Source organism: Streptomyces sp. ISL-11 (assembly GCF_018614525.1).
GTDB lineage: Bacteria > Actinomycetota > Actinomycetes > Streptomycetales > Streptomycetaceae > Streptomyces.
Genome location: NZ_JAGGOL010000039.1, coordinates 1 through 57,671 on the forward strand (window position 1 = coordinate 1; position 57,671 = coordinate 57,671).

51 protein-coding genes, 1 tRNA gene, 1 pseudogene and 2 CRISPR repeat arrays (1 of these 55 running past the window's edge) are annotated in these 57,671 nt (G+C 69.4%); of the genes and pseudogenes, 36 read left to right on the forward strand and 17 right to left on the reverse strand.

Annotated features, from left to right (window positions below; translation table 11 throughout):
• Positions 1–277, reverse strand: a pseudogene (locus J7E86_RS10665) (hypothetical protein); the annotation flags it as partial.
• Positions 278–545: 268 nt separating this feature from the next.
• Between J7E86_RS10665 and J7E86_RS10670 the strand changes: the two are divergent.
• Positions 546–1,730, forward strand: a complete 1,185-nt coding sequence (locus tag J7E86_RS10670) for an esterase family protein (RefSeq protein WP_215081336.1) — start codon at positions 546–548, stop codon at positions 1,728–1,730.
• 320 nt (positions 1,731–2,050) lie between these two features.
• Positions 2,051–2,749, forward strand: coding sequence for a ScbR family autoregulator-binding transcription factor (locus J7E86_RS10675; protein WP_215081337.1), 699 nt, complete (start codon positions 2,051–2,053; stop codon positions 2,747–2,749).
• A gap of 25 nt (positions 2,750–2,774) precedes the next feature.
• Here the strand turns inward: J7E86_RS10675 and J7E86_RS10680 are convergent, their stop codons facing one another.
• Positions 2,775–3,407, reverse strand: a complete 633-nt coding sequence (locus J7E86_RS10680; RefSeq protein WP_215081338.1) for a TetR/AcrR family transcriptional regulator — start codon at positions 3,405–3,407, stop codon at positions 2,775–2,777.
• 588 nt (positions 3,408–3,995) lie between these two features.
• On the opposite strand from J7E86_RS10680, the gene J7E86_RS10685 reads away from it, so the two are divergent.
• From J7E86_RS10685 to J7E86_RS10785, 21 genes are all read left to right on the forward strand, one after another.
• Complete coding sequence (locus J7E86_RS10685; protein WP_215081339.1) at positions 3,996–4,388, forward strand: rodlin; 393 nt, start codon at positions 3,996–3,998, stop codon at positions 4,386–4,388.
• A gap of 241 nt (positions 4,389–4,629) precedes the next feature.
• Positions 4,630–5,166 carry a rodlin gene (locus J7E86_RS10690; RefSeq protein ID WP_308312546.1) on the forward strand — a complete coding sequence of 179 codons (537 nt, stop codon included), beginning with the start codon at positions 4,630–4,632 and terminating at the stop codon, positions 5,164–5,166.
• An 84-nt stretch (positions 5,167–5,250) separates the two neighbouring features.
• On the forward strand, positions 5,251–5,544 hold the full coding sequence (locus J7E86_RS10695; protein ID WP_215081340.1) for a hypothetical protein: 294 nt from the start codon (positions 5,251–5,253) through the stop codon (positions 5,542–5,544).
• 222 nt (positions 5,545–5,766) lie between these two features.
• Complete coding sequence (locus J7E86_RS10700) at positions 5,767–7,605, forward strand: type IV secretory system conjugative DNA transfer family protein (RefSeq protein ID WP_215081341.1); 1,839 nt, start codon at positions 5,767–5,769, stop codon at positions 7,603–7,605.
• A gap of 18 nt (positions 7,606–7,623) precedes the next feature.
• The gene (locus tag J7E86_RS10705) at positions 7,624–8,736 is read left to right on the forward strand and encodes a hypothetical protein (protein ID WP_215081342.1); all 1,113 of its coding nucleotides are present in this window, start codon (positions 7,624–7,626) and stop codon (positions 8,734–8,736) included.
• Complete coding sequence (locus J7E86_RS10710; protein WP_215081343.1) at positions 8,733–9,395, forward strand: hypothetical protein; 663 nt, start codon at positions 8,733–8,735, stop codon at positions 9,393–9,395. Before J7E86_RS10705 ends, J7E86_RS10710 begins: the two co-directional genes overlap by 4 nt.
• Positions 9,395–9,886 carry a hypothetical protein gene (locus J7E86_RS10715; RefSeq protein ID WP_215081344.1) on the forward strand — a complete coding sequence of 164 codons (492 nt, stop codon included), beginning with the start codon at positions 9,395–9,397 and terminating at the stop codon, positions 9,884–9,886. The genes J7E86_RS10710 and J7E86_RS10715 overlap by 1 nt, the downstream gene beginning before the upstream one ends.
• A complete protein-coding gene (locus J7E86_RS10720; protein ID WP_215081345.1) occupies positions 9,883–10,842 on the forward strand; it encodes a hypothetical protein in 960 nt (319 codons plus the stop codon). The genes J7E86_RS10715 and J7E86_RS10720 overlap by 4 nt, the downstream gene beginning before the upstream one ends.
• A 402-nt stretch (positions 10,843–11,244) precedes the next feature.
• Complete coding sequence (locus tag J7E86_RS10725) at positions 11,245–12,534, forward strand: conjugal transfer protein (RefSeq protein WP_215081346.1); 1,290 nt, start codon at positions 11,245–11,247, stop codon at positions 12,532–12,534.
• 52 nt (positions 12,535–12,586) lie between these two features.
• Positions 12,587–12,820: a hypothetical protein gene (locus J7E86_RS10730; RefSeq protein ID WP_215081347.1), complete on the forward strand. Its 234-nt coding sequence runs from the start codon at positions 12,587–12,589 to the stop codon at positions 12,818–12,820.
• Positions 12,817–13,404 (forward strand): hypothetical protein, encoded by a 588-nt coding sequence (locus J7E86_RS10735; RefSeq protein WP_215081348.1) that lies wholly within the window; start codon positions 12,817–12,819, stop codon positions 13,402–13,404. Before J7E86_RS10730 ends, J7E86_RS10735 begins: the two co-directional genes overlap by 4 nt.
• Before the next feature lie 8 nt (positions 13,405–13,412).
• Positions 13,413–15,974, forward strand: a complete 2,562-nt coding sequence (locus tag J7E86_RS10740) for an ATP-binding protein (protein WP_215081349.1) — start codon at positions 13,413–13,415, stop codon at positions 15,972–15,974.
• A 17-nt stretch (positions 15,975–15,991) separates the two neighbouring features.
• Positions 15,992–16,552, forward strand: coding sequence for a hypothetical protein (locus J7E86_RS10745; protein WP_215081350.1), 561 nt, complete (start codon positions 15,992–15,994; stop codon positions 16,550–16,552).
• A gap of 35 nt (positions 16,553–16,587) precedes the next feature.
• Complete coding sequence (locus J7E86_RS10750) at positions 16,588–18,570, forward strand: hypothetical protein (protein ID WP_215081351.1); 1,983 nt, start codon at positions 16,588–16,590, stop codon at positions 18,568–18,570.
• Positions 18,571–18,582: 12 nt separating this feature from the next.
• Complete coding sequence (locus J7E86_RS10755) at positions 18,583–19,371, forward strand: hypothetical protein (RefSeq protein ID WP_215081352.1); 789 nt, start codon at positions 18,583–18,585, stop codon at positions 19,369–19,371.
• 4 nt (positions 19,372–19,375) lie between these two features.
• Positions 19,376–20,608 (forward strand): peptidase M23, encoded by a 1,233-nt coding sequence (locus J7E86_RS10760; RefSeq protein ID WP_215081353.1) that lies wholly within the window; start codon positions 19,376–19,378, stop codon positions 20,606–20,608.
• A gap of 87 nt (positions 20,609–20,695) precedes the next feature.
• Positions 20,696–21,535: a hypothetical protein gene (locus J7E86_RS10765; RefSeq protein ID WP_215081354.1), complete on the forward strand. Its 840-nt coding sequence runs from the start codon at positions 20,696–20,698 to the stop codon at positions 21,533–21,535.
• A 225-nt stretch (positions 21,536–21,760) separates the two neighbouring features.
• The gene (locus tag J7E86_RS10770; protein WP_215081401.1) at positions 21,761–22,663 is read left to right on the forward strand and encodes a hypothetical protein; all 903 of its coding nucleotides are present in this window, start codon (positions 21,761–21,763) and stop codon (positions 22,661–22,663) included.
• A 52-nt stretch (positions 22,664–22,715) separates the two neighbouring features.
• On the forward strand, positions 22,716–24,581 hold the full coding sequence (locus J7E86_RS10775; RefSeq protein ID WP_215081355.1) for an immunity 49 family protein: 1,866 nt from the start codon (positions 22,716–22,718) through the stop codon (positions 24,579–24,581).
• Between the two features lie 135 nt (positions 24,582–24,716).
• On the forward strand, positions 24,717–25,610 hold the full coding sequence (locus J7E86_RS10780) for a methyltransferase domain-containing protein (protein ID WP_308312547.1): 894 nt from the start codon (positions 24,717–24,719) through the stop codon (positions 25,608–25,610).
• A 222-nt stretch (positions 25,611–25,832) separates the two neighbouring features.
• Complete coding sequence (locus J7E86_RS10785) at positions 25,833–26,948, forward strand: CapA family protein (RefSeq protein ID WP_215081356.1); 1,116 nt, start codon at positions 25,833–25,835, stop codon at positions 26,946–26,948.
• Between the two features lie 99 nt (positions 26,949–27,047).
• Here J7E86_RS10785 and J7E86_RS10790 read toward each other — a convergent pair whose 3' ends face one another.
• The 9 genes from J7E86_RS10790 to J7E86_RS10830 form a co-directional block, all read right to left on the reverse strand.
• On the reverse strand, positions 27,048–28,763 hold the full coding sequence (locus tag J7E86_RS10790; RefSeq protein WP_308312548.1) for a serine/threonine-protein kinase: 1,716 nt from the start codon (positions 28,761–28,763) through the stop codon (positions 27,048–27,050).
• Positions 28,764–28,911: 148 nt separating this feature from the next.
• A CRISPR array of direct repeats spans positions 28,912–30,098; the repeat unit is 29 nt; unit sequence GGGACCACCCCCGCATGCGCGGGGACCAC.
• A gap of 120 nt (positions 30,099–30,218) precedes the next feature.
• Positions 30,219–30,566, reverse strand: a complete 348-nt coding sequence (gene cas2e, locus J7E86_RS10795) for a type I-E CRISPR-associated endoribonuclease Cas2e (protein ID WP_215081357.1) — start codon at positions 30,564–30,566, stop codon at positions 30,219–30,221.
• On the reverse strand, positions 30,563–31,507 hold the full coding sequence (gene cas1e, locus J7E86_RS10800; RefSeq protein WP_215081396.1) for a type I-E CRISPR-associated endonuclease Cas1e: 945 nt from the start codon (positions 31,505–31,507) through the stop codon (positions 30,563–30,565). Before cas1e ends, cas2e begins: the two co-directional genes overlap by 4 nt.
• Positions 31,507–32,226, reverse strand: a complete 720-nt coding sequence (cas6e, locus tag J7E86_RS10805; protein ID WP_215081358.1) for a type I-E CRISPR-associated protein Cas6/Cse3/CasE — start codon at positions 32,224–32,226, stop codon at positions 31,507–31,509. The genes cas1e and cas6e overlap by 1 nt, the downstream gene beginning before the upstream one ends.
• A complete protein-coding gene (gene cas5e, locus J7E86_RS10810) occupies positions 32,226–33,017 on the reverse strand; it encodes a type I-E CRISPR-associated protein Cas5/CasD (protein ID WP_215081359.1) in 792 nt (263 codons plus the stop codon). Before cas5e ends, cas6e begins: the two co-directional genes overlap by 1 nt.
• Entirely contained in the window at positions 33,014–34,231 is a 1,218-nt protein-coding gene (cas7e, locus tag J7E86_RS10815; RefSeq protein ID WP_215081360.1) for a type I-E CRISPR-associated protein Cas7/Cse4/CasC, read from the reverse strand. Before cas7e ends, cas5e begins: the two co-directional genes overlap by 4 nt.
• Positions 34,232–34,312: 81 nt before the next feature.
• Complete coding sequence (gene casB / locus J7E86_RS10820) at positions 34,313–35,104, reverse strand: type I-E CRISPR-associated protein Cse2/CasB (RefSeq protein ID WP_215081361.1); 792 nt, start codon at positions 35,102–35,104, stop codon at positions 34,313–34,315.
• Between the two features lie 137 nt (positions 35,105–35,241).
• Positions 35,242–40,098, reverse strand: coding sequence for a type I-E CRISPR-associated protein Cse1/CasA (gene casA, locus J7E86_RS10825; RefSeq protein WP_215081362.1), 4,857 nt, complete (start codon positions 40,096–40,098; stop codon positions 35,242–35,244).
• Between the two features lie 333 nt (positions 40,099–40,431).
• Positions 40,432–41,682: direct repeats of the CRISPR family, unit length 29 nt; unit sequence GGGACCACCCCCGCATGCGCGGGGACCAC.
• A gap of 288 nt (positions 41,683–41,970) precedes the next feature.
• Positions 41,971–42,041 (reverse strand) — tRNA-Gly (locus tag J7E86_RS10830).
• Positions 42,042–42,334: 293 nt separating this feature from the next.
• Here J7E86_RS10830 and J7E86_RS31585 point away from each other — a divergent pair.
• The 3 genes from J7E86_RS31585 to J7E86_RS10840 all read left to right on the forward strand — a co-directional run bounded on the left by J7E86_RS31585 (position 42,335) and on the right by J7E86_RS10840 (position 43,649).
• Positions 42,335–42,463, forward strand: coding sequence for a hypothetical protein (locus J7E86_RS31585; protein ID WP_285439676.1), 129 nt, complete (start codon positions 42,335–42,337; stop codon positions 42,461–42,463).
• A gap of 83 nt (positions 42,464–42,546) precedes the next feature.
• Positions 42,547–43,122 (forward strand): dCTP deaminase, encoded by a 576-nt coding sequence (gene dcd, locus J7E86_RS10835; protein ID WP_030366976.1) that lies wholly within the window; start codon positions 42,547–42,549, stop codon positions 43,120–43,122.
• A gap of 29 nt (positions 43,123–43,151) precedes the next feature.
• Positions 43,152–43,649, forward strand: coding sequence for a phosphoribosyltransferase (locus J7E86_RS10840; RefSeq protein ID WP_215081363.1), 498 nt, complete (start codon positions 43,152–43,154; stop codon positions 43,647–43,649).
• 75 nt (positions 43,650–43,724) lie between these two features.
• On the opposite strand, the gene J7E86_RS10845 is transcribed toward J7E86_RS10840, so the two are convergent.
• The 4 genes from J7E86_RS10845 to J7E86_RS10860 form a co-directional block, all read right to left on the reverse strand.
• Positions 43,725–44,681, reverse strand: coding sequence for a Yip1 family protein (locus J7E86_RS10845; RefSeq protein WP_215081397.1), 957 nt, complete (start codon positions 44,679–44,681; stop codon positions 43,725–43,727).
• A 147-nt stretch (positions 44,682–44,828) separates the two neighbouring features.
• On the reverse strand, positions 44,829–45,380 hold the full coding sequence (locus J7E86_RS10850) for a MarR family winged helix-turn-helix transcriptional regulator (RefSeq protein ID WP_215081364.1): 552 nt from the start codon (positions 45,378–45,380) through the stop codon (positions 44,829–44,831).
• An 86-nt stretch (positions 45,381–45,466) separates the two neighbouring features.
• Positions 45,467–46,045, reverse strand: a complete 579-nt coding sequence (locus tag J7E86_RS10855) for a Uma2 family endonuclease (RefSeq protein WP_215081365.1) — start codon at positions 46,043–46,045, stop codon at positions 45,467–45,469.
• Positions 46,046–46,173: 128 nt separating this feature from the next.
• Positions 46,174–46,623 (reverse strand): MarR family winged helix-turn-helix transcriptional regulator, encoded by a 450-nt coding sequence (locus J7E86_RS10860; protein WP_215081366.1) that lies wholly within the window; start codon positions 46,621–46,623, stop codon positions 46,174–46,176.
• Between the two features lie 134 nt (positions 46,624–46,757).
• Between J7E86_RS10860 and J7E86_RS10865 the strand changes: the two genes are divergently transcribed.
• On the forward strand, positions 46,758–47,552 hold the full coding sequence (locus tag J7E86_RS10865; protein WP_215081367.1) for an alpha/beta fold hydrolase: 795 nt from the start codon (positions 46,758–46,760) through the stop codon (positions 47,550–47,552).
• A gap of 118 nt (positions 47,553–47,670) precedes the next feature.
• Here J7E86_RS10865 and J7E86_RS10870 read toward each other — a convergent pair whose 3' ends face one another.
• Positions 47,671–49,935 carry a (Fe-S)-binding protein gene (locus J7E86_RS10870; protein WP_215081368.1) on the reverse strand — a complete coding sequence of 755 codons (2,265 nt, stop codon included), beginning with the start codon at positions 49,933–49,935 and terminating at the stop codon, positions 47,671–47,673.
• Positions 49,936–50,232: 297 nt separating this feature from the next.
• Between J7E86_RS10870 and dnaK the strand changes: the two genes are divergently transcribed.
• The 4 genes from dnaK (at position 50,233) to J7E86_RS10890 (ending at position 54,465) form a co-directional block, all read left to right on the forward strand.
• Positions 50,233–52,098 carry a molecular chaperone DnaK gene (gene dnaK, locus J7E86_RS10875; protein WP_215081369.1) on the forward strand — a complete coding sequence of 622 codons (1,866 nt, stop codon included), beginning with the start codon at positions 50,233–50,235 and terminating at the stop codon, positions 52,096–52,098.
• Positions 52,095–52,748: a nucleotide exchange factor GrpE gene (grpE, locus tag J7E86_RS10880; protein ID WP_215081370.1), complete on the forward strand. Its 654-nt coding sequence runs from the start codon at positions 52,095–52,097 to the stop codon at positions 52,746–52,748. The genes dnaK and grpE overlap by 4 nt, the downstream gene beginning before the upstream one ends.
• Positions 52,749–52,820: 72 nt before the next feature.
• Complete coding sequence (dnaJ, locus tag J7E86_RS10885) at positions 52,821–53,999, forward strand: molecular chaperone DnaJ (RefSeq protein ID WP_215081371.1); 1,179 nt, start codon at positions 52,821–52,823, stop codon at positions 53,997–53,999.
• Between the two features lies 1 nt (position 54,000).
• Positions 54,001–54,465, forward strand: a complete 465-nt coding sequence (locus tag J7E86_RS10890; RefSeq protein ID WP_215081372.1) for a heat shock protein transcriptional repressor HspR — start codon at positions 54,001–54,003, stop codon at positions 54,463–54,465.
• A gap of 59 nt (positions 54,466–54,524) precedes the next feature.
• Here J7E86_RS10890 and J7E86_RS10895 read toward each other — a convergent pair whose 3' ends face one another.
• Positions 54,525–54,983 carry an ATP-binding protein gene (locus J7E86_RS10895; protein ID WP_308312549.1) on the reverse strand — a complete coding sequence of 153 codons (459 nt, stop codon included), beginning with the start codon at positions 54,981–54,983 and terminating at the stop codon, positions 54,525–54,527.
• A 226-nt stretch (positions 54,984–55,209) separates the two neighbouring features.
• Between J7E86_RS10895 and J7E86_RS10900 the strand changes: the two genes are divergently transcribed.
• From J7E86_RS10900 to J7E86_RS10920, 5 genes are all read left to right on the forward strand, one after another.
• Positions 55,210–56,061 (forward strand): helix-turn-helix transcriptional regulator, encoded by an 852-nt coding sequence (locus tag J7E86_RS10900; RefSeq protein ID WP_215081373.1) that lies wholly within the window; start codon positions 55,210–55,212, stop codon positions 56,059–56,061.
• Between the two features lie 8 nt (positions 56,062–56,069).
• Complete coding sequence (locus J7E86_RS10905) at positions 56,070–56,264, forward strand: DUF397 domain-containing protein (protein ID WP_215081374.1); 195 nt, start codon at positions 56,070–56,072, stop codon at positions 56,262–56,264.
• A complete protein-coding gene (locus tag J7E86_RS10910; RefSeq protein WP_215081375.1) occupies positions 56,261–56,467 on the forward strand; it encodes a DUF397 domain-containing protein in 207 nt (68 codons plus the stop codon). The genes J7E86_RS10905 and J7E86_RS10910 overlap by 4 nt, the downstream gene beginning before the upstream one ends.
• A 425-nt stretch (positions 56,468–56,892) precedes the next feature.
• Complete coding sequence (locus J7E86_RS10915) at positions 56,893–57,003, forward strand: keywimysin-related RiPP (protein WP_215081376.1); 111 nt, start codon at positions 56,893–56,895, stop codon at positions 57,001–57,003.
• 21 nt (positions 57,004–57,024) lie between these two features.
• Positions 57,025–57,671, forward strand: partial view of a lasso peptide isopeptide bond-forming cyclase gene (locus J7E86_RS10920; protein WP_215081377.1) — the beginning only. The gene runs 1,180 nt beyond the window's last position; 647 of the gene's 1,827 nt are visible here — the first part of the coding sequence; its start codon is at positions 57,025–57,027; its stop codon lies off the right edge, out of view.

Consider the following 57,671-nt stretch of genomic DNA (forward strand, 5'->3'; position numbering starts at 1 on the left):
GCTCCTCGGGCACCGGCCCGGCGAAGCCGTGCCAGAGGCCGCTGTCGCGGGCCAGCGGGAAGCCGTACGCGCAGCCCACCGGCCCTCCGCCGTCGGCGAGCACCAGGTCGAAGCCCGGGCGCGCGGAGTCCTCGGCGAGGCGTTCCAGGAAGGCGGCGCGGTCATGGGGCGGCGCGCCCGGCGGGCTCCCGTACGCCGCCATGTGCAGATCCGCGAGCTGGTCGCGGTACTGCTCGGCCTGCCAGCGGCTCAACCTGCGCAAGAAGACGTCACCCATGCGCCGTTACTTGCCCAGTGCGGCTCGTACCCACCCACGGGCGGGGCGGGCAACCGGCCCGGCGGCGGGTTCGTCGTCGGTCGCGGCGTCGCGCGGGGCAGGTTTCGCGCCCGGTAACGCCGGACGGCGAGCAGGGCACGAGCAGGCCAAGAGCAGGGTAAGAAATGGGTCCAGGGCAACCCTGTCCGCCCATTTCGGCCTCTTCATCGGTGAGCATCGTTTTACCGAACATGAGTACCCACCACGGGGGCAGGGAGTTGAGAGGCGCATGGGGCTGACCAGCAGGTCACTCTTGTACACGGTGGTATTCGTCGCCGTGCTGTGTGTGGGCCTCACCGTATGGCTCTGGCCGCGGCTCTCCGGGCGCGGCGCGCTCCCCGTCCTCGGCCGGCTCGGCGCGATTCTCACCACCCAGTTGACGATCATGTCCGCGATCCTGCTGGCGGTGAATTCCGCCAATAGTTTCTACGGCAGCTGGGGCCAGCTGATCGGTAAATACGACCGGGCCCCGGGGCAGATCACCCGGGGCGTCGAAGCCGGCGCGGATCCCGCGGTAGACCCCGGCAAGCACGGCAAGGGCGGCGTGGTCCGGCTCTCCGGGCCGGAGGGCGCGCCCAAGACCGGCCTGCCGAAGGGTCCGAAGGAGGAGGTGGGCACGGTCGAGTCGGTGCGCCTCACCGCCCCCCGCGCGAACGTCGCCGAGCCCGCGCTCGTCTATCTGCCGCCGCAGTACTTCCAGAAGCAGTACGAGCGTCAGCGCTTCCCGGTGATCATCGCCATCAGCGGTTACCCGGGCGGCTTCGACAACCTCTCGCAGTACCTCCGGCTGCCGAAGACGGCCGGTGAGCTCGTCTCCGGCAACCGGATGCGGCCGACCGTGATCGTGATGGTCAGGCCGACGATCGCATCGCCGCGTGACACCGAGTGCGTCGACGTTCCCAAGGGCCCTCAGGCGGAGACCTACTTCACCAAGGACCTGCCCGAAATCCTCAAGTCGGCCTACCGGGTGGGCCACCAGCCCAGCGCCTGGGCCGCCATGGGGTACTCCTCGGGCGGCACCTGCGCCCTGGAGCTCGCGATGCGCCATCCCGAGGTCTACCCGGTGGCGGGCGCCCTCTCCGCCGACTACAAGATCAACAACGACCTGACCACGGGCGACCTCTTCGGCGGCGGCGAGGACGGCGAGCGGCGCAAGCGCGAGCACAACCTGATCTGGCGCCTGAAGAACATGCCCGTACCGCAGGCGACGGTGCTCGTCACCAGCAGCGAGAAGGGCGAGAAGAACTACAAGGAGACGCTGAAGTTCCTCAAGGCCGTCAAGGAGCCGATGCGCGCCGACAAGATGATCCTGCCCGAGGGAAGCCACAACTTCACGACTTGGCGACGCGAGGTCGCTCCCGCGTTGGAGTGGATGAGCAAGCAGATGACGTTTCCGCAGGACGTCAACAACTAGGCGGTGCGCGGCGGGGCTTCGGCTGCGGATTGTCTTTGCCGCCTGCGGCGGCGGGCGCCCTGCGGGCGCGTCCTCAATCGCCGGACGGGCTGACATCGGCTGAGCCCAGCCACAATCAAGCCTGTCCGGCGCTTGAGGACACCGCCGCGCAGCGGTGGTGCGCACGACACGGCCCGCAGCGCCTGCTCACATGATCCGCCGGACACGGCACAGGCCCGCCCGGTCGGAGACGATGGCTGGTTCGCTCTCCTCCCTCGGCGCGGAGTGCTGCATACGCTCGACGCCGTGCGATGGCCCCCCATCGATTCGGAGGCGGAACCGTGGTGAAGCAGGACCGGGCGATCAGGACTCGGCGGACGATCCTGGAAGCGGCCGCGGTGGTGTTCGACGAACGGGGCTATGACGCCGCCACCATCAACGAGATCCTCGCGCGCGCCGAAGTGACCAAGGGCGCCCTGTACTTCCACTTCCCCTCCAAGGAGGAGCTGGCCCACGCCGTGGTCGACGCCCAGGTCTCGGCCACGCCGGTCCGGCCCGCGCTGGCCGGCTCCTCCAGGATGCAGGAACTGGTCGACCTGGGAATGATCTTCGCCCACCGGCTGCTGACCGACCCGGTGCTGCGCGGCAGCGTGCGGCTGACCATGGAGCACAGCTCCACGGCGCCCGGCCGCAGCGGCCCGTTCACCGGCTGGGCCGAGCTCCACACCCGGATCCTCACCGAGGGCAAGGAGCGCGGCGAGGTACTGCCGCACGTCGTCCCGTCCGAGGTCGCCGAACTGATCGTCGCGGCGTACGGGGGGATCAACGCCCTCTCGCAGACGGTCTCCAGCAAGGCCGACCTGGAGCGCCGGGCGATCGTGCTGTACGAGCACCTGCTGCCCAGCGTGGCCCTGCCGGCGGTGCTGGCCCGGCTCGATATCGCGCCCGGACGCGGGGCCAGGGCGCTGGCCGAGCTGGAGCGGCAGCGCAGTGTGCCGGGGCCGGAGCGGCGCGCGGCCGCTCCGGCCGGGGCCGTCTGACCCGCGGTGGCGCGGGCGCGCGCGGTCAGCCGGTGGGGACGCCCTCCGCCGGGCGGGCCGCGGAGGCCGCGAGGTCCGTGGAGGCTGCCGTGTCCGTGGAGTCCAGGGTCTCCAGGGCGACCTTGAGGAGCGCCTGCCGCTTGCGCTCGGCGCTGCCGCCCAGGGCGTCCAGCGTGAACGCCCCGAAGTGGACGGTCAGCAGGGCGCTGGAGACGCGGATGTGGGTGTCGAAGCCGATGTCGCCGGAGTGCATCAGCCGGGAGATGTTCTCCACGCGCTCGCGGAGGGCCTGGCCGATGGCCAGGTCGCGCAGGGTCGCCTGGTTCTCCTGGAGGATGTGGTAGATCGGCATCGCCGACTTCAGTGCCGTGCTGTACCGGCTCAGCAGCTCACGCCTGGTCTCCAGGCCGGGTGGCTGTTCCTTGGCCCAGGCGATGAGTTCGTCGACCGGCCGGCCCAGGTCCTCGGAGATCGCGCCCAGGATGTCCTCCTTCGTCTTGAAGTGGTAGTACAGCGCCGCCTTGGTGACGCCGAGCTCCCCGGCGATCTCCCGCAGCGTCGTTTTCTCGTAACCACGTGAGACGAAGAGGTCCAGGGCCGTTTTCTGGATGCGCTCACGGGTGTCGCTCCTGCGCGCCTGAGGGGTGCTGCTGCCCATGGGTCTCTCCCGCTGTTGTCGTGATCCTGCAGCCCCGGCCGGCGGGCCCGTCGGCACGTGCGAGTCGCCAACTCGGGCCGCCGCCGCACACGTTAGGGGGCGTGCAGATCATGCCGCAGGAAACGGCCGAGGTGGGGGCCGTAAGAGCGACCCGCGACACCACCGGCACGCAATACGTACATTGTCGTGAGCGGTGTGACCGGAGCCCCGCGATCCGCCTCGATGCCGCCTTGATTCCGCCCCGATTCGGCCCCGATTCCGCTCCGATGACGTCCTGGTGCGGCTCGGTCGGTGGCCGTCCGGTCGTACCGGCTCCTGGCTCCGCCGCCCCGTTGACGCGCGCGTACGGGAACGGCCGGCGGTGCGGGGGCCGCCACTGGAAAGCCGTGGTGACCCCACCCGCCGGAATCCACGGCAGCGTGACACGCATCGAATACCCGGTCATAAATGTGCCAGTCATACGGGTTCCGTCGGGCAGCGCACCGCAATGGCTCGAATGAGTGAAAGCCCGGAACCTCTTTATAGGGTCGGAGTTGTTCAGAACGCTTTCCTCCCAGTGGGGGCGCTACACGATCGAAAGGCATAGACGTGCTCAAGAAGGCATTCGCCACGGCCGCCCTGACGGCTTCCGCGGTCGGCACTCTCGCCGGCCCCGCCCTGGCGATCGGGGACGACGAAGCCGTCGCGAACGGCAACGCTTCCAGGACCGGTTACGGCAACACCAAGACCGGTGGCAAGGAAAGCCCGCAGATGAGCCTGATCCAGGGCACGCTGAACAAGCCGTGCATCGGCATCGGCAAGATCGGCATCCAGTCCCTGATCGCCCTGATCAACATCGGCGTCCAGGACGTCCCGATCCTCACGTCGCAGCAGCAGCAGACCTGCACCGACAACTCCACGATCCAGGACGGCGACGACCCCCTGTCGCACATCCTGTCCGAGATCCCGATCGCGTCGGCCAACGGCTCCGGCAACGGCTGACCGAGGCCACCGGAAGTCCGGCAGGTCCACGGCCGCGGGTGTGCGGGCCCCGCGGCCGGGGGCCTTCCCTTTTTCGTCGCGTTTCTCCGAACCGATATTGTCCGGCCCGGATCGGGCCTTCCATATTAATTCTGATCGGGTCGCGGTGGTGGGCTGAAGGGGTGAGGGTCAATAACCTTCGCGCCCCTTGTGAGTTATCCAGAGCGCTCCCGTATCTCGTCGACCAGAGCGAAGGAATAGCGTGATCAAGAGAGTAGTGGCCACAACGGCGCTCGTGGCTTCCGCGGCCGGCGTCTCGACCCCGGCTATGGCGGTCGGCGACGGGCACGCGGTAGCGAACGGCAACGGCTCGGGCCAGTCGTACGGCAACACCTGGACGGGCGGCTACATGAGCCCCCAAATGGGCCTCATCAACGGCTCGTTGAACAAGCCGTGCATCGGCATCGGCAAGCTGGGCGCACAGTCCCTGCTCGCCCTGCTCAACATCGGTCTCCAGGACATCCCGATCCTGTCCTCGCAGCAGCAGCAGACCTGCACCGAGAACTCGACGATCCAGGACGGCGACGACCCGCTGTCGCACATCCTGGACCAGATCCCGATCCTCTCGGACAACGGCTCCTGGAACAGCGAGCACCACCACCAAGGACGCCACCGCGGCCGCCATGACGGCGGTCCCCGTCACCACGACGGCGGTCACTACGGCCACCACGACGGCGGCCATCACGACGGAGGTCGCCACGACGGCGGCCACCACGACGGGCACCACGACAAACGCTGATCCGCGCCGTACGCACCGAAGCCGCCCCCGGCACGCGCCGGGGGCGGCTTCGTGTCGTGGACCGGCTTCGTGTCGGGGAGCGGCTTGACGTCGTGGAGCCTGGAGGTCCTCGTGAACGACAAGGTCCTCACCCTGGAGAAGAACGACTTCCTGGCCGTTCCACCGCGCATGCCGCACGCCTTCGCCCCCGCCACCGGCCACTCCGCCGACGCCGTGGTCGTCTTCACGCCCGGCATGGGTCGCTTCGGCTACTACCGCCTGCTGGACCGGGTCGCCCGCGGCGAGGCGAGCGTGGAGGAGATCAAGGAGTCCTCCGAGCGCTTCGACAACCACTACGTCGACAGCCCGGTCCGGCGCGCGGCCGGCGCCGCCGCGTGACCGTCGCCGCGTACCCCCTCATTACGTAACCCATCGCGGCATAACCGGCCGTCCTTACGCAACCCCGCCGCGGCCGCGGCGGGGCTTCGCCGTGGCCGCGTAACGGGTTCGCCGCAGTGGCCCCCTGGGCCCCCGCCTCGAACGCGTGCCTTGTCGTACAGAGGTGTTAACGTCGCAGCGATCTGAAGAGATCGCATCAAGCAAGGGACGGGGGTCCACGGCGTGGCACGCGCGCGCGAAGTGGGACGCAAGCACGAGAGCGGCGGACCCAAGGGAGAGGTGGCCCTCTTCACGGGAGCGGCGGTGCTCGTCGCCGTCGCCGCCAGCTGGCACCTGGCCGTCTGGCTGACGGCCGACCACATGGCCCTCTCGAACGTCCTGGCCACGGCCGCCGCGCTCCTGGCGCACAAGCCCCTGGCCGGGCTCGGCGACGGCATCGAGCCGGCGTCCGCCGCCGTCACCGTCGCCACCTGGCTGGGTCTGCTGTTCGGCCCGGTCCTGATCGTCGTGCTGGGGGTACGGGCCCACCGCCGCCGTAACCGCGGCGCGGGCGGCGAGGGCCTCGCCTCCGCGTCCGAGGCCCGCCACATGCTCGGCGAGGCCCGCGCCCGCGCGGCCGCCAAGATGACCCGCGCGACGTCGTTCACCGGCGCCGACGGCCGCTACGACGCCAAGGCCGCGGCGCGCGCCGAACTGCGTGAGGTCGGCTGGCTGCTGGGTACCCAGCTCGGCAGCGGGCAGCCGCTGGTGGCCACGCCGGAGGACTCGGTCGCGGTCATCGCCCCCTCCGGCGGCGGCAAGTCCCGGAACGTCGTCATCCCCGCCTGCCTCGACGCCCCCGGGCCGCTCGTCGTCACCTCCACCCGCGCCGACGTCCTCGACGTCATCGCCGAACCGCGCTCCCGGCTGGGCCGGGTGTGGGTCTTCGACCCGCTCGACACCGTGGGCTGGCCGCACCGCATGGTGTGGGACCCGGTGGCCGGCTGCCAGGAGGGCGAGACCGCGACGGCGCGGGCCCTGTCGTTCTCCGTCGGCATGGGCGCGGACGACAGCTCCTCCAGCAACGGCGGCTTCTTCCAGCAGACCGCCTCCTCCGCGCTGACCCGCCTCCTCCACGCGGCGGCCCTCGAAGGCAAGACCATCGAGCACGTCATGCGCTGGGCCACGAACCTGGAGAAGGCCAGCGAACCGCGGGCCATCCTCACCGACCACCCCAACGCCGAACCCGGCTGGGACGTCCTCCTCCGGTCCGTGTCGACGGGCGCCGACGAGACCGTCGCCTCGACCCGCCAGACCCTCGCCGCCCAGATCGAACCCCTCGCCCTGCGCAAGGTGCTGCGCTGCGTCACCCCGCAGGAGGGCGTGCCGACGTTCGACCCGGACGCGTTCGTCGCCTCCCGCGACACCCTCGTCCTCATCAGCGACTCCAACGCGTCGACGAACGTCTCGCCGCTGACGACGATGCTGCTGGGCGAGGTCGTCGACGCCGCGAAGCGCCGCGCACCGCGCCTGCCGTCCGGCCGGCTGGACCCGTTCCTGCGCCTCGTCCTGGACGAGGTCGCCAACGTCGCCCCGCTGCCCAAGCTGCCCTCGCTCGCCTCCGACGCCCGCGGCTACGGCATCCACATCGTCTACGCGCTGCAGTCCCTGGCCCAGGCCGTGCTCCGATGGGGCCAGCACGAGGCCGACACGCTCCTCGACAACGCCGCGGCGACCCTCGTCATGGGCGGTCTGAAGGACGTCGAGGCGCTGCGTCGCTTCTCCGAACTCGTCGGCGAGGCAGAGCTCACGGAGATATCGACCTCGCGCGACAGCCAGCGCCTCTTCGGCTACGGCACCTCCGAGGTCGAGCGCGAGCGCCGCATCCTGCGCCCCGAGGAGATCCGCCAGCTCCCGCACGGCCAGGCGCTGCTCCTCTTCCGCGGCGCGCCTGGCGTCATCGCCGAGCTGCTGCCGTGGGACCAGCGGCGGGACGGCCAGGCGCTGCGCGCGGGCGAGCACGCGACCCGGTCGTCGCGGATCGGACCGCCGCCGGTGGAGATCACGAGCGCGCAGGGCTGAGAAGGACGGTAGGGAAGCGTGGAAGAACAACTGCGGGATGAACAACTGCGGGATGAACAGCTGCGAGAAGAACTGAAGGCCCTCCGGGAGGAGGTCGAGTCCCTCCGAACGTGGCGCACCCAGTTCGAGGCGGCCGTCAAGGACTTCGCGTCGAGCATCAGGGCGAACCAGACCGAGGTCACGGAGGTCGTGGAGGAGGTCATCGACCGGCTGCACGCGGTGGAGGCGGCGTCGGCCCCCGGTGCCGTCCAGGCGGCCGGTGACGGCCACCTGCCGTGGTCGTCGCGCGCCACGGAGGAGGACTGGGCGAACCTCTCCGACTGGATCGACTGGCTGGGCAAGCACTACGCCCCGCAGTTGCACCTGCGCATCTGGCCGTGCTGGCCGCTGCACGGCGGTGTGACCGAGGAGCTCGCCGCCCTGCACGCGGCGTGGCGCGCGGCCGCGGAAGCGGACGCGGATCCGGCGCGCGAGGGCAGCGACCTGGCGTACTGGCACCAGATGTGGCTGTGGCCGACGATCGAGCGCATCCGTCAGCACTACATGTTCAGCGAGTGCGAGACCGACCACGCGACCGACCGCCCGGGCCGGCCGACGGACCCGTCCGCGCTGAAGGCGCGGATGGCGGAGGCGACGGCGGAGCGCGGCCGGCAGGAGAACGAGCGGTACGCCTTCTTCGCGGAGGCGTCGGCGGCCGACGCGGCGGAGCGGCCCGACGCGCTCTGGCGCTGCGAGGGCGAGGCATGGGAATTCCTCTCCCTCCTGGACTGGGAATGGCACGCCACCGAGGACGTCCCGAAGCGCGAGAGCCTGCACCCGATCCCGGCCGAGCGCGCCGCCGAACTGGGCGCGGACCGGCAGAGCTGGGTGACGTACTGGGCGCGCTACACGGACGAGGAGGACTGGCGCGCGGGCGAGGGCCCGACGACGGTCGTCCGGCGCCGCACCAGCCCTGAGCGCATCTACGACGAGGCGTTCAAGAGGAACAACACCTGGGGCCCGACCGCCTCCGTCTACGAATTCTTCGACGCCCGCCCCTCCAATCCCCCGCACCTCGTCGGGATCGATGTCCACGAGGCCGAGCGACTTCTCCACAGCCTCCGCGGAGTGACGGGAGCCACCGAGCTGTGAGCACCACCGATACGAAGGCATGGCGTGACGACGCCGAGCCGCACCTCGCGCTGACCGAGGAGGAGAACCGCGTCGTCACCGCGCGCTGGGAAGAGGCACGAGCGGCGCACAAGCGGCTCGACGAGGTCATGGACGGCCTCTACCGCGAACTGGCCGCCGCCAATGGCGCCAAGCTGGAGGGAAAGCAGTACCGCATCAAGGGCCTGCTGGCCCTCCGCCGAAAGGCCGCCGCGGAACTGGACGAGGGCGTCCCGGCCGAGAAGTTCGTGAACAAGGTCAACGACCTCAACCGCTACACCCTGACCTTCCAGCCGGAGCACTACACGGAGGGCGTCCGGCGCACGTACGCGTTGCTGCACGAACAGGGCTTCGTCATCCTCCCGGGATTCGAGCGCAACAGCTGGGAGGACCCCGTCTACAAGGGCTTCCACGCGTCGTGGCAGCAGCCGGACGGCACGCTCAAGTTCGAGATCCAGTTCCACACACCCGCCAGTTATTCGGCGAAGACGGAAAACCACCTGTTTTACGATCTGTACCGCTCGCGGCACGTCCGCCGCTCACTCGCCGGCGAGGAAACCACGTCGCGGCGACACGAAGAGGCAGCGAAGATCGTGCAGGCCGAACGGTACGGCCGAGGCCCGGAGAAGGAGAGCAACTGATGAATGACGCGTATGAGTACTTCGTGAAGGCGGCCCCGCCTTACACCGAGGAGCGGCCTTCGAGCCTTTGGCGGCGTTCGGGGGAGCAGTGGGAGTATCTGTCGCTGTTCGACTGGGAGTGGCACAACGTCAAGGACACTACGGTCGGAACTCCTCCGGCGGCGGATTCGCTGTACCCGGTGACGGCGGGGCGGGCCGCCGAGCTGGAGGCCGACCGACAGCCCTTCGTTCGCTACTGGGCCCTCTTCGTAGATGAGGAGGACTGGAGGGCCGGCGAGCCGCCCACGACCGTCGTCCGGCGGCGCCGCAGCCCCGAGGATCGTATGGATGAGTCGTTCCAGGAAGGTGACGTCTGGGGACCCACGAATGCCGTCTTCGAGTCCCGGGACCTGCGCACGTCCAATCCGCCTTACCTGAAGGAACTGGGTGCGGATGAGGCCGAGGCACTGCTGCAGGAGTTGTTCGGCCTGACGGGAATCACTGAGCTGTGAGCGAGCAAACGGGGGCCTGGGAGGGCGAGGGGTACAAGCTCAGCCCGGAACAGAATCGCGTCATCACCGAGCGGTGGGAGAAGGCCGCCGCCGCGCGAGGGCGCCTGGACGCCATGATGAAGGGTGTCCAGGAGGAAACGGCTCGGTCACACGGTGGCAGGTTGCAGGGCCTTGAGTATTCGCTCAAGGACGTGGATTCGTTCCGGCGCAAGGCTGCCACTGCTGTCAAGGACAAGCGACTCCCGGTCGAGAAGACAGCACGTAAGGTCAACGACCTCAACCGCTACACGCTGACCTTCGAGCCCGATTCCTATACCCAGGGCGTGGAGCGGACGTACGAACGACTCCGCGAGTCCGGGTACGAACCGATAGCGGAGAAGAACACCTGGCAAGACCCGGTGTACAAGGGAATCAACACCTCTTGGCAGCACAAGGAGTCGGAGGAGAAGTTCGAGCTCCAGTTCCACACTCCGGACAGCTTCGAGGCCAAGATGGAGAATCACGAGCTGTACGAGATCTCCCGCGGCAAGGAACTCGATGAGCTCGCCCAGGGGAACGATGAGTTGGCGGAGTCCTATCGGGACGCCGCCAACCACCTGCAGAACGAGCGGTACAAGAAGGTCAAGGTGCCGCCGGGCCAGGAGCGGATCGGCGAACAGCTGATCCGGGACGAGCTCAATTCTCGTGTTCCTCTCGAGCACGTGGAGCTCATCCGCCAGAAGGAAGCGGAGAAGCGGGCCGAGAACCTTGCCAAGGCCCCTGCCAAGGTGCCGGAGCAGAAGCAGGCGGAGCAGGCCACCCTCCAGGCCGACGGTCTCGTACGGTTCGAAACTCCCGACCTGCGCCACAAGCTGACAACGAGGCCGACCCCGGAAACGCCCCGGCGGGACTCCGAGGCACCGAGCATCGACCCGCTGCCGAGGCAGTCGCGCGGCCGTGGCCCATCGCTGAGGTGATCACCGGCATTACGGCGTTGTGAGACCCTCCGCTGCCCAGCGGGCATGGCAGGCGACGCACGTCGGTACAAGGCCGTAGGGCCGGCGGCCCCGCCCATTTCCGCAACAGGTTGGCTACAAATAGTCCTTTCGTGTGTCCCCGACCAATGGCTGTCGATGGCCGAATCGGCGTCGTTCGACCGGTGTTCCGGGGCGGTGCTGTCGTTCGGTCGTGACCTGGGACACGGAGGTGTTCCTCGGTCACACCGAACCGTCCGCATTGTCGTGAATTCGGGACTGGGTCAAGGGTCCGCAGTCGTTCGGATCTGAACGGTTGCGCTCAAATGAAGTTGTTTGACGATCAGAAATAGGCCAAGTACTGTCCTGCCACTCAGGCCTAGCACGGGGGAAGGGTCACCAGGGTTGAGCACGTTCAAGACGGTCATGCGGCGGATTCTGAATCTGCCGGAGCCGCGGAGCGATAAGAGCGCGGCCACCCCGCCCGCCGACAACGCACCGGCGCAGCAGGCCGCGACGGCCCCGGTCCCGCCGCATCCCCAGCCCGGCCCGGCACCCGCGGCCGCTCCGACGGGCCCTCAGCCCGCCGCTCTCCAGCAGTGGGCCGACGCGGCCGCGCGACTTCAGACGCAAACACCGGGGACCCCCGAGCCCGCAGTGGCGGCGACCCCCCAGGCGAGTGCTGCCGGTGGGGCGGACCGGCAACCGCTCTGGCAGATCGAGGACGAGAAGAGCGGCACCCAGTTCCTGGTCAAGGTCGGCCGTGGAGCCCTGTGGGCGGTCGTCGCCCTGGCCGCGATCACCGGCATCCGCTCCTGGTTCTGGGCCCCGGCACCCCCGAAGGCCGACCCGGTTCAGGTCAACAACGGTTCCACCTACCCCGTGCAGGAGGCCCAGGCCGTCGCCGCCCGCTTCGCGCGGGCCTACCTGACCTGGGACGAGGGCGACCCCAAGGCGCGCGCCGACGCCCTGGCGCACGACATGGCCAAGGGGATGGACGCCACAGCGGGCTGGAACACCAAGGGGCACCAGGACGTCCTGGTGGCCCAGCCCGGTCCGGTCTCCGAGGAAAAGGACAAGCGGGCCCGGGTACGGGTCGATGTCCTGGTGAACGGAGCTGCTTCGGCCGACGGCAACAAGTCGGGGGACAAGGACAAGCAGGGCGACAAGTCCAAGGACGACAAGTCCAAGGACAAGAAGGACGAAGCGAAGAAGGACGACAAGGACAAGGACTCCAAGTCGGCCACCGGACCCCGGTGGGTCGGCCTGGAAATCCCGGTCGTCTACACGTCCGGCCGCGTCGTCGTCACGGGCCAGCCCGGCCTGGTGGGTGTGCCGCAGAACGCCCCGTCCGCTCCCGCGCTCACCGCGAAGACCGGTGACAACGAATTCAGTGAGAAGACCCGCGGTGTCGTCGAGGAGTTCTTCGCCAAGTACGCCTCGGGCGAGGCCGAGTCCGTCGCCGCGCCCGGTGCCTCCGTCTCCCCTCTGCCGCCGGGAGTCTCCCTCACCTCACTCCGCAACTGGTCGGTCGAAGAGGGAAGCGGAAGCGACCGCACTGGTGTCGCCACGGTCACGTGGCAGATCGCCGGAGCCGAACTCGAGCAGACGTACCGGGTCAAGCTGACCCGGGTCGCTTCGGCCAAGGCCGAACGCTGGCAGGTCGTGGAGATCCACGGCGGAATGTCCTCCTGACCGGTGCCGGAATCCGGGCCTGTCCGCTCTTATCTCAAGTAAAGGGAACATGATGGAATTCGCGCTGTCCGATGGTAATGAGCTCAAGTCCTGGGTGATTGCCGTAGCCGGGAACATCTTCCTGATCGTGCTGGCGGTCCGGGCGATCGGCCACTACGCGAAGCGTGAATGGGGCGAGCTGCTCGCCCACTTCATAGCGGGCGTCGTCGTCGCCGGTTTCGTCTACTCCTCGGACAGCGCCAAGGGCATGCTCACCGCGATCTGGACCAAAGTGGCGGGGGCATGAGGGTAGGGCATACCTTCACCCGCCACTTCGACCTGGAGACACGGCAGCACGAGCTGCTCGGCATGGACCTCGGCGAGGGCCCGTCACGACGGGTCCTCGTCACGGGTGCCGTGGTCTACGCGGTCTGGATGGGCGGACTCTTCCTGATCTTCGGCTGGCCCTCGCAGGTCTTCTTCACCCTCTACTTCGCGCCGCCGGCCCTCGTCACCTTCTACGGATCCCAGCGGTCGCGACGCAATGAGCGGCGCTGGAACCTCACCCAGTGGGCCCTTACCGTCCGGTACTTGACGGTAGGCCACCGTCCGGTCATCAACGGGGGGCGCCGCGCGGCGGACCGGTCCGAGTGGCTACCGCTGCGGGCCCGCCTCGGCGAGAAGGCCGACGATGCCTTGACCATCCCCGGTATGGGGGCGTTCGACAAATTCCTGGGCGGTGAGGAGCCGCAGCGGATGTCCGGCCGCGCCGTGCCGCTCGACGCCCGCCCCCGGCTGTACGGGCCGGACCAGGTCTACCGCGCGAGGTCGCGCAACCACTCGTCCAAGAAGGCACCGGGCGGCGGCCGCAAAGGCCGGAAAGGTACTTAAGGTACGCGATGAAGATCATGAAGAGCATCGCCCGTTTCCTGGGCGTCGACGGTGACCGGTCCGCCCCGCCGCCCCGCTACGTGGCCCTCTCGGACGGGCTGGTCATCACGGAGACCCACGCCGAGGCGTGGTACCTGCTGGGCAGCTCCAACACCGACCTGATGTCGGAGGCTGCCCGGGACGCCGAGCAGGACCAGGCGAGCAGCGCCCTGGCCCGCACCCTGGCCGGCCACGACTGCCACCTGAAGATGCTCTGGTCGCCGCTGAACGCCGAGGACTACCGAACCGAGGCGGAGACCCTCTTCTCGGCGGGCGACTACGGCTCGTGGGCGGACCTGCGCGTCAGTCGCCTGGAGGAGCTGGAGCTGCCCACCCGCATCCTGCTGCTCGGCGTACGGATATCCGAGCGCGCCAACCAGGCCAAGGCGCGCGGGAGCCGGGGCGCGCAGGACGCCCTGGGCATCGGATCGACATCCGTGTCGCAGAAGGAGATCGCCCGGCTCGACGCCCTCGCCCGGCGCCTCGGCCGTCAGCTGGAGACCACGCCGTGGAAGGCGCAGCCGGCCACGGTGGAGGTGCTGGCCTGGATGATCGCGCGGGAGCAGCGCCGCAGCACGCCGCTGCCCTCTCCCGACGAGAAGGGAATGATCAGCGGAGCGAAGCTCGCCCAGCTCACACGCGGTCGCGTCCTCCCTTACCCCGACCACGTCCGAGTCCTCGACCAGCGCGGCGAGACGGTCGGCTGGAGCGCGGTCCTCACGATGGACGGCTTCCCGGAGGAGATGGAGTCGCCGGGGCCGGGCGAGTGGCTGAGATCCGTCGCTGAGATCACGTACGTCCCCGAGCTCACGGACGACGACGAGGCCGAGGACATCTCGGCCCTGCCGGTCAACCCCGAGCCCTCCGTCCGCTTCAAGGTCCTCCACAAGCGCGACGCCCTCAAGCAGATCGACGAGGTCCGCCGCCTGGCGAAGGAACAGCGGCAGAGCGCGGCCAAGCACTCCGCCGGTGAGACCGCGCAGGAGATCGAGGAGACCGAGGAGACGATGACGTCCCTCTCGCGCGACATGAAGCGCGAGGACGTGACGCTGCTCGAGGACCATCCCCGTCTGATCGTCAGCAGTGACGTTTCCCTGGATGACCTGCGCAGCCGCTGCGACGCCGTCATCGGCTACTACGGCGGCGTCGGCATCGAGGTCAGCGTCGCTGCGGAGGAGCAGCGCGAGCTGTGGCTGGAGGCCCAGCCCGGCGACATGCTGCGCGTGCCGGACCTGATGCACACCCGTACGGTCGGTGCCTTCGCCGGCTCGTGGTTCTGGGGAGGCGCCTCGGTCGGTGACGACACCGGCCCGGTGATCGGCTACCTGACCGGTTCGACGCCGGGCGTCGTCCGCAACGACCTCACCGGTGGTTCCGAGCGCGGTGACGCGACGACGACCGCGTTCATCGGGCGAAGCGGCCGCGGCAAGACGACCGCGATGATGCTGTCCCTGCTGGACTCCGGCTTCCGCGGCTCGTTCGTGCTGGCCCTGGACTTCAAGGGCGACATGGGCGGCCTGGTCTCGGCCGGCCAGCGGTACGGGCTCAACGCCCATTTGATCGAGACGGGCTCGCAGTTCGCGGGCGTCGCCGACCTCTTCACCCTGCTGAGCGGCGAGAGCGCCGAGCGCGCCCAGACCGAGGTCCCGGCGCAGCTGGGCATCGCGCTGCCGCAGCACCTGCGGATGCGCGGTGCGGAGACGCCGATCCAGAGTGCGGTCAACGAGTGCATCGCCGAGGGCGACCCGGCGACGTGGAAGGTCATCGAGCGGCTGCGGCGGTCGCCCGACGAGCTGACGCGCGAGACGGGCGACGCGCTGTACGAGCTGTCGCTGACGGGCCTGGGCGCGCCGTTCATGGGCAAGCCCGTCGGGGCGTCCCTGATCACGCCGACGCCGGGCATCTGGGTCGTCCAGGTCCCGGGCATCACCCTGCCGTCGCCCGACGACTCCCGCGACGACTGGTCGGTGCACCAGCGCCTGTCCGTGGCGCTGGTCCACTCGCTGCTCGCCTACGGCATCAGCTTGGCCGGCCGTAAGGACCTGCGCGGCCTGCGCAAGGTCGTCGCGGTGCCCGAGGTGCACGTCCTCACGGCCACGCGCGAGGGCAGCTCGTTCCTCCAGTACATCGCCCGAGTGGGACGTGCGCTGCACACCGCCCTGGTCGTGGACACCCAGGACCCGGAGTCGCTGGCGAGCCTCACCGGTCTCGTCGAGCAGATGACGACGGTCTTCGGCTTCCAGCTGACGACGGGCGACCAGCAGGACGCGATGGCGGCCCTGCTCGACCTGCCGAAGGGCGCCCATACGCGCCAGCTGATCCAGGCCATCGGCGTCGACGTGACGCAGGAGATCCGGCACGGCCACTGCATCATGCGCGACCGCCGCTTCAGCAGCGCGACGGTCCAGTTCGACGTGCCCTCGCTGGAGATGCTGCAACTGCTGAACACGACGCCGAGGACGGACAGCGGCGGCATGGGGGAGAGTCCGGCGTCCATGAGCAAGTCCGCATACGAGGAGGTAGGCGCGTGAGGAAGCGAATAGCGGCAGTGGCCGTGGCGGCTGCGTCGGTGCTGATGGTCGCGGGGTGCTCGTCGTCCTCAGGCGGCAAGGAGGGCGACAAGCCCGGAGAGAAGCCGAGGTCGGCCGGGGAGCGGCAGGCGCAGGAGTACCGCGACGCGGCGAAGAAGGACCGGGCGAAGATGCTCGAGGTGGCGGTCGCGTACCAGAAGGCGGACGGCCTGCACGACGGTGAGGCGGCCTGCCGGCTGATGACGGAAGCGGGCCGGCACGGCAGTGACGCGTCGTTGGAGAGCTGTGTGAAGTTCTATATGCCGCTGAAACCCGACGCGCGTGAGTCGGAGGAGAAGTCGTCGTACAGCGTGACGGGCGATCCGGTTGAGGTTCCGCCGATCGGTGATCACCAGGCGGGTACCGGAGTGATGGTGACGCGCCAGTACCTGCTCGAGGGTCGCACGAAGTACTACAGGACGGCTCTGCGCATGGTGAAGGTCCGTGGCGCGTGGCTGGTGGACCAGGAAGAGGAGATCTACGACTCGGAGATGAAGCATTCGAGTCCGGTGTTCAGCGCCCTGATGAGGTCACATTGAGGATCCCGCGGCTCCGCAATCTGGCCATCCCGGTCGTGGGTGCCTTCACCACACTGATGGTGACGGCGTCCGCAGCCGCAGCGGATGACAAGTACGCGAAATACAAGCCGGCCGGAATCGGCGCCCTGTTGCCCGCACCGAGCACCTCGCATTCCGGCCCGGGCACGCTGTACGAGCAGTACGGCAGCCCCATGCTCTACGACCTCGACGTTCAGCTGGGCTGGGACGAGTTCGGCGACTGGGCACTCCAGTTCGTCGCCGTGATCTTCATGGGTCTGGCCGTCGTGTTCGCCCTGGCGGCGATCGTCGTCGTGCAGTGGACATTCAAGTTCACGTCCATCGACAAGCTTGAGGACTCCATCGCGACCGCCATCTCCGGCGCGGCGGGGACGGTGTCGACGACCTTGCTTCCGTCGGCGATGGCCGTGGGTGCACTGATCGCGTACGCGAACCATCGAAAAAACGGCTCATCCATCAGCCAACTGGGATGGGTGGCCGCGACAGCGATTCTGTCCATCTCCTTGCTGACCACTCCGAAGGTATGGATCGAGGGCATCGACTCCGTCCGGACCATCGGCAGCAATACGGCCATGAAGGCCGCGTCCGCCGGCATGGGGAACGAGAGCAAGGAGCCCATCGATATCGGCTCCCAGCCCGTCTACGGCAAGAACGACCAGGACAACATGCTGCGCAAGTCCGCAGACGCGATCTGGCGGTCCTACGTCGTCACTCCCTGGTGTGTCGCCGAGTTCGGAAACCTGAACACGTGCAAGGAATTCGGGAAGGAACTGCTGGATCAGCCGGCGGATGACAAGAAGCGCGAAGAGTGGCTGAAGAAGACGGTCAAGGACGACAAAGTGGGCGAGGAGGCGGTCAAGTACCGCCAGGGCCACGTGGGCCAGGCCCGTGTCATGGTCACCATGGCCTCCGCCGTCTGTGCGGGACTGTTCGCCATTCTCGCGGTGGCTCTGGCCTTCGCTTCGCTCGCCTCGCTGATCGGCGCGCTGATGCTGCTACTGGCCGGCGTGGTCTTCGCCTGCCTCTGGGTCATTCCCGGTAGGCCGCGCCAGTGGGGCGTCCGCTGGTTCGACACCCTTCTCGGGTTCACGCTGCAGTCGTTCGTCAGCACGATGGTGCTGGGATGCGTGCTCGTTCTGAACACGGCGAGCGTGTCCATGGTCGGTACTTACGGCTGGTTCGCCTCGGCGGGCGTGAGCATCACGGCCGCGATCGTGGCGTTCAAGTTCCGCGGGATCATGGAAAGCATCGTCGGCGTGACCGGCGCCACCAACTCGTCCTTCAACGCCGGCGCCATGCGGCTTGCGCAGGGGGCCGGCGCCCTTGCCGCACGGGGGGCCGGAAGGGCCGCCCTGTGGTCGGGCAGAAAGGCGGGGTCTCCGGTCGCCCGCAAGGGCAAGGAACTCGGCGGCAGAGCTGTGGGAGCGGCAAAGGAGGCGGCCCAGGAGCGGATCAGCCGGCCGTTCAGGACCGCTGCCGCGGTCAAGCAGTTCAGCGAGCGGCACGCCCACATGGACGCCGCCGGCGTGGCCAAGGGCTCCACGAAGCGCCAGAACTACGCCATGGGCAAGGAAGGCGGGCCCAGCACGTCCAGCGAGGTCACCGCGGCCCGGCGCGCCGAGAAGACGGGCAGCTCTGCGCCTTTGTCGGTCAGCCGGACGAGCCGGGCGAGCGATGTGCGCTCGGCAGGTGCTCAGGTCCAGGCAGCACGGCGCAACGGCCACCCCGGTGGCCAGAGCGGATCCGCCCAGGCAGGCCGCGGCGCGTCAGGGTCGGCCCAGGCCGCCGCGCGCAAGCCGTCGGCATCAGGCCAGGGCAGAGGCGGCGACCGAGGGTTCCGGAGTGCCCCGACGCCGGGCAGCGGAGGAGCGCAGCGACGCGTGGCGGAGGCCCGCAGGGCAGCTGCCGGCAGCGCTTCCGCGTCCGCGGCCAATCGGGCGGCCAACCGTCCGAGGAGACGTACTCCCACGCGGCCTCCCGCGCCCGTCGGCCGCCGGTAAGAAGGAGGACAGGTGAGCAAGAAACAGGGCCAGCGTCCGGCCTCCGAGTGGCGGGAACTGCTCAACGCGGAGTACGACTACCCCGAGGAGATCGAGAACGCCGGCAAGCGCCGTGTGCGCCGGCGCGCCCGCAAGGCGTACCGGCAGGAGCAGCGCGAGGAGGTCAAGCGCCGCCTGGCCGAGGAACGCAGACGTGAGCCCATCACGCCGGGCGGAGCGATCCTGGTGATCGTCGCCATCCTCGCCATCGGCGCTGCCGCCACGCACTGGTGGCCGGACCGCACAGGGGCACCGTCGACGGTGGGACACGCGGGGGACAGCGCCCGGACCCTGGACGCAGAGGACGACGCCCCCCGGCCCGCGACCACGGCCCCCCGGGCTCCGGAGCCCTCGCCGTCGGTGAAGGCCGATCGCAGCAAGCCGGAGAAGGCGTCGGAGGGCTGGGCCCGTGCCTACCTCACACGCAATCCCGTGCTGGACAAGACGCACATCGCCTCCGTCGAGCGTGCGGCCCCGTGGATGACCGACTCACTGGTGGCCAACCTGAAGCACTTCGACGACAAGGCGTGGGGCGAGCTCGTCTCCAACGGCGGCATCTCGAAGGTGGACGAGGTGACGGTCGGCCCCGCCGACGACGACCGCGTACGGAAGCAGGCCGACACGGAGACGCGTGTCTGGCGCAAGACCAGCGTCGACATCACGGTCCAGGGCTACCGGAAGTACAACGAGACGCGTGTGTACCTGACGGAGGTCATGCTCACCTCCGACGGCTGGCGCGTGGGCCGGGTCCTGGGGGTCTGAGCGAGTGGTTGCACGTCAGGCCCTCGCCCTGGCCTCGGGTGGGCTGCGCCGGGGACTCGCGTTCAAGGTCGGGATACCCGCCATGGGCATACTCATGGGGCTCCTGATGATCGTGGGAATGCTGGCCGGAATCGGCGGCGGCCCTTCGGCCGTCGCCGCCGGCTGCTCCAAGCCCGGCTCACCCGGGAACGACGGTCCTTCCGGTAACGGGCAGACCGGCGACACCACGGGCGGCGCGAGCAAGAAGCTGCGCGAGGAGCAGATCGAGAACGCGAAGATCATCGATGGGGTGGCCAAGGACGGCAAGCTGCCGGGGAAGGCGACGCTCATCGCCCTGATGACGGGGCTCGCGGAGTCGCAGCTGTCGAACATCAACTACGGCGACAGGGACTCGCTCGGCATCTTCCAGCAGCGCCCGACCTCCGGGTGGGGCACCAGGGAACAGATCACGGACCCGAAGTACGCGGCGCACATGTTCCTCTTCGGCGGCGACAGCGGCGACCCGCCGGGGCTGGAAGACGTCGCCTGGGAAAGCATGTCGCTCAACGACGCCGCCCAGAAGGTACAGCGCTCCGGCTTTCCCGACGCCTACGGGCCCAAGGAGGCCCAGGCGCGGAGCATCGCCAAGGAAGCGGGCATCGACCTTGAGCGCTCGGGGGAGAACCACCCCGACCAGCCGGGCAGGAAGGGCGGCACCAACGGCGGCTCGAACGGCGGCAACAAGGACGGCGAGAACCCCGACAAGAAGAAGCCGGAAGGTTGCAACACGTCGGGCAGCAACAACCCCGGCAAGCCCGGTGAGCCCTTCCACGACGGCAAGGCGAACTGGCCCGACAAGGTCAAGAACCGCCGCTCGACGGAAGACGCGATCAAGTGGGCGAAGGCCGAGGCCGACAGCCACCGCGCGGACTGGTACCAGAAGTGCCTGGCCTTCACGTCGATCGCCTACGGCTGGAACTCCTCCGGTACCCCGTACGCCATCGACCACTACAAGGACGTGATGCCGAAGGAGATGCGTCACGATGGTGACCGCAACCCGCCCCCGGGCGCGCTCATGTTCTGGGACACCCACCACCGGGCCGGTCACGTCGCCATCTACGTCGGCGACGGCAAGGTCGCGTCCAACGACATCGTGACTCCCGGCGAGATATCGATCGTGCCCGCGACCGACATCGAGTCCAAGTGGGGCGCGGAGTATCTGGGCTGGTCGCCCCCCTACTACCCCAAGGGCGGGTGATCCGGGTCATCATTACCCCGGGGCCACGGCATGTGCCTGCCGTGGCCCCGTCGGCCTGCTGGCAGCGGCAGTAAGTAAGGATTGACCATGCCTGTTGTGACGGACCTCGACTCGGTCCCCCTGACACCCGTCTACACCATCGTGATCAGCACAGCGGGGCAAGCGACGATCGAGGGCGAGCCGGTCGAACCGCTGCCCGGCCAGGACGCGCGGACGTCGGCGCTGGCGGACATACGCGTCCGGGCGGCCCTGCGCGGCCATCCCATACGCATCAACGCCAAGGAGCCGGACGGGACCGTCTGGCCGCTGATCGTCGACCACGACGGGGCGGTGACGCCGCTGTCGGCGCCGCACCCCGTGCCGCTGCCTGCGCCGGTACGACCTGCGCCGGCCCCGGTGGCCGAGCCGGTACGGCCCGCTCCCACCCCGGCTCCCGCCCCCACGCCCGTACGCGCCGCCGCTCCCGCACAGCCCCCCGTACCGCCACAGCCCGCCCCCGCCCCCCAACCTCCCGCCGGCTGGCAGTCCGCCCTGCCCGCGCACCACGCCCCCCGCTTCGCCCGCATCGTCGCCGCCGAGCTGGCCGGGGATCTCGCCGCCGCCGGGGTCGCCGCGAAGGAGCTGGAGGCGGCCGTCGACAGGGAGTACGGGCCGCTGCACCCGCACACCATCGGCGCCCTCGGCACCCGCGCCTGGCTGTCGCTGCTGCTTCAGGACGACTGGGCGGCGGCCACCCGGCTCCACCTGCGGACGGCCGAGCGCCGTGACACCGCGCGGGCGCCCCTCGCGGAGACCCGGCGCACACTGCGCAACGCCCATGCCGCGTGGCGGCGCCTGGCCGCGACCGACGCGGCGGAGGCCGAGGAGATCCGGCCGGAGCTCCTGCGGGTCACCGAGCTCATCGAGGGCGAGCCTCCGCAGGAGTAGGGCGAGCCTGCGCAGGAGTAGGGCCGGCTTCCGCAGGAGCAGGAACGAGCCTCCGCAGGAGCAGGGCCGCGCCCGCAGGAGCAGAGGCGAGTCTCCGCAGGAGCAGGCCCAGCCTCCGCAGCAGCAGGGATGAGCCCTCGCACACCCCGGAGGCCGACACCCGCGACGCGGCAGGAGCTGGCGAGCGTCCGCGACAAAGAGCCCGCTTCGGCCATAATCGCGATCATGCTGCCCGACATGCCCGCGCCCCTCCCGGAAGGGCCGCATCGACGGCTGCTGCCCGACGTGCTCGCCATCGGTGCGCCGTACCCGCTCCTGCTCGCCGGCGCCTATGCCGTACGCGCCCACGGGCTGGTCGGCCACGGCCCTGCCGCCGACGCGGAGGCCGCCCATCCAGGAGCCGCCTACGCCGACGCCGCCTACGCCGACGCCGCCTACGCCGACGCCGCCTACGCCGACGCCGCCTACGCCGACGCCGCTTACCCCGACGCCGCCCGCCCGGCGACCACCGCCCCGGAAGCTGCCGACCCGCGCCTCACCGGCCTCGAATTCGTCACCGACACCCCCACCCCCATGCCGGACCTCGCGACCGCCCTCCGCACCGGCCTGGAGGAGCGTGGCTGGCGCGTCGAACCGGGCCCGGTCGATCCGCTCGCGGCACGGCTCACCGTGACCGACCCCGGCTCCCGGGAGAGCCACACCGTCGACCTCCGCAAGGAGACCCTGTGGCGGCCCCCGGCGGACAGCGCGTACGGGCTCGTACCCGCCGTCGAGGACGTCGTCGGCCTGGAGGTGCGCGCCCTCGCGGACCTCGGGCTCGCCCGGCACCTCGTCGACGTCCGGGCCGCCTCCACCCGCTGGTCGCACACCGAGCTGGAGGAGCTCGGCCGCCGCCACGCGCGCGACGGCGTGCTCGACCTCTCCGACCTCCAGGCGCGGCTGACGGCGGCCGAGTGGCTCGATGACAGGGCACTCGCCGCCTACGGGCTCGACCGCGCCGAGCGGGCCGAACTCCGCCGCTGGGCACAGCACTGGGCCGACGACATCGCGGAACGGCTCATCGAGGAAGCGCCCTTCGAGGAACCACCGTCGGACGGAAACCCGTCCGAACCCTTCGAGGACGAGTAGAACGCGCGAGCCCAGCGAGCCCAGCGAGCCCAGCGAGACGAGTGAGCACACCTTGCAGACGCAGACCACCCACATAGCCCGCCACACCGTGGCCGACGCGCGGGTCACCGCGGCCGTCGACGACTTCGCCTCGCGCATCGGCCGCCAGGTCGACCTGATGCAGCACAGCGAGGGCCGCGACGCCTTCGGCTGGGAGATGATCGCCGACGAATTCCTGGACTACGTCGGCGCGCTGTCCCTGGCCGCGCCCGACCTCCCGAGCAAGGAGGCCCACGAGGCCCTGCGGGCCGCCGCCGACGCGGCGCGGGGCGTCGTCGCTCTCGACGTGTACCAGTGGGAGTCGGTGCACGTCTTCATCGACTACGTCAACTTCGGCCTGACGTACGGACCCGCCGACGATCCGCGGCAGGATCTCGGCGCCTCCGACTGGCTCCGCGCGCTGCACCTCGCGATCATCTGCGACCGGTACGACGCCGAGGCCGTGACCTTCGGCGAGACCGCGCAGGCCCTGCGCACGGACGTCGGCGCACCGCTGTGGAAGCGAGCGGCCTCGGGCCTGGCGTACGGGCTGCTCGCGTACGTACGCGGCTACGACTACGACGAGGACGACCGGTACGGCGACGAGCCGATCAACCGTGCCGAGGCCGCCGCCCGCCTCGACGCGCTCATCGCGGAAGCGACGGGCACAGACACAGGCACGAGCACAGGCACGAGCACAGACACAGGCACAGACACACGCACCGACGCATGGCGCACCGCGGAACTGTCGACCGTACGGGCCCTCCTCACCGGTGACCGGGACGCGTTCCGCGACGGGCTGATCCGGATGCTGGACCGGCATCGCGAGGTCAACTCCGGTCCGACAGCGAGCCCGCGCAGCCTGCTGCCCCTCGACGCGATCGCCCTGGCCGCCCTCGCGACCCGGCGCGAAGGCTGGGAGCCGGGCATCGAGTCGGCCTACCTGCCCGAAACGCTCGTCACGGGCCGCCGCACCGCCGGCCCCCGCGTCGGCCCCTACGGCCAGGACAAGAACCCCGCCGCCCTCGCCGAGCTGACGGCCGGCCGCTCCTTGACCATCGCCCGGCCGCCCGCCGGCTGGACCCCGCCGTCGGAGGAAGTGGTCTTCGACCGCATCGCGGCCAAGCAACTGGCGGAGCTCGCGGACCCGGAGGCCGACCTCCACCTGGCCACCCGCATGCTGCCGAGCACGATGCGGTACGAGACCCTCCGCTTCCAGGGGCGCTCGTACTTCGACCCGGACGGCTCCGATCCGCGGCAGCGCGAGGCCCTCACCCTGGCGGCCGAGCTCGGCGCCGCGGCCTTCCGTACCACCACCGCCACGTCGGCCGAGGACTCCGTCGACGTGGTCGTCGGAGGCGTCGCGCTGTCACTGCCGCACGTCGGCCCGCAGCGGGACGCCCGTGCCGCGGAGTGGACCACGGCCGTGGAGGCTGCCCTGGCGGCCGGCGCGCGCGACGCGCTGGACCACCTGCTCGCCGTGGACCCCGCCACCTTCGCCGGAGAGGACCGGACGGGCGTCACGACGACCTACCGCGCGGCCCTCCACGATCACCTGCGCGGCGCCGACGCCCGCCCGGCCACCGACCGCGCCCTCGCCGCCCGTACGCGCCTGCTCGGCCGGGGCGGTGACTTCCTGTGCCCGCCCGCCGTGCTGCTCTCGCAGCTCGTCGCCGGTGACGCCGAGGGCTTCGCGCTCGCGCTCGCCGACGCGCTGGAGGAACACCGCGACCACTACAGCGTCGGCGACCGCGCGGACGGCGTGGACGCGCTGATCGGCCTCGACGTCCTCGCCCTGGCCTGCCGTGCCCGCGCGCTGGGCCTGCCCGTACCGGTCCGCTCGGAGTACCTCCCCGCCGCGATCGTCGAGGCGCACGCTCCACGCCGGCCCGTGGCCTGAAAGATCCGTCGGCGCGCGCGGGCCGGGGCAGGCGGCCTTGCCGTCGGCCGCGGGGCTGCTGAAGGCTGCTGCGCGGCGGGCGGTGATCGCGCCCGCCGCGCACCTCCGTACGGGAAGCCCTGGAAGGAGCACAGCGTGCCGCAGGAATCAGTGCCGGGAGCCACGCGATCCGCACCCACGCCCGAATTGAAGGTCACCGCCGGTGAAGTGGGTGACTGGTACGACGAGTTCGGCGACATCTACCACGAGACCCTCGGCGAGAGCGTCCACTGCGGCCTGTGGTTCCCGCCGGACGAGCCACACCCCACGAGCATGGACCTGGTCGACCTGTCCTCGCGCGCCCAGGACCGCTACACCGACTACCTCATCGAGACCCTGGATCCCGAGCCCGGCCGGCACGTCCTCGACATCGGCTGCGGCACCGGCCGCTCGGCCCTCCGCCTCGCCCAGCAGCGGGACGTGGCGGTCACCGGCATCTCCATCAGCAAGGAACAGATCGCCCGCGCCAACCAGCTCGCCACCGACCACGGCCTGGCCGGCCGCCTCACCTTCGAGCACGCCGACGCCATGCGGATGCCGTACGGGGACGCGTCGTTCGACTGCGCCTGGGCCGTGGAGAGCATCTGTCACATGGACCGCGCCAAGGCGCTCCAGGAGGCGTGGCGGGTGCTGCGCCCCGGCGGTGACCTCATGGTCCTGGAGTCGGTGCTGACCGCCGAGCTGACCGAGGAGGACACCGCCGTCTTCCAGGGCATGCTGGCGTCCAACCTCCCGCCGCGCGTACCGGAGTTCTTCCAGCTGGTCTCCGACAGCGGCTTCGAGGTCCTGGAGATGAAGGACCTCTCGGCGAACCTCGCGATGACCATGAACGTGATGGCACTGGTCTTCCACGACCGCCGCGAGGAATTCGCCGAGCGCTTCGGCACGGAGTTCACCGACACGTTCTTCGCGGGCCTCCCTGCCGCCCGCGAGATCACCGCCCGCAAGACCCGCTTCTTCATGATCATGCTGCGCAAACCGCTCGGGTAAGGGGTTGGGGCGAAGCCGCCCGGGGGCCGTCAACAGATCTGTGCCCCCAGGGCGGCAGGTGTGGCGTAAAGAGCCCCCGTTGCACCGGCAGGAACATTCCGGTGTGCACAGTCTGCCCGTCACCCGCAACGGGGAGTAGCCGGATGCGCAGCTTCGTTATCGACCGGGAGAGCTCCGCATCGGCGGGGGCACGTGCGCGCCCTCCGCGCCTAACCTGGAGGAATGGACAGTGACCTGGTCACCGTCTTCCTCTGCGGTGACGTCATGCTCGGCCGCGGCGTCGACCAGATCCTCGCGCACCCGGGTGATCCGGCACTGCGCGAGCGATACGTACGGGACGCCCGGGCCTACGTCGAGCTGGCCGAGGCGGCGCACGGCCCGATCCCCCGCCCGGTCGACTTCTCCTGGCCCTGGGGCGACGCCCTCCAGGTGCTCGACGCCGCCGCGCCCACCGCCCGGGTGATCAATCTGGAGACGGGCGTCACGCGGAACGACGAGTTCGCCCCCGGCAAGGAAGTCCACTACCGGATGAACCCCGCCAACCTCCCCTGCCTCGCCACCGCCCGCCCCGACGTCTGCGTCCTGGCCAACAACCACGTCCTGGACTTCGGCCACCGCGGGCTCGAAGAGACGCTCGACACCCTGGCGGGCGGGGGCCTGAGGACAGCAGGAGCGGGCCGCGACGCCGACACGGCGTGGCGGCCCGCGATCGTCCCCATCGACGCGGGCCACCGGCTCCTCGTCCTCTCCTTCGGTATGTCGACCAGCGGCGTCCCGCACACCTGGGCCGCCACCGAGAACCGGAGCGGGGTCGCCTACGTGCCCAGGCCGTCGGCCGCCGCCGCGGCCGCCGCGACCGGCCGGCTGCGACAGCTGAAACGCGCCGGTGATCTCCTGGTGGCCTCGGTCCACTGGGGTTCCAACTGGGGCTATGACGTGGCCCGTGACCAGGTCGCCTTCGGGCACGCCCTGATCGACGGCGGCGCGGACGTCGTCCACGGGCACTCCTCGCACCACCCCCGCCCCCTGGAGGTGTACCGGGGCAAGCTCGTCCTCCACGGGTGCGGCGACTTCATCGACGACTACGAGGGCATCACCGGCTTCGAGCAGTACCGGGACGACCTGCGGCCGCTCTACCTCGTCTCCCTGGAACCGGACACCGGCAGGCTCGCCGACGTACGGATCGTCCCCTTCCAGGCCCGGCGGATGCGGCTGCGCCACGCCTCGTACGAGGACGCGCAGTGGCTGCGGAACGTCCTCAACAGGATCGGCCGCGGCTTTCACTCCCACGTCGACGCCGAACCGGACGGCACGGGCACGCTCACGCTCCGGCCGTGAGCGCGTGAGCGCGTGAGCGCGCGGGAAGACGCTCACCGATCCGACCGCCCGGGACGACACGTGGGGCTGTCCAGGGAGCTCGCCGATCAGGCCCATTCGCTAGCAGCGGACCGGCTGGCCGGTCTGGCGGATGATGTTGTCGGCGGACATCCAGCCCACGCTCTTCGTCCCGTCGATGCGGACGTAAATCCACTTGTGGCCGTAGGAGTTCTCGATGGAGCAGTGGAACCAGAGCTTCGCGCCGGACTTGGCCGCGGCCACGGCGCCGCAGACTTTGTAGGGCCCGTTCAGTATGTGCTGGGCACCGGTCAGGTAACCGTACGTGCCGGGCTTCGGGTCGTGGTGGTTCCAGCCGCTGCAGGTCGTGGGCACCGTGGGCTTGGCCGACGGAGAACCGGACGGGCCCGCCGTGGTGCTCGGTTTGGCCGTCGAAGAGGCCGAGGGCGCGCCCGACGGCTTCCCGGAGGAGCTCATGGAAGGCGAGCCGCCGGGGGAGTTCCCGCCGGGGGCCGTTCCGCCCTCGCCCGGCTGACCGCCTTCCGCCGGGGAGCTGACGCCGGGCGTCGCCGCCTGTGCCTCGTCACCGCCCGTGCCGCCGTCCGTGCCGGTCAAGGCGTACGTGACACCGCCGCCGACGAGCACGACGAGGGCGGCCGCCGCCGCGATGAGGGCGCGGCTGCGGCGCCGTCCGCGGCCGTCCGCGGCACTGCCGGCACCGGGAGCGGGGCCCGTGACCGGTGCGCCGGACTGCACGGGCGGGTACGGCGGGCCGGGCGGCGGGTAGCCGGTGTGCGGAGGCTGCGGGGAAGGCTGGTGGAACGGCGGCGCGGCACCGAACCCGGGCGGCGGCGCCGGGGCGACGGCCTCCGTCGGTGTCGGCGCGACGGGGGCCTGGGCCGGCGGCGCGGAGTCCGGCACCCCGCCCGCGGCCACCTGCTCCAGCATCGCGCGCGCCTGGTCGGCGGTCGGCCGGTGCTCCGGCTCCTTCGCCATCAGTGCCCGCAGCACCGGCGTGAGCGGTCCCGCTCGCCGGGGCTCCGGCAGGGGTTCGGTGACGATCGCCGACAAGGTGGACCACACGGACGTGCGGCGGAACGGTGACGTGCCTTCCACCGCCGCGTACAGCGTCATGCCGAGCGACCAGATGTCCGACGCGGGGCCGGGCTCCCTGCCTTGCGCGCGCTCCGGCGGCAGATAGTCGAGGGAGCCGACGAGTTGACCGCTCTGGGTCAGCTTGGTCATGGCCTCGTCGCCGGAGGCTTCCATGCTGGCGATGCCGAAATCGGTGAGGACGACCCTCCCCCAGCCTCCGGCCGGGGGGACCCCCATCTCGCTTCGCTCGCCGTGCTCCAGCAGCACGTTCGCCGGCTTGACGTCCCGGTGCAGTACGCCGACCCGGTGCGCGGCGTCGAGCGCGTCCATCAACTTGGCGCCGATCGCGGCGGCCTCGTGCGGCTCCAGCGCGCCGCGTTCCTCCAGCACGTCGTCGAGCGAGGGCCCGTCGACGAGTTCCATGACGATGACCGGCAGGCCCTGCTCCTCGGTCACGTCGTGCACGGTGACCACGCCGGTGTGCCGGATGCGGGCGGCGGCCTGCGCCTCCCGCTGCATCCGGGTCCGCAGATCGAGCAGTTCGGGTGCGGAGGCGTCGGTGAAGGCCCGCAGGACCTTGACGGCGACCTCGCGGTTCAGCAGCTCGTCCACCGCCCGGGCGACCACTCCCATGCCGCCGCGCCCGATCATCGCGGTCACCCGGTAACGCCCCCCGAGCACCCTGCCTATCAGCTCGTCGCCGTTCGCTTCCCCCGTCGTCACCGCGTGCTCCGTCCGTCACCGCTGATCATTCGCAACCTGGCGGCCCCAAGAGTAGAGGCAGGAGTGCTGAGGCCGAACTTGCCGCCTACGGATCACGCTCGCATGCGAGGGGCGGCGACGTGATCGTGTGGGAAAACATCGCCAAGATGCGACCACCCCCGCATGCGCGGGGACCACCGTCGACGACCTCCTCGGTACGGACCACGCGGGGGACCACCCCCGCATGCGCGGGGACCACGAGGCCGTGCTCACCGCGGACGAGACCGCCAAGGGACTACCCCCGCATGCGCGGGGACCACTATCGAGGGGTGGTGCACATCGGGGCGTGGTTGGGACCACCCCCGCATGCGCGGGGACCACTCCTTCGGGGCGACGCGGGCGGACGCCTTCGAGGGACCACCCCCGCATGCGCGGGGACCACCCTGGATCTACTGCGCAGCCTCGTGAGGCAAGGGGACCACCCCCGCATGCGCGGGGACCACACATGAGCAAGTTGGGGCTCGACGGTCGACCGGGGACCACCCCCGCATGCACGGGGACCACCGCCGTTGAGTCACCAGCGTGGGCACCTGGAGGGGACCACCCCGCATGCGCGGGGACCACTCACGCAGCAACACGGTGGCCGCCAAGATCGAAGGACCACCCCCGCATGCGCGGGGACCACTCAGGCAGTCAGTCACGTATCCATCCAGCGCCGGGACCACCCCCGCATGCGCGGGGACCACGTGGGGGTGGGTGTAGTGCCTGCCCCGTACCCGGGACCACCCCCGCATGCGCGGGGACCACAGGCCCTGGCCTGAGGGAGGGGTGGAGATGGCGGGACCACCCCCGCATGCGCGGGGACCACCCCGGTGGTCAGTGCAGTTCGACGATGACGTCGGGACCACCCCCGCATGCGCGGGGACCACGAGCAGCAGGTGACCGTGTCGGAGAGCCGGATGGGACCACCCCCGCATGCGCGGGGACCACGGCACTGTCCTGGCGTACCAGCGGTACTGGGAGGGACCACCCCCGCATGCGCGGGGACCACCACCCCGAGCCGGAGCCCGAGCCCGAGCCCGGGGGACCACCCCCGCATGCGCGGGGACCACTCACGGCCGTAGGTGCGGGCGGTGCGGATGACGGGACCACCCCCGCATGCGCGGGGACCACACAACATGCGGTCACGAGGGTGCCGCCCCCGGGGGACCACCCCCGCATGCGCGGGGACCACTTCGACATAGAAGTCCTTCCGCGCGGCGGCTCGGGACCACCCCCGCATGCGCGGGGACCACACCAAGCGGGACCTCTCCGGCGAGAGCGCGGGGGGACCACCCCCGCATGCGCGGGGACCACAGCAGCTGACCTGCTGCTCTACCTCGCCAGATGCCAGTTTTTACTCACTACCACTGATTCCGACATTACCGCCATTCCTGCCCTCTGGGTTGATGTGGGCGCCCATTGGCCACCCATCCACTACCGCCCCCCGAACCGCCGGCGCTTTGACGCCTTGCTCCAGCCCCTTTCTGTTGAGGTCGGCTGGGCAGGGCCGGGTGTCGGGCGGTGAATCAGGGTCAGGCCTTTGTGGTCAGTGGGGTGCCAGGCGTGGTCGTGTGTGTGGAACGTGAAGCCTTGTTCGTTGTCGGTCTGGTGGACGAGCAAGGCGCGCCCCTTGCCCGAGTACTGGCGGACCTCATCCCACAGGATCTCCCGTACGCGGGTCGACGGAGCGCCCAGGAAGACGCCCGGGGAGATTTCCAGGAGCCAACGGGTGAGGAAACCGCGCAGCCCCGCCGGACAGTTGGCAAGGACGATGACGGTCACCAGATCGGCACATCCCCGTAGTTGCGGCCGCCCTCGACACGGATATCGCTGTCCGACTGCAAAGTCATGCGATCCTCGCCGGCCACGGTGTCATGGGGCTCCTCGTAGTCGAGCAGACTCTTGATATCCCGAACGCAGCGGTCCAGCAGGCCGGTCTCGGTGATGCGGTCCCGCAAAGCCCTGCGGGTGCGGGACGCCACCTCTTCCGAACCATCGGCTGCCGCGTCAAACGCTGCTGGGATGCCCACGTCGGCCTTGTACAGGTCTGCTACGTCCAGGACAAAGGACCGCTCGTGCCCGGAGTGGACGAAGCCCAGCGCCGGGGAACAGCCGAGTGCCGAGACGACCGCATGCACGATGCCGTACATGCACTGTGCGGCCGCCGTAACGGCCTGGTTCGGGGCGTCCCCGGCCGAGAAGTCGTCGCGATGGTATTCGCGGCGCCGCCAGGCGACCCCAGTCCGGGTCGATTCACGGCGGTAACAGTCCTTGATGCGGTGGCCTTCCATGGACAGGAGCTCTTGGCGGGTGCGCCCGGCAGGATCCTCGTCGGGAAAGCGCAGACGGTACATGGCTCGGGCGACCTCCAGCCGGGTGCGCCGGTTTGCCCAGGCTGTCGCCTGTGCTTCGGCCAATCCGGAGGAGCGGGTCAGAGCCCGTCCGCCGGCGTAGAAACGCACTCCGTGCTCACCCACCCACGCCACTCCCGCTCCACTCTCCCCGAGGACCGCCATGGCCTGTTGCGTCACGCGGGTGCCTGGTCCGAGGAGCAGCGTGCCGATGGTGGCGGACGGGATGTGGGTCACCCCGTCCGCATCCGTCGCGGTGATCGCGTTGTCGTCGCGGTGTACGGTGCACCGTTCGAGGTAGATGAAGGAAATCCGGTCCCCGACTCGGGCGAGCTCGGGCGAGGACCCGCCCCGGCGGCTGACGGTGCTCATCATCCACCCACTGGTGCGAGCGTCATCAAGCCGCAGCCATACGCCTTCGCCTTGCCCAAGCCGTGAGTGAGGGTTCGGCGGAAGACGACGGGGTCGGTAATCCGCAGCCTGCCGTCGAAGGTGACCCGCGTGAACCGGACGTCTTGCTTGGACTGGGCTGCCGGAGGTCGACGGAACTGGAGAGGTAGCTGGTCCCGCAAGACCAACTCGTGTTCGTCGCCGAATTCGGTCAACCGACGCTCCGAGGGCTTCTGCACCACGGCGAACCCCGCCTTCTCCTGCCGGTCCAGCAACCACCGCAGTTGGTGGCGGGGCGTCCGATGCGCGGCTCGTCTCGTGGGGGCCCCCGGTTTGTCCGTCGGTTTGCTGATGTTGTGCACCGGGTTCGCCGTGAGGCGGAATCCCCAGGTGTCCCCTGCCGCCAGGGCGTCGAGGAACTCGCTGTAGGCAAAAGTCGTCCAGCCGGGCGCCTCCAGAGTGGGCCAGCCGGCCTGCTCGACCAGGTGAGTGAGGTCCGGCCGAGCAGGGCTGACGATGAACAGCTTCATGTCGGCCGGACGATCACTATCGACGCGCCACAGGACCCGGGGACCGTGGCCATCCCGGGGCGGAGGCTCCGGGAACGACATGTTCACAGCGCCGTGCATCAGATGAGGTGAGCCGAGCAGCCGGCGGGCCTCGGAGCGAGCGGTGTTGATGCGGAAGCGGGTCAGGTACATCAGCTGGACCTCGGGTGCCAGTCCACCGGCGGTGCAGGGGCGGTGGCGGATCCCGTACCAAGCGGCACGGAATCCGTGAATACGGTGGTCGGATCGTGGGCCGGTGGTGCCGGACGACGGCGCGAAGCCGTGGTCTGTCCGCTGCGGACACCACGCAGCGCGTACTGGCGGTGACGTGGGTCGAAAGTGAGCGGTGCGTCCCGGAGGGAGAAGTCGGGGACTTCCTGGGGTGGGCAGTCGATCAACAGGTCCAGTGCCTCCGCCGCTGCCGCAGCATCTACGTCCCCGGCCCGGCGGGTCCGCCTCCTGGCGTACTCGGACGCCTGCCATTCCGCGTCTCGAAGGGCATCCTCCAAAGACGCCTCCTGAGGTGGCCCCATCGTGATCGGCTGTGAGGGCGGACAGGAGCGGCGGCCGAGATACGGCAGGAAGCGAGGTTCGAGCAGCGCCTCATATAACTCTTGGAGCAGCCGGACATGGCCCTCCACACCCGCGACGAACACCGCGTCTGCGAGGTAGAAGCGCTCCGAAAGCGGCATGGCCTTCCCCGAGTCGGCGTGATGCGCGGTCTGGAAGTCCCGCAGTCGCGATCCAGGCTGATCGATCCGTACGCCGAATCTCAGCACCGCCAGATCCGAGAGGTCCGCCTCCCGGCCACGGCCCAGAGCGGCGGCGAGCAGGCCGATCACACCACTCTTCGTCGGCGCGTTCTCCGTACTGCGGCGGGCGAAGCGGGCGGCGGACCCCCAGGACTGCAGGGGCCCCGCGAGCCGTAGCAGGAGCACGCTCATGTGCCGGACCCCAGCCGCTCGGCGACGGCGGCCGCCACGTCCTTGACCAGCTCCGCCAGTGTCACCTCGGCGCCCAGTTCCTCAAGCGACTTCGTCTCCTCGCCGACGCGCACGACCCAGCTCTGCTCGCCGGTCGTCACGCCGTACTGCCTCTCCAGATCGGGTACGTACCTGGCCAGACGCTCGCAACTCCTCCGCATGAAGCCGCCTGCCTCGCCCGCTGCCACCGGCTCCTCGAAGGCGCCGACAAAGCTGATCGGACGCCGCGAGCGGAGTTTCACGATCACGGCGGCCGGCAGCGTGTGGTTGCCGAACGAGTTGATCTTCCCGGTCGGCAGTGACGTGATGAAACCTTCGAGGAAAGCGCCCACCGCCTTCTGCGCGGGCGTCGTCGGCGACTGGTCCTTATTCATTCCTGCACCGAGGTTTCTGTGGAGCTCGTCGACGTCCACGGCGGCGTACCTGTACAGCGTCGCGGAATTGAAATCGATCGAGCCGATCATTCCGGCTCCCGACTCGGCGTCGGTGTTCCGGTCGTCCACAGCGGTGTAGTAGTCCGACTCGATCTCCGACATGTGCACACTGATCGCGTGCGCGACCTGCGTGGCCGCTTCCACGTTGAGGTCGGGCGAGTCGGCGACCATACGGCCGAAGAGCGCGATGTCCACCGAGTGCCGGGTGTCAGCGGCCTGTCGGGCTCTGACCTTGTTTTCCTTGATTTTAAGGAAATCCTTCAGCGCCTTGATCTCACCGCCAGAGCTACCCTCCAAGGCCAAAGCGGCCAGCACATCGAGTTGCCCTCTGCTCAGGAACATCAAGTAGGCGGCCTCGGGAGCCGCTTCGCTTTCAGGCGCGCCCTCGCGCTCCGGGTCGCCCTTCGACTTCCGTTTGGGTACCTCGATTTTGCTGCCCATGGCGGCACGCATGGTTTCGGCTGCCAGCTCGACCGCGGCGGAGGTCGTCAATGACTCGTCCAGCTTGATGATGCGCTCGGCCAATGCCTCGGCAACCTTCTTTGTCCGTACTCCCAGTTCGGAGGCGGGCAGCAGTTCCCGAAAGGCCTCCCGAGTGGCGCGCTTCCATGCCTGGCTGGAGACCCGCGCCCGCCGTACACCACCGTATGTGGCCGACTTCGGGGTGCCGGTGTCGTCGCGGTTCAAGTTGCTCGGCGGGACAGTCTGAAGGATGTGGATGTCAAGGATGGTTCGCGTCACTGGGAGTTCCGTTCCTTGCTGTGCCGAAGTGTGAGGGAGTGGTTCGGAGAGAGCCCGTGGGGCATGCCGGAAGCTGGAGACTCATTCGCCGGAGCCGTAGAAGTCGCCTTCGTCATCGCCTTGATCGACGTCCTCGCCGCCTTGGCCACCAGGCGAAGAAGCTGCCTCCGGGGCGCCCGTACGGGGGGCCGCCTGCCCCGCGACACGTGCCCGTGCGCTGTCTCCGAAGGCGAGATGGAACTCGCGACCCCAGGCCCGGCGCACTTCGCTCCGTCGCCTTTCGTCCTGCCATGAGCAGAGCTGGCCGGCGAGGCGCCCGTAGTCGAGGGGGATCCGCGCGGTGCGCAGCAACAGAACCATCTCGCGGAGCCGGATGGACAACGAGTCGAAGGAATTCGCGGTGCCGATGCATACGAAGCGTTTGCGCAACGCCTCACTCAGCCCGTCGTCGGGGTGAGCCGCGGTCTTCCGGGAACCCTGCTCCTCCGCCGCGCCCGCGTTCCCCGTACCGGCCTTCCCCTCGGCCAGTCGCCGGACCGCCCGTCCCAGGGGCCATTCGAAGTCGTGCATATTTGCGTCCCCGATGGACTGCTGGTGGAGGGCCCAGAGGGTCACCGCGAGGTGGACCGCTCCTTCCTCGGAATCCATCCTTCGTTCGTCCCTGCGCCGCTGTTCGGCAGAAAAGAACTTGGGTGGCGCTTCGCTGCCTTTCGTGCCCGACGAGGCAAGCCACTGCTCTCTTTCCCGTAAGCGAGCCAGCTCTTCCAGACCGTCGATGCCCCAGGTGCCGGGGGAATCGTACGGGTGCTGCCCGACGCCTCGCCGTAGCCGCGCCAGAGTCGCCACGGCGGCCGGATCGTCCTTGCGGTACATGGTCTGAAGCCGGCTGACACAGGCCACCGTGGCCCGTCCAGGAAGGGACGGCTCGGGGCGGTGGCCACCGGGCGAGTGTGACGGAGCGCCTGACGGACCGACCGCTGCACCGCCTCCGGATGGCTGTGTTGTGGTGGTCATACGGCGGCCCCCATCTGGTCGTCGTCATGGCTGATGGGCTCTTGAGTGGTGAGTGAGGCGGGGGCCTGGGCGGGAAGCGGAACCGGACCGGGCGCGTTGGTCCTCGGTTCTGCGGGGCCTGGCCCCTCCGATGCCCGGGCTGCCAGAGGCAGCACCCGGTTCAGCCGCCACCGGAACCAAAGGTCTGCCCGGGCGTCGTTGATCCAGAGCCTGCTGCCTTCGGGGGCATCGACAACCCGTCCCTCCGACGCAGCCGGCCCCGCGGAGTCGAGCAGCCCCCGGCTGAGCCGGACGGTGCGGTGGCGTACCTGGGTCTGCCACTGCTGCCTGGCAGCCTCAAGGTCGGAGTGTGTGGCCAGGCCCGTCAGCCACTTCCGATACGGTCCGTCGAGCTCTCCGAACCCGAGATCCCGGGCGGTCGCCGTGGGCGGCGCGGGGTCCGCCCCTGTGGCCCGGGCCAGATTGCCTGCAAGCTGGCCGAGAGCGCGGACAGCGTTTTCCGCGTCGGTCATGGCGTCGACTGCGGTGGCTCCGTATGCGGGGTGCTCCTGATGCAGCAGGACGACAGGAAAGACGACGGCGTCATCCACAATCTCGTCCACGACGGACTGCTGGGTGCCGTACACAGCTCCGACGATCCGCACCCGGAGCAGCGAGAGCGGATCGAGCTCTCCCTCAGTGGTAAGCATCGAGTACCAATTGACGACCCCTGAGGGGAGCGATCGGGGCGCTTCCCCACTGCCTGAGTCGTCCGTCGCGGAGCGCCTGGCAGGGAGAAGAGATGCCAGCCCCCGCCAGGCCGCCCGGCTCGGGTCGTGCTGTTGCGGCATGTAGACGGGCGACCGGCCCCGTTTCTTCTCCTGGGCGGCGCTGCGCCGCCAGGTCGACATGGGTTCCAGCTTCCAGGGCGCGGATAGGGCGAGAGGGTCTCCGTAGCCGAGGACGACACCGGTCACCTCACCGTTCTCGGCATGCAGCCGAACACGCCGGGACTGCCATGTGTAGAGGTCACGGAGACCGGTCGGCCGGTGGGTATGCCCGGCTTCCTCCATCTGTCCGGGACCGGGGGAAGGGCGCTTCCAGGCGGGCAGGTCGCTGTCTTCCGCTCCTTCACCGCTCGCGCCGTCCACGATGCCCTCGGCGAGTGGGATCAGATTCAGCAACAGGGTCTCGCGCAGGTTCGTACCCTCGGCGAATACTCCGCCCAGATTGCCGGCGGATCCCACGCCCAGTGGGTAGACCTTTCCCGCCTTGGCTCGGGTGTCACCCGCCATGCCGGACTTGATACCGGAAGAGTCGTAGGCGTGCGTGTGCACCAGCCACCGGGCCGCCTCGGCGTAGGTAAGCCGTTCCACACCTGGGTGGCGCATGGCGAAGAAGGGATCACCGTTCGGGACGTCGGCCACGATCCGGTTGAGCGAGGCGACCTCGTTCTTCTCCGTGCACAAGTCGGCCACTTGGAAGAACGGGTCGTCCGGGTGCAGCAGATCGAAGCGGTGCCGGTGGGTGTCGAGATAGCCGGGGACGGCGCCGAATGGATCCCGGGACTGCCACAGCTCGCTCCAGTCCTCCAGCTCCGCAGGACCGTCGAGGGCGTCGTACAGAATCGCGAGCAGTAGCCGGAGCAGCGCGAATTCTTGGGTGGGTACATCCCCCACCAGGCGTCGCACGTCATGTGCGTGGGCGAAGACGTCCCGCAGTGACAGCTCCTCCGTGCGTCCGTCGAGCCACTGGACCGGCAGCCAGGGGGACGTGGTGAGGTCGAAGGAGGACGACAGTGGAGGCGTTGACAAGTCCCGAGATGCCAAGGAGCTCACCTCCTCCGGGTCGTCGGACTCGGGGGCACGGCGGCAGGGGACCGTAAGCGCGGAGGATCCGTGAGAGGCGGGACTGCCCGCCACCTTCTCGTGATCAACGTCGTCGTCCTCTCCTGGATCGAGTCCGCCCTCGGATACGGCAGGCGAGGGCGCGGACGCGTCGGCGGACGACACCCGCAGTCCGTCGGCGCTGCTGTACCTGAGAACGAAGCCTCCCAGAGGGGTCTGACAATCCTCATCGAGAACGAGCATCAACTCTCCTGCCAACCAGGGGCATTCCTTCACTTGCCAGGCCCGCACCACAAATCGCTCGAGCTCATCGATGGTCCGGTCGATCACCCACGGTTTGGAGAACTGCCAGGGCAACGTGATCGCACTCGCCGCGACGGCCTCTGCAGCGCGCCTGGACGGTGGGAAATCAGTGGGCAGCTCCAGGCCACCCCGACCATCACCGAGCCACGGCACAGTGGTCAGCCCGCCGTCCCGCCGCCGCTGGACTACGAGCACCTCCAGACTTTCCTCACCGTCCCGTACCTGGGCGCGGCCCGTACGGCTGTCGTCCACATCCCCTGCGTTGGCACCCAGCCAGCCATACACCGGCCGCCCCGCCCGGCGGACCGGGGCGAGGAGGAACGCCTCGGCCTTCTCCTGTTTCTCTGCCAGGAGCCGCAGGTGGTCGGCGCGGGCCGTGCTCATCTCCTCGGACCAGCTCACCGGCCCGACGTCGCCCTCCCCGTAGGCGGCCTGAACCAGCGGGCTGATGTGCTCCGGGAGCACGAGGGCCGCGCCGTCCATATGGGGGCCCAGGACAGCGAGTGCCCGCAGCAGCGTGTACGGCGGGTAGATGGCGCGCGAGCCGCGTGCGGGCAGAGGGGGTTCCGCCTGCCAGTTCACCCCGGTCACCAGGCAACGGGCTGTGGACAGCCGACGGGGTCGGGTCCGAGGGTGTCGGTGCAGACGCCCCATACGCTGGAGCAGGAGGTCGACAGGGGCCAGGTCGGTGACGAGCAGGTCGAAGTCCACATCGAGTGACTGCTCGACGACCTGGCTGGCCACGACTACGTGGGGACCGGCTGGTCGGTCCCCACCTGGGCCGAAGCGCTCCCGCAGCTTGACGTCGTTGGCAGCCCGGTCGGCGGCCAGGAACCGGGAGTGAGCGACGGTCACCGCGTCGTCGCCGAACCGCTCCCGCAAGGCGTCGGCCGCTTCCAGCACCCGATCCACAGTGTTGCGGACGACCAACGCGCAGCCGCCCCCGCTCAGTTCTGTCTGCAGCCGGTCGGCGAGCAGCGCGAGGTCGTCGTCCAGCCGTTCCAATGACACCTCCGTCCGGCGATCCGAGGCTGCTGCGGGCTCGGTGGTACGAGTCGGAAGGCCTGGCGCGACGGCTGTGATCAAGGGATACGCGTTGTCGGGGACATCGAGCGCCGTGCCCGATCCTGAGTAGGCAGCGGCCAGAGCCTGCCTACGCGCCGCCGGGAGGGTGGCCGAGAGCAGCACGACCGGCACGCGGTAGGCGGCGAGCCATTCCAGTACGCGGTCAAGGTAACGGCTCATGTAGGCGTCGTACGCGTGAACCTCGTCGATGATGACGACCTTGCCGGCAACGGCCAGGTGCCGTAGCGCCAGATGCCGGCTCTTGAGCCCGGCGAACAGAACTTGGTCGATGGTTCCCACGGCGAAGGAGGCCAGAAGCGACTTCTTCCGTCCGCGGAGCCACTGATGTGCGTGCAGCCCGGCTGGCTCGGAGCGCGCGGCCCGCACTTCGCCCACCCGGTCGGGGCGGTCCAGCTCGACGGCGGCGATTGCGCGGTGGCCCGAGCGCATCATGCCTGCCCAGAGGTCATTGAGCGCGGACTTGGCATGCGCCAGTACGACCGATCGTGGGCCGTCGAGGGGCAAGCGCCCCAGCCAGTCCAGGAGACGGGGGAACATCGCGTCGCCTGTGGCGCGAGTGGGGAGGGCCACCAGGCATCCGCCTGCCCCTGTTCGGGCGGCCAGGATCTCCGCCGCGGCAAACGCGGCCTCGGTTTTGCCCTCGCCCATGGGCGCCTCGATCATCAGCAGGCCGGAGGCGGGCATGAGCCGGGCCATTCGAACGGCCTCGGCCTGGACCGGTCTGACCTCAGCCCCGGCAGGCAGATCGAAACGCTCTGCGAACAGTGCCTTGGCCGACCGGTCAGGTTCCGTGGGTAACCACGGTCCCGGCAGATCGAGACCCTGCCATGCCGCCCTGAGCCGGCGAGCCTCACCGACTGAGCCGGAGGGTTGCCAGGAGGCGGGGTCGTAGGGGAACAGCTCGGGGGCGCTGGCTATCCAATCGGAGAGGATCACGATGGCGGTGAGCAGTACCTGGACGGTTTGTGGGAGTCGCACTGATTGCCAAGCGGGTAACCGCCCGACGACCTGCGCGAGTTCGGCGCATCCGTCCATCAGCTCGTACTGGACGTGCCGCCACACTGCCTCGCTCGCGCCGGGGTGCCGCAGCAGGCGGGGCCGGAGCTGAAGGTCATGAATCTGCTGGTGCTCGGGGGGAGTTCCGTGATGGCCGCCTGCCACGACGGCGAATTGCCCGGATGCCCGGGCGCTCATTCCGTGGCGCTCGGACAGCCACTCCTGAAGCAGCAGTTGACCGGCTAACCCGTGGGGCGCCATTCGTCGATCGGTGCCGTATTCCTTGGCGGAGAGCATGTCGAGACCGGCGGCTCGCATGCAGTCGGCGAGGGATTCCACTTGGCAGGCGAAGGCGCAGGTGGCCTTGCCCGCATCGTGAGCGGCAGCGAGGAACACGACGAGTCGACGTGCGTCGTCATTGCCACCTGGGAGTGACTCGGCCACAAGAGACTTGACGTTGCCGGGAACCCATTCATCCCATAACTGGCCGGCTACGGAGGCGCTGTCGGCCATGTGTCGCCACAGTGGCATCCATCCGTCGGTTCGCCGATCGTGTTTGGCCCAGGCGGTCCGGGCGGCTGGGGAGAGGTGGGCGAAGGGTGCCTCGCCGGAGGTGGCTCCGCGTGTAGGCGTATGGGACATGGCTGAGCCCTCTTCGCGATGTGCGTGGCGGAATGGGGCGGCTGCGAGCGGTGGAAGGCGTATCCGCACAAGCGGATGTTGGCGAGCTGTCGGGATCAGTAGGGGCGGGCCAAGCTCGGCCTTCTCGCTCCACCAGGAGGTATGACGGGCTCGGCCCCTTAGCCGGATCCTGAGCTTCGGGGCCGGCGGCCCCTGAAGGGCGTGCGTCACGGTAGCACTGCGGAGCGTGCTCCTGTCGTAACTCTCTTGCAGTGCAGGGAAAGAGAGGTCCTCGGTTGGGTGGATCTGCTTAATGGGCAGCTGGTAGCTGGTAGCTGGTAGCTGGTCGAGTCTGCTGCGAGCCCCGCATGCGCGGGGACCACACCTTCAGACGGGTCTGAATGGCGCGCTGGTCGGGACCACCCCCGCATGCGCGGGGACCACAAGGCCGACGTCCTCGGCGAGCTCCCGCAGATGGGACCACCCCCGCATGCGCGGGGACCACCTCGCCGGGATTGCCGGGCACGGCTATGCGTTGGGACCACCCCCGCATGCGCGGGGACCACGGCGATGCGGGAGCCGGGCTCGGGTCGGCTGACGGGACCACCCCCGCATGCGCGGGGACCACGTCTTCCACCACGTCGTGAAGGAGGCCGAGGCGGGACCACCCCCGCATGCGCGGGGACCACCTTGTCCAGACCAAACCAGGCCGAACCGGCCGGGGACCACCCCCGCATGCGCGGGGACCACAGGACTGCGGTGACGGCCCGGTCAGCGTCCCCGGGACCACCCCCGCATGCGCGGGGACCACTCGAGGAGGGGGAATTCCGGACCGCCGCCCAGGGGACCACCCCCGCATGCGCGGGGACCACACGTCAACGAGGGTGCCCGGGGGCGTGGCGGCGGGACCACCCCCGCATGCGCGGGGACCACAAAGGTTCCTTCGTGTCGAGATGACCGGTTGGGGGACCACCCCCGCATGCGCGGGGACCACCTCTTCGTACGGCTGCGGGCGGAGACCGGGGCAGGACCACCCCCGCATGCGCGGGGACCACGCCGCCTATCCGTTCCTCGGGCCGGCGTACCGGGGACCACCCCCGCATGCGCGGGGACCACGCAGCGAGCATCCGCACTGCTGCGCGCAGTGAGGGACCACCCCCGCATGCGCGGGGACCACTCATCTGTTCCTTCCCTTCGTCGGGTTGGCTAGGGACCACCCCCGCATGCGCGGGGACCACTCCGCTAAGGAGCCGGGGAACCAGCACCCCGGGGGACCACCCCCGCATGCGCGGGGACCACCCTGCTCGGTACGGACCACGCGGGTCTCCCAGGGGACCACCCCCGCATGCGCGGGGACCACCTCATCTGGTTCGCCCTTGCCGGGTCGCTCCTGGGACCACCCCCGCATGCGCGGGGACCACGCAGACCATCTCGTCCACCTTCAATGCCTACAAGGGACCACCCCCGCATGCGCGGGGACCACCGGCATACCCGGGAAGATCTCCGTAAGGAACTGGGACCACCCCCGCATGCGCGGGGACCACCAACCAGTGCAAAACCAGTTGTACGAGTCAAGGGGACCACCCCCGCATGCGCGGGGACCACAGCGGCTGACCTGCGCGATTAAGACGGGCGACGGCCGTTTTTACTCACTAGCCGAGATTCCGGCATTACGGGCATTCGGTGCCTCCGGGTGCAGGAGTCGGGGTCGGTTGCGTTCCCTCGGCGATCAATCCCCGAAGCTACGCGATGAACCCGCAGTCCACGCCCGCTTAGCCGGTTTCTCATGCCGCTCCGCACGGGGTGGGCGAGCAGCTTTACGTCCGGCTGGCCGTCGACTCCGGCAAGGCACACAAAAGGCCCCGGTCGATGACCTGGGCCTTGAAGGAAAAGAGCGGGTGACGAGAATCGAACTCGCGCTCTGAGCTTGGGAAGCTCATGTTCTACCATTAAACTACACCCGCGAGGGCGCCCGTATCGGGCGTCGCATCGTCGCATACTGTACCCCATCCCAGGCCCCCGGCGCATTGATCGCGGGGGCCTTCCTGCTGTGTCCGGGGGTGGTGGGGCGGGTGGGGACGCGGCCTCGGAGGGCGGGAGTTGGGGCGTACCGTGGGGTGGGGCAAGTCGCCGGGGGGTCCCGGGAGTGCCGCCTTCGAGCGCGTCCCGTGCATCCCCTAATGTGGCTTTTGTCTTTCACGTACATGGGGAAAGGGACTCGATGGAGCGCACCGTCGTTCGTTGTGTCGAAGGGCACGTGTTCAGCACCGCTTCGTTCCCGATGCAGAACCTCGGACCCGGCCGGATCGGCCCCGGGCGGCTGCTGCGCTGCCCGCGCTGCGCCCGGCTGCGGCATTCCGTACCGGTGGCGTCCGAGAAGCGCTGACGAGAAGCATCCACAGGGAGGCGCGGGCCCGGTCCACTCGGACCGGGCCCGCGTTGTCCCGGTTCTCCGCGTATCCTCGACCCGTGCTTCTCTCAGACAAGGACATCCGGACCGAGATCGACGCCGGCCGCGTGCGCATCGACCCGTTCGACGAATCGATGGTGCAGCCGTCGAGCATCGATGTGCGGCTGGACCGCTACTTCCGGGTGTTCGAGAACCACCGGTACCCGCACATCGACCCCGCGGTCGAGCAGGCGGACCTCACCCGTGAGGTGGTGCCGGAGGGCGACGAGGCGTTCATCCTCCACCCCGGTGAGTTCGTGCTGGCCTCGACGTACGAGGTCATCACCCTTCCCGACGACGTGGCCTCCCGCCTGGAGGGCAAGTCCAGCCTGGGCCGGCTCGGCCTGCTGACGCACTCGACGGCCGGCTTCATCGACCCCGGCTTCTCCGGGCACGTGACGCTGGAGCTGTCGAACATGGCCACGCTGCCGATCAAGCTGTGGCCGGGGATGAAGATCGGGCAGCTGTGCATGTTCCGGCTGACCTCACCCGTCGAGCATCCTTACGGGTCCGCGAAGCACGGTTCCCGCTACCAGGGCCAGCGCGGGCCGACGCCCTCCCGGTCCTTCCAGAATTTCCACCGCACGCAGGTCTGAGCGACCAGGGAACAAGGCGAAGAGCAACAGTGAGTGACATCCGCGAGAACCTGACCTACCCCATCTTCGGGCAGGCCATCCGTGAGCTGGCGCAGACCATCGCGGACGACGGCTACGAGCCGGACATCATCCTCTCCATCGCGCGCGGCGGCGTCTTCGTCGCCGGCGGCCTGGCGTACGCGCTGGACTGCAAGAACATCCACCTCGTGAACGTCGAGTTCTACACCGGTGTGGGTGCCACGCTGGAGATGCCGGTCATGCTCGCCCCGGTGCCCAACGCGATCGACTTCTCCAACAAGAAGGTCCTGATCGCCGACGACGTCGCCGACACCGGCAAGACGCTCAAGCTCGTCCACGACTTCTGCCTCGACCACGTCGCCGAGGTCCGCAGCGCCGTGATCTACGAGAAGCAGCAGTCGCTCGTGAAGTGCGAGTACGTGTGGAAGCGCACCGACGAGTGGATCAACTTCCCGTGGAGCGTCGAGCCGCCGGTCGTGCGGCGCGAGGGCCAGGTCCTCGACGCGTAGCCAGTACGCATCCAGTACGCATGAAGGGCCCCGCCGCATTCAGCGCGGCGGGGCCCTTTCGTCCGTGTACGGGTTCTACAGCGTGCCCAGCTTGATGATCGACAGCAGCGCGATCAGCTGGATCGCCGACGCCGCCAGTGCCTTCGGCCACGGCAGGTCGTGCGACTTGCTCACCATCGACGTGAACAGCGCGCCCGCCACCAGCCAGGTCGCCCAGCCCAGCACCTGGACGAACGGGCTGTCGCCGCCCATGAACATCGCGAAGAGCAGCCGCGGTGCGTCCGTGAGGGACATGATCAGCATCGACAGGCCGACCGTCGGCTGCCAGATGCCGTCGCCGCCGAGCTGGCGGGCCAGCGTGTGCGTGACCGCGCCGAGGATCAGGCCGGAGACCACCACGACGACACCGGTGATCAGCACCGACGGCAGGCTGTTGGAGAGCGAGGCGTTCAGCACGTCCTCGCGGGCCTTGTCGAAGCCGAAGACGGCGAGCAGCCCGTAGACGAACGTGACGATCAGGGCCGGCACCCACACCGCGTGGTCGCGCATCTGCCAGAAGGTCGCGGACGGGCGCAGCACGATGCCCGTCAGCAGCTCCTTCCACGGCAGGCGCGGGCCGGCCGGCGGGGCGTATGTGTCGGGGCCGCCGTTGTACGGGTCCTGGTGGCCGTACGCGTCCGGGGCCTCGCCGACGCTGAACTGCTGGGTGTGGCCGGGGTCGCCCGCCGGCCGCTGCCCGTGGAACGGGTCCTGGGGGTGCGCGGGGCCCGGGCCCTGGCCGTACGGCTGCTGACCGTAGCCCTGCTGCCCGTACGGCTGCTGCTGATAGCCCTGCTGCGGGGCACCACCGCCGAAGTACTCCGGCTCGTCGTACGCCGACGGCTCCTGCCACTGCCGGCCACCGCCCTGACCACCCTGACCGCCGTACGGAGCCCCTCCTTGCGGAGCCTGACCGTACGGAGCCTGGTACTGCCCCGGGCGCTGTCCTTGCCGCGCGGGGCCGGGGTCCTGAGAGTCCCGTCCGCGTCCCATCCTGAATCCAGCCACGCTTCGAACGTACCCGCTCCCGGGCACGGCCGAGCCGGGCCCGGGGGAACGGGCCCGGCTTTGCTGCCGAGCTGTGACATCCCTTAGGGGAAAGGTCAGGGGGAGTACCGGCTTCCCCTTCGGCGCGGCTCTTCAGCGCAGCGTCGTCTTGACCGCGGGGCGGTCCTTGCCGGTCGTCCCGCCCACGTTGCTGATCATGCGCTGGAGGACGGTGAGCGTGGCCACGTACTCCTCGTCCGTGATGCCCTCGTGGATCTCCGCGCGCAGCCGGCCGACGAGGTCCTTGGTCCGGTGCTTGGCCTCCCGGCCGGCGTCGGTGAGGTGGAGGCGGTCCTCGTCGCCGGCGGCGAGCCAGCCGCGGGCGACGAGGCTGTCGACGGCCTGCTCCACCAGCTCGGGGCCGAGGTCCAGGTACGGGCGCAGCCGGTCGGAGACCTCCTCGCGGGTGAGGCCGTTCTCGGCGCCCTCGACGTGGTTGAGCGTCCACCACTGCGGCTGGTTGATGTCCGTACGGGCCATCGCGCTCTGGATGTGCCGGATGACGGCCTTGTTGGCGACCCAGCTCCAGTAACCGATGGGCTGTGCGGCGAGGGCCGCGCGGTCCGTGCTGTCGGTGAGGTCGGTGAGGTCGGTGAGGGCGGGGGCGGGAGTGGTGCCGGGGAGCTCACGAGGTGTCGTCGTCATGTGGACGACGCTATGACCTCAATCATTGTTGAGGTCAAGGGATGCCGGGATGACGGCGTGGGGTCCGTCACGGACATGAGAGCGCGTCAGGATTGGTAGAGGGGGAACTCCGCGCTGTCGACGGTCCACTGGCCGATGACCACGCTGTCGCCGAACGCGTAGTCGTGCCGGGCGCGGTAGCGGGGCTGTCCGTCGGCCCCGGGGCCGGGGTCGGACATCACCGCCATGATGCCCTTGCGCGGGTCCACCAGGAGGTAGAACGGGATGCCCATGGCCGGGTAGTCATGCATCTTCTGCGCATAGTCGTTGGCGTGGTTGGCGTGGTTGGCGTGGTTGGACGGGGAGACGATCTCGGCGGCCAGGGTCAGATCCCGTGGGTGGAAGGGGCCAGGCGTGTCCATCGCGGCTACCGGGAGGACGACCAGATCCGGCCGTCGCAGAATGCCGATGGAGGGGTCTTCCACGTCTCCGCCGGTGTGAGCCGCCAGAGTGTCCGGGATCTGGCGGTCGAGCTGGCGGCGCAGCTTCCAGGCGACGAGCTCGTGAGTGCCTGACGGGCTCATCGTCATGATGATTCCGTCCGGCGTGATCTCGACACCGGCGATCGGTTCAGGAGCGTGTTCCATCAGTTCATCGGCGATCGCGCGCATGCGGGCATAGTCCATGGCGTGGCTCCTGCTGGAGTGCGGACGCGTGCGCGTTCACCATGGCACGCCGGTACGACAACGGGCTGGGCCAGGGCCGATGCCGCACCGGCCCCTCGGGAGTCCGTGTTCTGAGGGTCGCCCCCCGCCTATCGCGCCTCCAGCGCCGCCGCAGCCCGTGCCAGCAACTCGCGTAGCAGGCGCTCCTCTTCCTCCGAGAAGGCCGCCGAGAGGCGCGCCTCGGCCGCCCGGGCCGCCGCGTCCGCCTCGCCCAGCAGTGCGGTACCGGCCGGCGTGAGGCGGGTGATGAGCGCCTGCGCGTGGTCGGGGGACGGCCGGCGCTCGATCAGGGCCTTCGCCTCCAGGCCGGAGAGCAGCGAGGCCATGCTCTGCGGGGTCACCGAGCAGAAGCGCGCGAGGGCGGCGCCGGAGGAGCCGGGGGCCAGGGAGAGCGTGTAGAGGGCCGCGTACTGCGGAACGGTCAGTCCGAAGGGGCGCAGGACCCGGGTCTTCTCCGAGATGAGGGCCTGTTCGGCCCGCTTGATGTGGCTGCCCAGGCGGGCGTCCACCGCGGCGTGGACCTTCTCTTCGGCGCTCATGGGAGAGAAGGCTAGCCGGGGGGCGGTGGATGCCCGTGGGGTGTGGATTGACGCCTGCGGCGGCAGGGGGCATGCTGAGCCAACCATCAGAGCTCTGATGGATATAAAACTTCTGATTGTTTGGGGGGACGGGCATGCCCGTTGTGGAGATCGAGCAGGCAGGCGGCGTGAGCGCGGTCGAGTACCTGGTGGAGGGCACCGGCCCCGGCCTGCTGCTCGTCCACGGGACGGGGGCCACGGGGGAGACCAACTGGAGGCCGCTGATCGACGCCGTCCGCGACCGCTTCACCGTGGTGGCGCCGGACCTCTCCGGCTCCGGCGGCACCACGGACGAGGGCCTTCCGCTGACGGTGGAGACGCTCGCCGGGCAGGCCGAGGCCGCCGCCGCGCACGCCGGCCTGGAGAGCTACCACGTCGTCGGGCACTCCCTCGGGGCGTCCGTGGCCGCCGCGATCGCCGGCCGGCGCCCGGAGGCCGTGCGCTCGCTCGTCCTGCACGCGGGGTTCGTACGGACCGACCCTTGGCTGGCGTTCGTGGCGGACCTGTGGGAGCGGCTCGTACGGACCGATCCCGAGCTCTTCGCCCGGCTGCTCCAGATCACCGCGATGGGCCCGGCCTCGCTGCGCGCCCGTAGCACCGAGGACTTCGAGGCGGCCGCCGCGGGCTTCACCTCGATGATCGAGCCCGGCATCCTCCGGCAGATCCGCCTGGACGCCGACCTGGACATCTCGCACCTGGTCGGCCGCGTCATCGCGCCCACGGTCGTCATCGCGAGCGCCCACGACCAGATCGTGCCGACGCACCACCAGCGCGAGCTGGCCGAGCGCATCGCGGGAGCGCGGTACGTGGAGGTGGACGCCGGGCACGGGCTGCCCTTCGAGAACCCGAAGCTGTTCGTGGACGTGCTGCTGGAGCACCTGCCCGCGTAAACGGCCCACACGGTGGTGGTACGACAACGGCCGGCCCCCGCATCCCGCGGGGGCCGGCCGTCGTGGTGTCCGTAGCGGCTACGGCGTCGTGTCCGTACCGGCTACGTATCCGTACCGGCTACTTCACCGGCTCCGGCTCCGGCGACTCCGCCTTCTCGCCGTCCTCCTCCGGCTGGGCCGGGGTCCGGACCGAGTCGAGGAGCAGCTGGGCCACGTCCACGACCTGGATGGACTCCTTGGCCTTGCCGTCGTTCTTCTTGCCGTTGACCGAGTCGGTCAGCATGACGAGACAGAAGGGGCAGGCGGTGGAGACGATGTCCGGGTTGAGGGCCAGCGCCTCGTCCACGCGCTCGTTGTTGATGCGCTTGCCGATCCGCTCCTCCATCCACATGCGCGCGCCGCCCGCGCCGCAGCAGAAGCCGCGCTCCTTGTGGCGGTGCATCTCCTCGTTGCGCAGGCCCGGCACCTTCGCGATGATCTCGCGCGGCGGCGTGTAGACCTTGTTGTGGCGGCCCAGGTAGCAGGGGTCGTGATAGGTGATCAGACCCTCGACCGGGGTGACCGGGATCAGCTTGCCCTCGTCGATGAGGTGCTGGAGCAGCTGGGTGTGGTGGATGACCTCGTACTCGCCGCCGAGCTGCGGGTACTCGTTCGCGATGGTGTTGAAGCAGTGCGGGCAGGTCGCGACGATCTTCTTCTTCGCCTTCTCGACCTTGACGCCCTCATCGGCATCCTCGCCGAACGCCATGTTCAGCATCTCGACGTTCTGCTGGCCGAGCTGCTGGAACAGGAACTCGTTGCCCAGGCGGCGGGCGGAGTCACCGGTGCAGTTCTCCTCGCCGCCCATGATCGCGAACTTCACGCCCGCGATGTGCAGGAGCTCCGCGAACGCCTTGGTGGTCTTCTTGGCGCGGTCCTCCAGGGCGCCGGCGCAGCCGACCCAGTAGAGGTAGTCGACCTCGGTGAGGTCCTCGATGTCCTTGCCGACGACCGGGATCTCGAAGTCGACCTCCTTGGTCCACGCCAGACGCTGCTTCTTGGCGAGGCCCCAGGGGTTGCCCTTCTTCTCCAGGTTCTTGAGCATCGTGCCCGCCTCGGACGGGAAGGAGCTCTCGATCATCACCTGGTAGCGGCGCATGTCGACGATGTGGTCGACGTGCTCGATGTCGACCGGGCACTGCTCGACGCACGCACCGCACGTGGTGCACGACCACAGCACGTCCGGGTCGATGACGCCGTTCTCCTCAAGGGTGCCGATCAGCGGGCGCTCGGCCTCGGCCAGCGCTGCCGCCGGGACGTCCTTGAGCTGCTCCTCGGTGGCCTTCTCCTCGCCCTCGGCGTTCTTGCCGCCGCCCGCGAGCAGGTACGGCGCCTTGGCGTGCGCGTGGTCGCGCAGGGCCATGATCAGCAGCTTCGGGGACAGCGGCTTGCCGGTGTTCCAGGCGGGGCACTGCGACTGGCAGCGGCCGCACTCGGTGCAGGTGGAGAAGTCGAGGATGCCCTTCCAGGAGAACTCCTCGACCTTGGAGACGCCGAAGACGTCGTCCTCGCCCGGGTCCTCGAAGTCGATCGGCTTGCCCTCGCTGACCATCGGCTGGAGCGCGCCGAGGGCGACGTCGCCGCTCGCCTCGCGCTTGAACCAGATGTTCGGGAAGGCGAGGAAGCGGTGCCAGGCGACGCCCATGTCCGTCTTCAGCGCGACCGTGATCATCCAGATGAAGGACGTCGCGATCTTCAGGCCCGCGAAGAAGTAGGTGAGGTTCTGGAGCGTCGAGACGTCCATCCCCTCCAGCCACGAGACAACCGGGTACGAGACGAAGAACGAGGCATCGTAGCCGTCCACGTGGTGCTGGGCGCCTTCGAGCGCGTGCAGCATGAAGATGCAGACGCCGACGATGAGGATGACGGCCTCGACGAAGTACGCCTGGCCGGTGTTGGAGCCGGCGAAGCGGGACTTGCGGCCCGGCTTGCCCGGCCGGTTCAGCTGCCGGATGACGATGAGGGTCAGGATGCCGAGCGCGGTCATCGTGCCGAGGAACTCGACGAAGACGTTGTACGGGGTCCATTCGCCGATGATCGGCAGGAGCCAGTCGGCCTTGAAGAGCTGACCGATGGCGTTGACGATCGTCAGCAGCAGCGAGAAGAAGCCGACCGCCACGAACCAGTGCGCGACGCCGACGATGCCCCACTTGTTCATGCGCGTATGGCCGAGGAATTCCTTGGCGACCGTGACCGTGCGCTGCGTGGGGTCGCCCGTACGGGTTCCGGCGGCCACGGGCTGGCCGAGTCGTACGAAGCGGTAGATCTGCAGGATGGCACGGCCGAACAGCGCGACGCCGACCGCGATGAGAACCAGCGACACGATGATCGCGGCGAGTTGCATGGTGGCTCCTCGGCCTCCGAGAGCGAACTATTACTAACGGGTAACTTATCCAGTCCGTACGAGACTACTCACTCACCCGCGCGCGATATAGCCGCACCGCCGGTGATCTGTGTCGCTCAGGGCAGCCTCACTGCGAGATGCGGGGGCCCTGGGCCTGCCGTGACGCCGCCTGCCGGCCCTTGCCTGCGCATAAGTCCAGCATAAGAGTTGAGTCGCCCCGACTCAGCTCCGTTGACAGCGGCGAATCCGTGTTGCACCCTTGAGTCTGTTCCACTCAAGTCAGCTGGAGGAATCGACATGGCACGTGCGGTCGGCATCGACCTGGGTACGACGAACTCCGTCGTCAGTGTTCTCGAAGGCGGTGAGCCCACCGTCATCACCAACGCCGAGGGCGCCAGGACCACGCCGTCCGTCGTCGCCTTCGCGAAGAACGGCGAGGTGCTCGTCGGCGAGGTCGCCAAGCGTCAGGCAGTCACCAACGTCGATCGGACGATCCGCTCGGTCAAGCGCCACATGGGCACTGACTGGAAGATCAACATCGATGGCAAGGACTTCAACCCGCAGCAGATGAGCGCCTTCATCCTGCAGAAGCTGAAGCGGGACGCCGAGGCATACCTGGGCGAGAAGGTCGTCGACGCGGTCATCACCGTCCCGGCGTACTTCAACGACTCCGAGCGTCAGGCGACCAAGGAGGCCGGCGAGATCGCGGGTCTGAACGTCCTGCGTATTGTCAACGAGCCGACGGCGGCCGCCCTGGCCTACGGTCTCGACAAGGACGACCAGACCATTCTCGTCTTCGACCTCGGTGGCGGCACGTTCGACGTCTCGCTGCTGGAGATCGGCGACGGCGTCGTCGAGGTCAAGGCCACCAACGGTGACAACCACCTCGGTGGTGACGACTGGGACCAGCGCGTCGTCGACTACCTGGTCAAGCAGTTCCAGAACGGCCACGGCGTCGACCTGTCCAAGGACAAGATGGCCCTCCAGCGTCTCCGCGAGGCCGCTGAGAAGGCGAAGATCGAGCTGTCCTCGTCCACCGAGACCTCGATCAACCTGCCCTACATCACGGCGTCCGCCGAGGGCCCCCTGCACCTGGACGAGAAGCTCACCCGCGCGCAGTTCCAGCAGCTGACCGCGGACCTCCTCGACCGCTGCAAGACGCCGTTCCACAACGTCATCAAGGACGCGGGTATCAACCTGTCCGAGATCGACCACGTGGTCCTGGTCGGCGGCTCCACCCGCATGCCGGCCGTCGCCGAGCTCGTCAAGGAGCTGACCGGCGGCAAGGAGGCCAACAAGGGCGTCAACCCGGACGAGGTCGTCGCCATCGGCGCCTCGCTCCAGGCCGGTGTCCTCAAGGGTGAGGTCAAGGACGTCCTGCTCCTCGACGTCACCCCGCTGTCCCTCGGTATCGAGACCAAGGGCGGCATCATGACCAAGCTGATCGAGCGCAACACCACGATCCCGACCAAGCGCTCCGAGATCTTCACGACGGCCGAGGACAACCAGCCGTCCGTGCAGATCCAGGTCTACCAGGGCGAGCGCGAGATCGCGGCGTACAACAAGAAGCTCGGCATGTTCGAGCTGACCGGCCTGCCGCCGGCCCCGCGTGGCGTCCCGCAGATCGAGGTCTCCTTCGACATCGACGCCAACGGCATCATGCACGTGACCGCGAAGGACCTCGGCACGGGCAAGGAGCAGAAGATGACCGTCACCGGCGGCTCCTCGCTCGCCAAGGACGAGGTCGACCGGATGCGCCAGGAGGCCGAGCAGTACGCGGAGGAGGACCACCGCCGCCGCGAGGCCGCCGAGACCCGTAACCAGGGCGAGCAGCTCGTCTACCAGACCGAGAAGTTCCTCAAGGACAACGAGGAGAAGGTCCCGGCCGACGTCAAGACCGAGGTCGAGACCGCCGTCGCCGAGCTGAAGGAAAAGCTCAAGGGCGAGGACACGGCCGAGATCCGCACCGCGACCGAGAAGGTCGCCGCGGTCAGCCAGAAGCTCGGCCAGGCGATGTACGCCGACGCCCAGGCCGCCCAGGGTGCCGCCGGCGCCGAGGGTGCCGAGGGTGCGGGCGCCGGCGCCGGTCACGCCAAGGCCGAGGACGACGTCGTCGACGCCGAGATCGTGGACGACGAGAAGCCCAAGGGCGGTGCGGCGTGACCGAGGAGACCCCGGGCTTCAACGAGAACGAGAAGCCTGAAGTCCCCTCCGACGCCACCACCCCCGAAGACGCGGCGCAGGGCGCCGGGTCCGCCGACAAGGCGGGCCCGGCCCCCACCGGGGAAGAACTGGTCGAGGTAGGGCTCCAGGCACAGCTGGACCAGGCCCAGTCGGCGCTCAACGAGCGCACGGCGGACCTCCAGCGGCTCCAGGCCGAGTACCAGAACTACCGTCGCCGAGTGGAGCGGGACCGGGTCACGGTCAAGGAGATCGCCATCGCGAACCTCCTGTCCGAGCTCCTCCCGACGCTCGACGACGTCGGCCGCGCCCGTGAGCACGGCGAGCTCGTCGGCGGCTTCAAGTCCGTCGCCGAGTCGCTGGAGACGGTCGTCGCCAAGATGGGCCTCCAGCAGTTCGGCAAGGAGGGCGAGCCCTTCGACCCGCTGGTGCACGAGGCGCTGATGCACTCCTACGCGCCGGACGTCACCGAGACCACGTGCGTGCAGATTCTGCAGCCGGGGTATCGGATCGGCGAGCGGACGATCCGCCCCGCGCGGGTCGCCGTGGCGGAGCCCCAGCCGGGCGCCCAGAAGGGCGACGGCGAGGGCGACGAGCCGGCCGAGGAGAGCGGTGGCCCGGACCAGGGCTGACGCGATCCAGGCCGGCCCGATCAAGGCTGACGCGATGAACGACCGCAGGGACCGGAAGGAGGGGCGCCGAGGATGAGCACGAAGGACTTCGTGGAGAAGGACTACTACAAGGTCCTCGGCGTGCCCAAGGACGCCACCGAGGCCGAGATCAAGAAGGCGTACCGGAAGCTCGCCCGCGAGAACCACCCGGACGCCAACAAGGGCGACGCCAAGGCCGAGGAGCGCTTCAAGGAGATCTCCGAGGCCAATGACATCCTGGCCGATCCCAAGCGGCGCAAGGAGTACGACGAGGCGCGCGCCCTGTTCGGGAGCGGTGGCTTCCGTCCCGGGCCGGGCGGCGCCGGCGCCGGCGGTTCGTTCAACTTCGACCTGGGCGACCTCTTCGGAGGCGGCGCCCAGGGCGGAGGGGCCGGCGGCGGCTTCGGCGGCGGTCTCGGCGACGTCTTCGGCGGTCTGTTCAACCGGGGCGCCGGCACCCGCACCCAGCCGCGCCGAGGCCAGGACATCGAGTCCGAGGTGTCGCTCAACTTCACCGAGGCGGTCGACGGGGCCACGGTCCCGCTGCGAATGTCCTCCTCGGCGGCCTGCAAGGCGTGCTCCGGCACGGGCGACAAAAACGGTACGCCTCGGGTCTGCCCGACCTGTGTCGGCACCGGTCAGGTCTCGCACGGCTCGGGCGGCGGCTTCTCGCTGACCGACCCCTGCCCCGACTGCAAGGGCCGCGGGCTCATCCCCGAGAACCCCTGCGACACGTGCAAGGGCAGCGGTCGCGCCACCTCCTCCCGCACCATGCAGGTCCGTATCCCGGCGGGCGTCTCCGACGGCCAGCGGATCCGGCTGCGCGGCAAGGGAGCCCCGGGCGAACGCGGCGGCCCGGGCGGCGACCTGTACGTCGTCGTGCACGTCGGCAGTCACCCGGTCTTCGGCCGCAAGGGCGACAACCTCACCGTCACCGTGCCGGTCTCGTTCGACGAGGCGGCGCTCGGCGCCGAGGTGAAGGTCCCGACGCTCGGCGGCCCGCCGGTCACCCTCAAGCTGCCCGCGGGTACGCCCAACGGCCGTACGATGCGCGCCAGGGGCAAGGGCGCCGTCCGCAAGGACGGCACCCGCGGCGATCTGCTGGTCACCGTCGAGGTGACCGTACCCACGCAGCTCGACGACAAGGCGCGTGAAGCCCTGGAGAGTTACCGCGCCGCGACGGCGGGCGAGGATCCGAGGGCCGAGCTGTTCAAGGCCGCGAAGGGAGCATGAGATGGACGGCCGACGACGACGTTTCGAGCAGGCACAGCCCTTTCAGCTGACCGACGAGTCGCCGGTCTACGTCATCTCCGTGGCCGCCCAGCTGTCGGGCCTGCATCCGCAGACCCTGCGGCAGTACGACCGCCTCGGCCTGGTCTCCCCCGACCGCACGGCTGGTCGCGGCCGCCGCTATTCGGCCCGCGACATCGAACTGCTCCGCCAGGTGCAGCAGCTGTCGCAGGACGAGGGCATCAACCTCGCCGGCATCAAGCGCATCATCGAGCTGGAGAACCAGGTGGCCGCGCTGAAGGCGCGCATCGCCGAACTCCAGGGCGCGGTGGAAGGCGCCGCCATGGCCATGCAGCAGCGCGAGGCCGCGGTCCACGCCTCGTACCGCCGCGATCTGGTTCCGTACCAGGATGTGCAGCAGACGAGCGCGCTGGTGGTGTGGCGCCCGCGGCGCGATACCGAGCGCTGACGCCGCCGCTGAACTCGTGACAGGCACGCCACCCTTCGGGGTGGCGGGCCTGTTTCGCGTCACGCCCACGCGGCGGGCACCTTCCGGCTGATCTCGCACCAGACGGCTTTGGACTCGGTGGTGGTCAGGCCGCGGGGGAGCGAGAAGTAGTTCCAGCGGTCGGACAGTGTCTGGAGGAGGTGCAGGCCGCGGCCGTTGTCGCTGTACGGGTGGGTGGTGCGGGCGTCGGGCGGGGTGGGGCAGCTGTCCCAGACGGTCATCCGCAGGATTGCCCACTCCGACCAGCGGAGGCGTAGTTCGGCGTTGCCGGTGGTGTGCACGATGGCATTGGTGAGCATCTCCCCGGCCAACAGTTCGGCCCGGCCGACGAGTTCGGTGAGTCCGTGCGCGGTGAGCGCGGCGCGGAGGGTGGTGCGGGCGACGCGGACGGCCCGGGGGTCGTGGGGGACGTGCAGGGTGTATTCGAACGGTTCGACTGCGGGAGCGGGAAGGTGCGCGGGAGCGGGTAGGGGCAGCACGATGCCTCCTGCGGTGGGGTGTTGGGGGCGGCCCCGGTGTCAGTGTCGTCATGCGGGCATGACGGTGCGCTTCCGGGGGCCGGATCAGGCTGCTCTGTGAGCTGCGCAACACTCAACGTAGAGTGCTAGATAGCACCGTCGCAACCGGCTCTGGGGAGTTCGCCCCATCGGGGCATGCCGTGGAATCGTGTCGTGGCCGAGGTCGGGGAGCAGGGAGAGTTGACGTATGACGCCCAGAACAGAGCCCACCGCCCGCCAAGCCCGTCTGGGCGTGGAGCTGCGCAGGATGCGTGAACGCGCGGGAATGACCTCCCGCGAGGCTGCGGAACTGCTGGGTGTGAGTCCGATGCAGATGAGCCACATGGAGGTCGCCCGCATCGGTGTCGGCGAGGAACGTTTGAGGAAGCTCGCGGCCCAGTACGGCTGCGACGACGCGGAGTTGGTGGACGCACTTGCTGCCATGACCGGGCGCAGAGGGCGGGGCTGGTGGGAGGACTACCGAGGTGTCCTGAGTCCGGTCCTTCTGGATCTGGCCGAGTTGGAGCACCATGCTCTGCGTTTGCGTGCGCTGCAAGTCGTGCACATCCCTGGCCTCTTGCAGACCGCAGATTATGTGCGCTCCCTCTACCGCGACACCATGCCGGAGTTGCCGCCGCAACAGGTTGAGGCGATCGTCGACTTCCGCGTGAGGCGCCGCCAAGTCCTTGACCGGACGAATCCTCCAAGGCTAGATGTCATCGTCCATGAGGCCGCACTGCGCATTAAAGTGGGAGATCGGAAGGTCTTGCGCGACCAACTGCGTTTTCTTCTGGAGACGGCTGACCGGCCGGGAGCTACTGTGCGCGTTGTCCCTTTCGAACAGGATGGTTTTACAGGAGCGTCATTTTCCATGCTGTACGCGGAAGCGGTCGTCCGGAGGCTGGATACGGTTCAGTTCGACACCGTGCACGGCAGCATCTTCGTTGACGATGAGGAGAAACTCGCGGGCCACCGTGGTGTCCTGGACAGGGTGGAAGCGGCCGCGCTGCCGCCGTCCGAGTCGCGGAATCTCATTCGTCGTATTGAGCAACAGCTGTAGGGGTCGGAATGTTGTCGCCACTTGCTTGGCAGAAGAGCACGTACTCGGCTGGCACCACGGGGAACGAGTGCGTCGAACTAGCCCGGACGGACGGCGTCGTGCTCCTTCGCGAAAGCGACGAGCCCGACATGGCCATAACCACCACACGGCATCGGCTCGTCGCCTTCATACATGCCCTCAAGGAAGGAAGGTTGCATAGATGATCGCGTGGCAGAAGAGTTCCTTCTCGGCCTCCGCTTCGGGCAATGAGTGCGTCGAACTCGCCCGCGTCGACGACGCGATTCGCATACGCGAAAGCGACGAGCCCGGAACGGTGGTAGCCGCCACCCGGCGCGCGCTCCACGCCTTCATGCGCGCGGCCCAAGCGGGACGCCTGGATCGCCCTCACCGCCACCCCCGCCCGTAACCGGGTCTCCGTCGGCCGACCACCCCGCACCAGCCCCATTTATCTGCCGGAAGGTAAATTCGAGCGTGGCTGCCGCAATGCCCGGCTCGGAATCCGGGTGGGGCGGCAGCCGCGCGTCGAACCCCATTCCGTTTGTCGTAACTCTTTTCGGTTCTCGTGCGCGCCATTGTCCCGAAGAAGCGCCCCACAGGCCACATTCATCCACTCCCGCACCACGCGTTCGCCTCACGTGGATGAATCCTGCAATTCACTGCAGTTGGTTTCCGGCAGGGGTTGCGAAGTCCCCCCGGGGTGTAGCTAATCTTTTAATACGTTCAACTCCCTGGGCGCAAAAGGTTTTGCGCTGTGTCCCGCCGAGGCAGGGGTCTGAGCACGTATGCCCCACATCGGCCAGGGTGTAGACGCCGCGACACCGAGGAGATGTCATGAAGAAGGCTTACGAGGCTCCGACGCTCACCCGGCTCGGCACGTTCCGCAAGAAGACCGGGCTGCTGCAGTTCCGCGGCAACGACCGCCTGGTCCTCAGCAAGAACTGAGGCGTCGGCTGATTCGTAGCCATGTTCCCGTCGCATGAGGCGGGGGGAGCGGGCCCCGGTGACGCGCACTTCGTGGTCCTTCCGGACTGCGAGGGCGCGGCCACCGCGGCCCGCTTCTTCCTCCGCCCCGAGTCCCGTGTCCTTGCCCACCCCTCCGGACGGCCGTGGCTGATCGGCCGCTGGAGCGACCAGGAGATCGTCACCGCACGCGCCGGCCGGGCGGCCATCGCCCTGGTGGGCTGTTGCCCCGTCGACCAGAGTGAACTCGACCGTCAGGCAAGCCGGTTGCGTGACCTGACCGCGCTCGACGCGCAGGCCCGTTCCCTGCCCGGCAGCTTCCACCTCGTGGCTTCGCTCGACGGGCAGGTGCGCGTGCAGGGCACCGCGTCCGGCCTGCGCCTGGTGTTCCACGCGCCCGTCGACGGCGTACACGTGGCCGCCACCAGCGCGGACGTGCTCGCCGCCGCGATCGGTACCGGACCGGACGAGGAACAACTCGCCGTCCGGCTGCTGTGGCCGGTCCCCTACCCGTTGTTCGAGAGGTCACTGTGGCGCGGGGTCACGGCAGTGGCTCCGGAGGAGGCCCTGATCGTCGCGTCCGACGGACGTACGGTCCGGCGTTCGCGGTGGTGGGCGCCGCCCGAGCCCACGCGCTCCCTCGCCGACGG

Excerpts from the sequence above, each read along its gene's own strand:
- J7E86_RS10670 (WP_215081336.1), top strand. The coding sequence starts at position 546 with ATGGGGCTGACCAGCAGGTCACTCTTGTACACGGTGGTATTCGTCGCC.
- J7E86_RS10680 (WP_215081338.1), bottom strand. The coding sequence starts at position 3,407 with ATGGGCAGCAGCACCCCTCAGGCGCGCAGGAGCGACACCCGTGAGCGC.
- J7E86_RS10715 (WP_215081344.1), top strand. The coding sequence starts at position 9,395 with ATGAATGACGCGTATGAGTACTTCGTGAAGGCGGCCCCGCCTTACACC.
- J7E86_RS10730 (WP_215081347.1), top strand. The coding sequence starts at position 12,587 with ATGGAATTCGCGCTGTCCGATGGTAATGAGCTCAAGTCCTGGGTGATT.
- J7E86_RS10735 (WP_215081348.1), top strand. The coding sequence starts at position 12,817 with ATGAGGGTAGGGCATACCTTCACCCGCCACTTCGACCTGGAGACACGG.
- J7E86_RS10740 (WP_215081349.1), top strand. The coding sequence starts at position 13,413 with ATGAAGATCATGAAGAGCATCGCCCGTTTCCTGGGCGTCGACGGTGAC.
- J7E86_RS10765 (WP_215081354.1), top strand. The coding sequence starts at position 20,696 with ATGCCTGTTGTGACGGACCTCGACTCGGTCCCCCTGACACCCGTCTAC.
- J7E86_RS10770 (WP_215081401.1), top strand. The coding sequence starts at position 21,761 with ATGCTGCCCGACATGCCCGCGCCCCTCCCGGAAGGGCCGCATCGACGG.
- J7E86_RS10785 (WP_215081356.1), top strand. The coding sequence starts at position 25,833 with ATGGACAGTGACCTGGTCACCGTCTTCCTCTGCGGTGACGTCATGCTC.
- cas1e (WP_215081396.1), bottom strand. The coding sequence starts at position 31,507 with ATGAGCACCGTCAGCCGCCGGGGCGGGTCCTCGCCCGAGCTCGCCCGA.
- cas6e (WP_215081358.1), bottom strand. The coding sequence starts at position 32,226 with ATGTACCTGACCCGCTTCCGCATCAACACCGCTCGCTCCGAGGCCCGC.
- cas5e (WP_215081359.1), bottom strand. The coding sequence starts at position 33,017 with ATGAGCGTGCTCCTGCTACGGCTCGCGGGGCCCCTGCAGTCCTGGGGG.
- casB (WP_215081361.1), bottom strand. The coding sequence starts at position 35,104 with ATGTACCGCAAGGACGATCCGGCCGCCGTGGCGACTCTGGCGCGGCTA.
- casA (WP_215081362.1), bottom strand. The coding sequence starts at position 40,098 with ATGTCCCATACGCCTACACGCGGAGCCACCTCCGGCGAGGCACCCTTC.
- J7E86_RS10845 (WP_215081397.1), bottom strand. The coding sequence starts at position 44,681 with ATGGGACGCGGACGGGACTCTCAGGACCCCGGCCCCGCGCGGCAAGGA.
- J7E86_RS10850 (WP_215081364.1), bottom strand. The coding sequence starts at position 45,380 with ATGACGACGACACCTCGTGAGCTCCCCGGCACCACTCCCGCCCCCGCC.
- J7E86_RS10855 (WP_215081365.1), bottom strand. The coding sequence starts at position 46,045 with ATGGACTATGCCCGCATGCGCGCGATCGCCGATGAACTGATGGAACAC.
- J7E86_RS10860 (WP_215081366.1), bottom strand. The coding sequence starts at position 46,623 with ATGAGCGCCGAAGAGAAGGTCCACGCCGCGGTGGACGCCCGCCTGGGC.
- J7E86_RS10865 (WP_215081367.1), top strand. The coding sequence starts at position 46,758 with ATGCCCGTTGTGGAGATCGAGCAGGCAGGCGGCGTGAGCGCGGTCGAG.
- J7E86_RS10870 (WP_215081368.1), bottom strand. The coding sequence starts at position 49,935 with ATGCAACTCGCCGCGATCATCGTGTCGCTGGTTCTCATCGCGGTCGGC.
- dnaK (WP_215081369.1), top strand. The coding sequence starts at position 50,233 with ATGGCACGTGCGGTCGGCATCGACCTGGGTACGACGAACTCCGTCGTC.
- dnaJ (WP_215081371.1), top strand. The coding sequence starts at position 52,821 with ATGAGCACGAAGGACTTCGTGGAGAAGGACTACTACAAGGTCCTCGGC.
- J7E86_RS10890 (WP_215081372.1), top strand. The coding sequence starts at position 54,001 with ATGGACGGCCGACGACGACGTTTCGAGCAGGCACAGCCCTTTCAGCTG.
- J7E86_RS10900 (WP_215081373.1), top strand. The coding sequence starts at position 55,210 with ATGACGCCCAGAACAGAGCCCACCGCCCGCCAAGCCCGTCTGGGCGTG.
- J7E86_RS10905 (WP_215081374.1), top strand. The coding sequence starts at position 56,070 with ATGTTGTCGCCACTTGCTTGGCAGAAGAGCACGTACTCGGCTGGCACC.
- J7E86_RS10910 (WP_215081375.1), top strand. The coding sequence starts at position 56,261 with ATGATCGCGTGGCAGAAGAGTTCCTTCTCGGCCTCCGCTTCGGGCAAT.
- J7E86_RS10915 (WP_215081376.1), top strand. The coding sequence starts at position 56,893 with ATGAAGAAGGCTTACGAGGCTCCGACGCTCACCCGGCTCGGCACGTTC.